This is a genomic window from Halomonas sp. OfavH-34-E, from assembly GCF_024124525.1.
In the GTDB taxonomy this organism is placed as follows: Bacteria; Pseudomonadota; Gammaproteobacteria; order Pseudomonadales; family Halomonadaceae; genus Halomonas; species Halomonas litopenaei.
In genome coordinates this window covers 1-42,212 of record NZ_JAMXRY010000044.1, presented here as the reverse complement: position 1 = coordinate 42,212, position 42,212 = coordinate 1, and the positions used below count along the sequence as shown (strand labels likewise).

Genomic DNA, 42,212 nt, shown 5'->3' with positions numbered 1-42,212 from the left:
TGGCCGGATGCCCCGGGGCTGGTCGCCGGTCGCGACCTCGAGGCCGGCGGGACCTGGCTCGGCATCCATCGTCGCGGCCGCTTCGCCGCCATCACCAATGTTCGCGACCCGGAACTGATACCACCGCAACCGAGCGAAAGCCGCGGCCTGCTGGTGCGCCGTGGCCTCGAAACCGATGACCTCGAGGCCTGGCTCGAATGCCAGAGTGCGGGCGAGGCATTGCGCTACGGTGGCTTCAATCTGCTGATCGGCGACGGCAAGCGGCTTTGGCACCTCGAGCGGCATCGCCACGGCTGCGCACTGCAGGCGGTCGAGGCCGGAGTGCACGGCCTGTCCAACGCCTCTCTGGATACCCCCTGGCCCAAGCTGGTCCAGGTGCGCAACGCCCTGGCCGAAGACATCGCCGAGGCCAGACACGCCTCCCTGGCAAACGCCCGCCAGGGCTTCCTCGACCGCCACCCGGCGCCGGACGCTAGCCTGCCGGACACCGGCGTGGGGCTGGAGCTCGAACGCTTCCTGTCACCGGCCTTTATCGTCGGCGACGACTACGGCACCCGTGCCACCAGCGAGTTGACGCTGCACCGCGACGTGAACGGCGAGCGTTTCGACATCTCTGAACGGCGCTTCGGCCCGGGCGGGCGGCCTCAGGGCGAGACTCGGCTGGCGCTGACCATCGAACGAGACGGCTGAAGCGTCGCTGGCCACGCTGCGAGATGCCAAGGCGCGCGGCCTTCCTTGACGGCCGCTGCCTCGCTCAATCCCTGGGCGGCAGCAGATGGGCCAGCTGCCAGGCCTGCATGCGGTTCGCCAGGTGGGCGCGCACCTCCGCTGGCGTATCCAGCGCAAGGGTCTGCTCCACCAGCTCGGCTGCCGCCTCCCGCGATACCCGGCGAATGGCCGCCCGCACACGGGGCAGGTTGGGGCCATTCATCGACAGCACCCGGAAGCCCATGCCCATCAGCAGCAGCGCGCCAGCCGGGTCGCCGGCGAGTTCGCCACACACCGAGGTCGGCACGTTCAGCTCGCTGCTCTCGGCGGCCAGGCGATGCAGCGCCGACAGCACCGCCGGGTGACAGGAATCGTAGAGGTCGGCGACCCGCGGGTTGTTGCGATCCACCGCCAGAAGGTACTGGGTCAGGTCGTTGCTGCCCACGGAGAAAAAGTCGACCCGCGCCGCCAGTGCCTTGAGCTGGTAGAGCGTCGCCGGCACCTCGAGCATCACCCCGAGGCGCGGCCGGCGCACGTCCACCCCCTCTTCACCCAGCTCGATGATCGCCCGCTCGATCAGCTTCAGGGTGTCATCGACTTCATCGACATTGGTCACCATGGGCAGCAGCAGCTCGAGGTTGTCGAGCCCCTGGGAGGCCCGGAGCATGGCGCGCAGCTGTACCATCAGCACTTCGGGGTGGTCCAGGGTGACGCGAATACCGCGCCAGCCGAGGAAGGGGTTGGCCTCTTCGATGGGGAAGTACGGCAGGTCCTTGTCGCCACCGATATCCAGGGTCCGCATCACCACCGGAAGCGGGGCAAAGCTCTCGAGCTGCTCCCTGTACAGCCGGGTCTGCTCCTGCTCGCCGGGGAAACGTTCGGTGATCATGAACGGCACTTCGGTGCGATACAGGCCAACCCCGCCGATACGCGTCTTGAGCGATGCGACCGTATCGACGGTCAGTCCGGTATTGACCATCAGCGTCATGGCGTGACCGTCCGGGGTCACGCTGGGCAGGTCCTGCTCGTGTTCGAGCAGCGCCGCCAGGGCCTTCTCCTCGTCGATCTGGCTCTGGTAATGGGCCACCAGCTCCGGGCCAGGACGCACGAACACGCGCCCTCGGTGACCATCCAGCACCAGCGGGGCGCCGTCGAGTCGCGGCAATGGCAGGTCGATCATCCCCGACACCAGCGGAATCCCCATGGCACGGGCGATGATGGCCACATGGGAGTTGCTCGACCCTCGTACCGAGATCAGTCCGCCAAGTCGGTCCCGGGGCACCTCGCCAAGCAGCGCGACGCTGATCTCGTCACCGATCAGGATGGCCCCCTGGGGGTAGTGTTCGGGCAACCGCGGCGACTCTTCCTGCAGATGGGCCAGCACTCGGCGTCCGAGATCGCGCACGTCGGCGGCACGCTCTCTCAGGTAATCGTCGTCCACACGCTCAAGATACTGCACATGGCGGCGCACCACGTCGGCCAGGGCGCCGGGCGCCCACTGGCCCTCGCGGATACGCTTTTCGACTTCCTGGGACAGCGCCGCCTCGCCGAGCATCTGCTGATAGACGTCGAACAGCGCCAGTTCCTGGGCCGAGATACGATTGGCCAGCCGCTCGCCGGCGGCACGAATCTCCTCGCGCACCCGAGCGATGGCGTCCTTGAGCCGCGCGATCTCGAACTCGACGTCGGTGGGCACCAGATCCGGCACGCTGTCGAGATCGGCCGGCGGTGACAGCACCACCGCCTCGCCGATGGCCATGCCGGGTGAGGCGGCGACCCCGATGAAGGTCGCCTGGACGCCGGGAAAGGCCGGGCAGGTCAACCCACCGGTAGCCAGCGCATGGGCCAGCACGCCGGCAAGCTGGGCGCCCATGGTGACCAGGAAGGCCTCGTCGGATTCATCGTAACGACGACGCTCTGCCTGTTGCACCACCAGTACACCGAGCATGCGGCGCTGATGGATGATGGGCACACCGAGAAAGCTCGAGTAGCGCTCTTCACCGGTGGCCTCGAAGTAACGGAAACTGGGGTGAGCCTGGGCGTCCTCCAGGTTGAGCGGTTCCTCGCGGCGGGCCACGGTGCCGACCAGCCCCTCCCCTACCGGCAGCGCCACCTGGCCCACCGCCTGGGTTCTCAGGCCGATGGTCTCCATCAGCACCAGCGCATCGCGTTCGCCGTCAAACAGGTAGAACGAACAGACATCGGTCTGCATCGCCTTGCGTGTCCGGCGCACCAGGGTCGCCAGCGCCGCGTCCAGGCTGCGCGCGCTGTTGACCTCCTGAATGATTCGTTGCAGGACCTTGAGCATGGAAAGGTCTCACCCCTGTTCTTGTACTGGTCCGGCCATGGGGCGACCGAACGATAAGTGGGAGGCAGCAACGCCACCGGCCTCTCGCCGACGTGGCTGATGTGCTGCCGCGGGCGCTGGATTCATCCCTTCTCCAGCGCCAGGCTCTGGGCGCGAGGCAATAGCTCACGTAGTGCTCGGCGGTAGACCTCCCTCTTGAACGGGACCACCTGCCCCAGCGGATACCAGTAACTGACCCAACGCCAGCCATCGAACTCGGGCTTGGGGGTGCCATCCACACAGATGCGGCTTTCCTGGCAGCGGATCCGCAGCAGGAACCACTTCTGTTTCTGTCCTATGCACACTGGGCGCGAATGTGTGCGAACCATGCGTCGCGGCAGGCGGTAGCGTAGCCACCCCCTGGTGCAGGCCAGTACCTCCACATCCTCGGCGGTCAGGCCGATTTCTTCGTGGAGCTCTCTGAACAAAGCCTGCTGGGGCGTCTCATCTGACTTGATGCCTCCCTGGGGAAATTGCCACGCGTTCTGCCCTACCCGACGCGCCCATAGCAGCTGCCCCTGGTCGTTGACGATGATGATGCCAACGTTGGGGCGAAAGCCGTCTGCGTCGATCACGGGCTTCACCTTTCCAATCGGTATTGACTGCATTCTTCCACAATGGCTCGAAGCGCATCAATACGACATCTCGAACCCCTGCCGAGGTTCTGACATAATCGCCCCCTTTGTGGCCTTCCCGGGCCAGGGGCCCATGGGCATGACGTACGCCTGTTGCTGGCCACTCCGACACAGATCGCCGGGCCGGGAGGTCGCCTCACCCAAGCGCCGGGAGACACACCTTGAGTCTGGCCATCTTCGATTTGGACAATACCCTGCTGTCGATCGACAGCGACCATGCCTGGGGCGAATTCCTGCTCGAGCAGGGCGCCGTGGACGCGGTGGCCTATCGCGAGGCCAATGACCGTTTCAAGGCCGACTACGACGCCGGTCGTCTCGACATGATGGCCTTCCTGGAGGTGGCCCTGAAGCCACTGGCGGACAATTCCATGGAACAGCTCGCCGCCTGGCACCAGCAGTTCATGGCCAGCAAGATCGAGCCCGCCATCCTGCCCCAGGCCGAGGAACTGATCGCCCGCCACCGCGCACGGGGCGACACCCTTCTGATCATCACCGCTACCAATCGCTTCATCACTGGCCCCATCGCCGAACGCCTGGGCATCGATGACCTGATCGCCGTGGAACCGGAGCTCGTCGATGGCCGCTACACCGGCCGGGTCAGCGGCGTGCCGAGCTTTCAGCAGGGCAAGGTGACCCGCCTGGAACAGTGGCTTTCTGAGCGCGACGACACCCTCGACGGCGCCTGGTTCTACAGCGACTCCCACAACGACCTGCCGCTGCTCGAGCAGGTCGATCATCCGGTCGCGGTGGACCCGGACCCGGCCCTGCGCGAAGTCGCCGAGGCCAAGGGCTGGAAGATCATCTCCCTGCGCGGTTGAGCCAAGCGCGGTTGAGACAAGCCCCTCGCACGACACCGACGCCATCCACAAAAGAACCCCGCCACATTGTGGCGGGGTTCTTCGTTGGCACGATGACCACTGGTCGACGTGCCGGCGATGCTGTGCAAGGCCCTGTCGGGCCTTGCGAGACCGATATCAGCCCAGCAGGTGCTCGACCGCAGCGCGCTCTTCGCGCAGCTCGTCTTCGGTCGCCTTCATCTTGGTGCGGCTGAACTCGTCGACCTCGAGACCCTGGACGATCTCGTACTTGCCGTCCTTGCACACCACCGGGTAGGAATACATGATGCCCGGCTCGACGCCGTAGCTGCCGTCGGCGGGAATGCCCATGCTGACGATGCCGTCGCTGCCCAGCGCCCAATCACGCATGTGATCGATGGCGGCGGATGCGGCGGATGCAGCGGAGGATGCACCACGGGCCTTGATGATGGCGGCGCCACGCTGCTGCACGGTCGGGATGAAGTCGTTTTCGTACCAGTCGCGCTCGACCAGGTCGAAGGCCGGCTTGCCGTCCACCTTGCAGTGGGACAGATCCGGGTACTGGGTCGCGCTGTGGTTGCCCCAGACGATCATGCTGTCGACGTCGGTGACGTGCTTGCCGGCCTTCTGCGCCAGCTGAGTCTTGGCCCGGTTGTGGTCCAGACGCATCATCGCGGTGAACTGGCCGGCGTCGAGGTCCGGCGCGTTGCAGGAGGCGATCAGGGCGTTGGTGTTGGCCGGGTTGCCCACCACCAGCACGCGAATGTCACGGCTGGCGTTGTCGTTGATGGCCTTGCCCTGGGCGGAGAAGATGGCGGCGTTGGCCTCGAGCAGGTCCTTGCGCTCCATGCCCGGACCGCGCGGACGAGCACCCACCAGCAGGGCGAAGTCGGCGTCCTTGAAGGCCACGTTGGCATCGTCGGTGGCGACGATGTCCTGAACCAGCGGGAAGGCGCAGTCGTTGAGCTCCATCACCACGCCATTCAGCGCTTCCATGGCCGGAGTGATCTCGAGCAGCTGCAGGATGACCGGCTGGTCCGGGCCCAGCATGTCGCCTGCGGCGATACGGAAGGCGAGAGAGTAGCTGATCTGACCGGCGGCACCGGTGATGGCAATACGTACGGGGTCTTTCATCATGGCTCCTTGGGATTGTCGCCGTGAAGGGGCCCGGGCGGCATCATGCAGACGTCGGCCGACACCTTGGCTGCCTCGGGCGGCGTTCAGGACGCGGAAAATCTTATGCTTGCAGTGCACAAAACTCAATTGGCCCGACGCAATTGACCTGGCCTCGCACCGCCGACCTGGGTTGTCGCCAGACACGTCCGCCTGGACGACCTGACGTGGCGGCCCTCAAGAGCCAGATCCAGAAGTGTCGGATCCTCTGAGTATCGGGAGCGGGCGAAATCGGCGGCCTGGTGCGAACGACGCCACCAAAGCCTTCGGTGTTATCGAAAGCGATCAAGGCGCCGCGTTGGACTTGCGCGCTCACTCACCCTCTCACTCACTGTCCGCCCTCACGGTCCGCCCTCACTACCCTCCTTCACCGCCGGCACCCCCTGTCAGGAGATGCCTTCGGCGGGGGCGTGCTCGTCGTGGAGCCGTGCAATCAGCTGATCTTCCAGGCCGAAGCGCTCCGACAGGCCCTTCTTCAGACGCTCGAGCCAGGCCGGCAAACGCGGCAGAAAGCGTTGGCAGCGCACCGGAGTAGAGTAGTCCTCGTCAAAGGACAGCACCAGTTCGGTGGACATCTCGAGGCGTTCCAGCAGACGATCGGCGATATTCAGTGCCGACGTGTCATCGAAGGCACGCGCCTCTTCCCTCAGTTGCGGATAGACCTCGAAATGGCCGGCGCTGATGTAGTCCATCAGCGTCTCGCTGAAGGTGTCGATGCGTTCCTTGGTGATGGTTTCCAGATCCGCATCGCATGACTGTTCGAGCTCATTCAAGACAACGAGCAAACCCTCGCGCTGCTCGAGCCAGCGGTCGATCAGTCGATGGACGCCTCCCCAGCGTTCGCGAGCGGTCTTGCAATCTTCCAACATGGCGGCCTCCCTAGCACTGCCTCACCCCGAATCCAGGCGGATGAACAGACTCCCTCGTGCCGCCGCCCCTGTCAACGAATGCATGCCAAGTACCTGATTGGCCGTCATCACCGACAGCAAAACGGCGCAGAGAACGCCTCTACCGCCAAGCTTCAGCCGTTCCAGCGATAGCCGCTGGTCGTGGCCCGCAGCGTCGTGAGCATGCCCACCGGCACCGCCAGCAGTACCACAAAGCCGATCATCGTCCAGCCTGGCAGCGACAGCCCGAGCAGGGTAGCGCCGACCTCGGCGCACTCGCCGGAGCCGGACAACACCGAGGCGATGACCTTCTGCAGCGGCAGCACATCGATCATGTAGTCAAGACCGGGGCCACAGCTCGGCACCTGATCCGCCGGCAGCGACTGCAGCCACAGATGACGCCCGGCGACAGCGATCCCGGAGAACACCGCCAGGGCCGCCAGACCGCTGTAGGCCACTGTGGCGAATGCACCACGAGGTCCATGCAGCGCGGCCACGGCAAACACCAGCCCCGCCGCGATCACCGCCACCCGCTGAAACACACAAAGCGGACAGGGCTCGAGCCCGACCAGGTGTTCAAGCCCCAGGGCCACGGCCATCATTGCCACGCAAAAGCCCAGTCCCGCCAGGCTCCACTGCCGCAGGCTCCACTCGCTCATTTCAGGCTCTCTCCGCTATGGGTCGGTTGATCCGTGGGTGCCAACGCCCGGGTCTCCCGGGCTCGGCTGAAATAGTCGCTCAGGAATTGAGCAAAATCGCTGGTGTCGGATGCCTCGATCTCCCGCTGCTGCTGATGAGAGGTCTCGACCAGGTCTTCCAGCATGGACGCACGACACCGATTGAGCGGCTCGTCAGCCAGCGCAGCGGCCTGCTCACGGGCGATGGCGACCATGGCCTCGACAAACTCCTCACCGTTGTCCTCGAGGCGCGCCAGCACGCGAGCAGAAGGCGTCAGCGACGGATCATCGATGCGCGGCGCGATCGCGTCCACCGCCTGCTGGTGGGGACTGCCATCCTCGAGCTGGTCGAGCAGCGCGGCGACCTCGCGCATCTCGGCGACGATGGCACGACTCCAGTCGACCAGACCGCGGCGGTTGCCTCGGTCATTGAGCTCGAGCCCGGGCTCGCGACCGCGCTCCACCACCAGGCGCCGATTGTCGTCCAGGTGGTCACACTCCTCGTCGGAGATCCAGGGACTGTCGGACAGCAGGCACCACACCAGGAAGGTGTCGAGAAAGCGGGTCTGGGCGGCATCGATCCCCAGGGTAGCGAAGGGATCGATATCCAGACAGCGGACCTCGATGTACTCGACACCACGGGCCTCGAGGGCCTGGCTCGGTGTCTCGTCGTGACGGGTGACCCGCTTGGGACGAATATCGCTGTAGTACTCGTTCTCGATCTGCAGGATGTTGGCGTTGAGCTGACGCCAGCTATCGCCATCACGCACACCCAACGCCTCGTAGTCCGGCCAGCCGGTGGCGATGGCATGGCGCAGGGTGTTGACGTAATTCGACAACGAATTGAAGCAGATCTTGAGCTGATCCTGCACCTTGTTCTGGTAGCCCAGATCGGACATCCGCAAGCTGGTCGCATAGCGAGATACCAGGGTGCGCTCGCCGAGACGTTCCAGACCCTCGGGAATCTCGCCGTCATCCAGAAAGCTGTCATCGATGGCCGGAGAGGCACCGAACAGATACAGCAGTAGCCAGCTATGACGCCGGAAGTTGCGGATCAGTCCGAAGTAGCGCGACGAGCGGTACTCGCCCATGGACACCTGCTCCTGCTCGTCCAGGGTCTGCAGCAGCGTCCACAGGTCGTCTGGCAGCGACACGTTGTAGTGGATGCCGGCGATCGACTGCATGATCCGCCCGTAGCGAGCGTCCAGGCCGCGACGATAGACATGCTTCATGGTGCCGACATTGGAGCTCCCGTAGTCGGCAATGGGCACGCTGTCGTTGCCATTGAGCCGGGAAGGCATGCTGGCCGGCCAGATCCACTCTCCGTCCAGATGGCGATAGGTGTAGCGATGGAGATCGGCCAGAAATTCCAGCGCCTCGTCGGGACGGCTGTAGACCGGCGTGATGTACTCCAGCAGCGCCTCGGAGTAGTCCGTGGTGATATGGGGATGGGTCAGTTTGGAGCCCAGCGCCCGGGGATGGAAGGTCGCCGCGATCACGCCGCGGTCGTCGACCCGAAGCCCCTCCTTTTCAATGCCGCGGCGCAGGCGGCCGAAGCGTCGTGCGGCCGCCGGGCCGCGCAGGCGTTCGAGGAGCGAAGAAAGCTGAGTGGACAAGGTGAACACCCCGTGTCGTGGAAGGGCCCGGGGGCCTGCTTCGAATGGCGGCGACGGCAACGGGCGCTCAGGCGCCCGTTGTTTCAGTCGACAGATACGGTCGACAGCGAAGGTCGACAGTCGAGATCGCTGGATAAGGTCGACAGATTATGGCGTTCCATTGGCAGGTTTCAAGAACGACCCTGCTTCGCCTTGAGCAGAGCGGCACCCAGAGCGCCCATGGGAGCGGCCTCGTCGCGCCCTCCCTTGCCTGCCTGACCGCGACCCTGCTGGCTCCGAGGGCCCTTGCCCTTGCCACCGCCTTCGCGACGTCTGGGGGCCTGGCGAGCGTCACCTCCGTCGGCGCTGTCGGGAGTATCGTCCATGCGCATGGACAGCCCGATACGCGAGCGCTGCAGATCCACGTTCATCACCTTGACCTTGACGATGTCGCCCGCCTTGACCACGGTGCGTGGATCCTCGACGAAGCGGTCCGACAGCGCTGAAATGTGCACAAGACCGTCCTGATGCACACCGATATCGACGAAGGCACCGAAATGGGTGACGTTGGTCACGGTACCTTCCAGCACCATGCCCGGCTCGAGGTCCTTGAGCGTCTCGACGCCCTCGCGGAACTGCGCTGCACGGAACTCGGGACGAGGGTCGCGGCCAGGCTTGTCGAGCTCGGCGATGATATCGCTGACGGTGGGCACCCCGAAGCGCTCGTCGGCAAACTCGCTGGGCTTGAGCGCCTTCAGCGTGGCGCTGTCGCCAATCAGCCCGGACAGCTCGCGCCCGCTGCGCTCGGCGATACGCTCGACCAGCGGATAGGCCTCCGGGTGCACGGCGCTGGCATCCAGCGGATTGGCGCCGTTCATGATGCGCAGGAAGCCGGCGCACTGCTCGAACGTCTTGGGCCCCAGCCGGGACACCTCGAGCAGATCACGGCGATCACGGAAGGCGCCCTTGGCGTTGCGCTGGGTGACGATGTTCTCGGCCAGCCCCGGATTGAGCCCCGCCACCCGCGACAGCAGCGCCGAGGAGGCGGTATTGAGGTCGACCCCCACCGCGTTGACGCAGTCCTCGATGACCACCTCGAGGCTGCGTGACAGCTGGACCTGGGAGACGTCGTGCTGGTACTGGCCGACGCCGATGGACTTGGGTTCGATCTTGACCAGCTCGGCCAGGGGGTCCTGCAGGCGGCGCGCGATCGACACCGCGCCACGAATGGTCACGTCGAGATCAGGCAGCTCGCGGGAGGCATACTCGGAGGCAGAGTACACCGAGGCCCCCGCCTCCGAGACCATGACCTTCGACAACCGGGGATCCTTCATCGCCTTGAGCAGATCCCCGGCCAGCCGATCGGTCTCCCGGCTAGCGGTGCCGTTGCCCACGGCGATCAGCTCGACGCCGTGTTTCTTGACCAGTTTCGCCAGTTCGGCAAGCGATGCATCCCACTGATTCCGCGGGGCGTGGGGAAAGATGGTGGCCTGCTCGAGGAACTGCCCGGTGGCATCGACCACCGCCACCTTGCAGCCGGTGCGCAGGCCGGGGTCGATGGCCAGCGTGGTCTTGGGGCCGGCCGGCGCCGCCAACAGCAGATCCTTGAGGTTGGCGGCGAAGACGTCGATGGCCTCGCCTTCTGCCCGCTCACGCAGACGCCCCATCAGCTCGGTCTCGAGATGGGTGTAGAGCTTGACCCGCCAGGTCCAGCGCACCACCTCGGCCAGCCAGCGGTCGGCCTTGCGCCCCTCATCGCGAATCTCGAAGTGACGCGCGATGGCGACCTGGGCTGGGTGCACCGGCGCCTCGTCTTCGCCAGGCAGGCGCAACGCCAGCGCCAGCACACCCTCGTTGCGGCCACGGAACATCGCCAGGGCGCGGTGAGAAGGCACCTTGGCAAGCCGTTCGTCGTGTTCGAAGTAGTCGGAGAACTTGGCGCCTTCCTGCTCCTTGCCGGCTATCACGCGGCTGGACAGCTCGCCCTCGCTCCACAGTCTCTCGCGCAGGCGTCCGACCAGCTCGGGGTCCTCGGCGAAGCGCTCCATCAGGATCTGCTTGGCGCCATCGAGCGCCGCCTTGGCGTCTTCGATCGCCGGCGTCTCGCCTTCGGCAGGCCGCAGGTAGCCCGCGGCTTCGGTCTCGGGGTCGAGGGTTGGATCGGCCAGCAGCGCGTCGGCCAGCGGCTCGAGACCCGCTTCCCGGGCGATCTGTGCCTTGGTCCGGCGCTTCTTGCGATAGGGCAGGTAGAGGTCTTCCAGGCGCTGCTTGGTATCGGCGGCCTGGATGCTGGCGGCCAGCGAATCGCTGAGCTTGCCCTGCTCGTCGATGGCCGCAAGCACTGTGGTGCGGCGCTCTTCCAGTTCACGCAGATAGCCCAGGCGCTCTTCCAGGTTGCGCAGCTGGGTATCGTCGAGTCCTCCGGTCACTTCCTTGCGATATCGCGCAATGAACGGCACCGTCGCGCCGCCATCCAGCAGCTCGACGGTCGCGGAGATCTGAGGGGCATTGACCGCCAGTTCTTCGGCCAGGCGGGCAATGATCTTGGCTGTAGCGTCCATGAAATCCTTGGCAATACGACGTCTGTGATCCGGCCAAGGTATCACAAAGCGCCCTTTTGCGCCGCCGCCACCCGCTGCCCGGCGTCATACCCCGGGCAGCTTTTCGTTCAGGCCGGGACGAACTTGAGCGCGACCCCGTTGTTGCACCAGCGCAGACCGGTGGGATCGGGCCCATCCTCGAACACGTGCCCCTGATGACCACCACAGCGAGCGCAGTGGTACTCGGTACGCGGCCACAGGATCTTGTAGTCCACACTGGTCAGCAGGTGGCCCTCCACGTGCTCGTAGAAGCTCGGCCAGCCGGTGCCGGAGTCGTACTTCATGGCGCTGGTGAACAACAACAGATCACAACCTGCACAGCGAAATTCACCTTCACGCTTCTCGCCGTCGAGCGGACTGGAGCCTGCTGGCTCGGTCCCTGCCTCGCGCAGCACATCGTACTGGGCCGGGCTCAGGCGCTCACGCCACTCGCTCTCGCTCAATTCCAGCGGCTCGATATCGGGACTTGGCGAAAGCTCCAGCTCCGGGCGGGCATTGGCCACCGCCGGCACCATGCTGGCGAGGCCGCCGAGCCCGAGCAGCGCGAGGAAGTTGCGTCGTTTCATTGTAGAGTCTCCTGCGTCAAGGATTGTGCTGGGTCGGTCTGCCCCTCCCCTTCCTTACACTCAATCGTCGCTGTCCGTCCGGACCTTCGCCAACTATCGACGGCAAGGCGCTGGAACAAGAGCAAAAAAAGAGGAGAAGGCCATCGCCTTCTCCTCTTCTCGACCCCTGCCTCGCGGCAAGGTTCATCGCACCTTCAATCTAGTTCCTAGACCAGACTCGGGCCTGCCTTGACGATGGAGTCGCTGACGCCGTCGAACTTCTTGAAGTTCTCGACAAACTTGCCCGCCAGTTCGCTGCGCTTGCGATCGTAGGCTGCCTGGTCTTCCCAGGTCTGACGCGGGTCCAGCAGGCTGGAATCGACGCCGGGCACGGACACCGGCACCGACAGGTTCAGGCCGTCGATGTGGCGGGTTTCCACGTCACGCAGCACGCCGGTCTGGATCGCGTGAATGATGGCGCGGGTGGTCGGGATGGAGAAGCGTGAGCCGCCCTCGCCGTAGGCACCGCCGGTCCAGCCGGTGTTGACCAGGTAGACCTGGGCGTCCTTCTCGGCCACGCGCTTGATCAGCAGATCCGCGTACTCGCGGGCCGGGCGCGGGAAGAACGGCGCACCGAAGCAGGTGGAGAAGGTCGCTTCCAGACCGCTGGAAGAGCCCATCTCGGTGGAGCCCACCTTGGCGGTGTAGCCGGACAGGAAGTGATAGGCGGCGGCTTCCTTGGACAGCACCGACACCGGCGGCAGCACGCCACTCATGTCACAGGTCAGAAAGACGATGGCGTTGGGCTCGCCGGCGCGGTTCTCGGCCACACGCTTGTCGACGTGCTCGAGTGGATAGGCGGCGCGGGAATTCTGGGTCAGGCTGTCGTCGGCGTAGTTCGGCTCACGACGATCGTTGAGCACCACGTTCTCGAGCACGGTACCGAACTTGATGGCGTTCCAGATGACCGGCTCGTTCTTTTCCGACAGGTCGATGCACTTGGCGTAGCAGCCACCCTCGAAGTTGAACACGGTACCGACGCCCCAGCCGTGCTCGTCGTCGCCGATCAGGTAGCGACCCGGGTCCGCTGACAGGGTGGTCTTGCCGGTGCCGGACAGGCCGAAGAACAGGGTGGTCTCGCCGTCTTCGCCGACGTTGGCGCTGCAGTGCATGGGCAGCACGTCGGCCTCGGGCAGCAGGAAGTTCTGCACCGAGAACATGGCCTTCTTCATCTCGCCGGCGTAACGCATGCCGGCGATCAGCACCCGGCGCTTGGCGAAGTTGATGATCACGCAGCCATCGGAGTTGGTGCCGTCACGGCTCGGCTCACACACGAAGTGCGGGGCATTCTGGATTTCCCACTCGTCCTTGCGTGACGCATTGTAGGCCTCGGGACGCACGAACATGGTGCGGCCAAAGAGGTTGTGCCAGGCGGTCTCGGTGGTCACACGAACCGGCAGGTAGTGGGTCGGATCGCTGCCCACGTGAAGCTCGCTGACATAGCTGTCCTTCTCGCCCAGGTAGCCTTCCACTCGCTCCCACAGTGCATCGAAACGCTCGGCGTCGAAGGGACGGTTGACGCTGCCCCAGTCGATCTGGGCACTGGTGGACGGTTCGTCGACGATGAACCGGTCCTTGGGGGAGCGCCCGGTACGTTCACCCGTCTTGACCACGAGGGCGCCGTGGGAGGCCAGTCGGCCCTCGCCCTGGGCCACCGCACGCTCGATGAGTTCGGCAGTGCTGAGGTTGACGTGAACGGTAGAAGACTGCGTGGTGGTGGTCATAGGATTCCTGGGCCTTCGGCTTCTCTCTCGTGGACTGGCGCCATCCGACAGGGCGAACGGCGCAAGGGATCCGGCGAGTCGACTACGCGGTTCGACCGTCTTCTTCGACTGACGACGCGTCCGGGATCGGCGGGGATTATGGCAAAAAACCCCGAGACAGGAAATGCCCATTTTTCAAGACGTTATTGTAGTTTAATTACAACATTTCGGCTTTTTTGGTGCATTTCCTGTCATTCCACTACAAACCTGCAACCGCCACCGCAGTTCCGATAACCTCGAGCCTGCCATTCATGCCAGCGAAACGGCTCGGGCCTGGACGCTGCAACCGCTCAATGCACCGTTGGGCTGCCGTCGCTGGGGTCCTCGATCAAGGCTTCGACATCGGCCGCGGTGAAGGCGTAGCGGGTGTTGCAGAAGTGACACTGGGTCTCGATCGTACCTTGCTCCGCGACGATCTGACGCAATTCCTCGTGCCCCAGCGACATCAGTCCCCCGGCGATGCGCGAACGAGAACAAGTACAACCAAAACGCAACGCCTTGGATTCGAAGGTACGCAATGGCTCCTCATGGAACAGCCGCACCAGCAAAGTTGCCGCATCCAGTTCCAGCAATTCCTGTTCGCTGAGGGTGGCAGCCAAGTGATAGGCGCGATCCCAGGCGTCGTCATCCTGATTGAGCGACTCGTCGGGCAGTCGCTGCAGCAGCAGGCCACCGGCGCTGACACCGTCCGCCGCCAGCCACAGCCGCGTGGGCAGCTGCTCGGACTGGGTGAAGTAGGCTTCCAGGCAGCCGGCCAGGCGATCGTGCTCGATGCCGACGATACCCTGATAGCGCCGCCCTTCCTTGGGGTCGAGGGTGATCACGATCTGGCCTTCTCCCACCAGCTCGCGAAAGCCGGCCTCATCGCCGGGCAGTGCCGCATCTTCGGCGAGGCGGGCGATGGCGCGAAGCTCACCGCCAGGATTGGACTCCGCCATCATCAGGGAGACGTCACCACTGCCGCGCACCTCGAGGGTCATGGTGCCGTCAAGCTTCACGGTGTCGGTCAACAGAGCCACCGCCGCCAGCAGTTCACCGAGCTGACGATTGACGGCGGCCGGATACTCGTGACGCTTGAGCACCTCGTCGTAGGCCTCGGACAGGCGGGTGACTTCGCCGCGGACGTTGGTGTCATCGATAATGAATCGCTGGATCTGATCAGCCATGAAAAACGATCTCTGCTGGGCGCGCCCCGGCGGGCGCGCGTCTGACGAAAAGAAGGGTGTTCGACGAGGGCGCTGGGATGAGCGCGACGCGCGCCGTCAGGAGCCGCCCTCGCGCTGGAAGCGCTTGATATCGCGGCGCGCCCGCTTGTCGGGGCGCTTGAGCGGATGCTTGAAGACCTCGTTGGCCTGGCGGCGCTGATCGGCCTCGCGCTCGCGACGTTCGCGACTCTGCTCGGTCTCCTGGTACAGCCGCCGCGCCTCCGGCGCCCCACGACGCTGCTCGCTGACCTCGAGCACCTCGACCTCCCACACATCCCAGCCCTGAGGCGCACGTATCAACATGCCGGGGCTCACCGACTTGCTGGTCTTGGCCCTGGCCCCGTCGACCTCGACCTTGCCACCCTCGATGGCCTTCTTGGCCAGGGCGCGGGTCTTGAAGAATCGTGCCGCCCACAGCCACTTGTCGAGTCTGACGCTATCCACGGGGGGCCTCCGGAGTCTGCGGCGCCGAGGGCATGATATCGGCGAAACGGTCCAGCGCGATAAAGTCCTTGAGCGACTTCTCCGGCCGCCGGCTGTCCGGCTGGCGGATCCCCAGCAGATGGCGAATACCGTACTCGCGGGCGCTTTCGAGCACCGCCGCGTTGTCGTCGATGAACAGGGTCCGCTCGCGGTCGAAGGGCTCGATCTCGTTGAGCGCATGCCAGAACGCCTGTTCTTCCTTGGGCTCGCCGATATCGGCAGACGACACGATGGCGTCCAGGTAGTCGTCGAGGCCCGTCAGCGGCAGTTTCAGCGCCAGACTCTCGCGATCGGCGTTGGTCGCCAGCACTACTCGCGGATGGGCGCTCTTGAGCCAGCCCAGAAAGTCCAGAGCATCGCCGCGCAGGCCGATCAGATGCTGGACCTCGCGCTTGAGCTCGACGATATCCACGTCGAGCTCGCGGCTCCAGTAGGCCAGGCTGTACCAGTTGAGAGTGCCCTGCTCCCGGATGATCCGCGCGCGCACCACTTCCTGGGTGGCCTCATCCAGCTTATGCAGTTCTACGTAGCGGCGAGGCAGATGCTCCAGCCAGAAATGACTGTCGAAGTGCAAGTCCAGCAAGGTGCCGTCCATGTCCAGCAGCACGGTATCGATGGTGTCCCAATCGAGCATTACCTCATCTCCCGCCATCACCAGCTCAATGCTTGTTCCACTGCGCCGGCGAACGTCCGCCGACACCTGAGTAACGTGTTAGTGTACCTCAAAGGCATTCGGGCTCGCAGCCCGGGCGCTTGCGCCTGGTCTCGGCCCGGTGCGGACGGCGGATGTCCCGCGACGCCGCCAACCCCATGTTCATTACGCTAGGCTCTGTCCGAAAAGTCGACGAGCGAAGGTTAGACAAGGCAAAAATCGGTGAGACAGCGCAGTTTACGGGGTGTAAATGAGCATGTTGATCCGATTTTTAACGCCGTATTACCGAGCGCAGGCACTTTTCAGACAAGCCCTAGTCATTACGCTATTCACCAGCCCATCCCACCGCCCAGGAGCTCCCATGGACGACAGTTCCCCGGAAAAACCCCGCATCCTCTCACGCAAGACCGTCGCCGAGAGCCGTCTGTTCCGGGTCGAGGAACTCGAACTGCGCTTTTCCAACGGCGCCGAGCGTCACTTCGAACGGCTGCTTGGCAACGGCAAGGGCATCGGCGCGGTCATGATCGTCGCCATGCCCGACCCCGACCATGTGCTGCTCATCCGAGAGTACGCCGCCGGTTTCGAGGACTATGTACTGACCCTGCCCAAGGGCGTCGTGGACCCCGGCGAGGATATCGTCACCGCCGCCAACCGCGAGCTGATGGAAGAGTGTGGTGTGGGCGCCCGGCGTATCGAACCGCTGGTCGAGCTTTCCCTGTCGCCCAACTATATGCGCCAGCGTATGCAGGTCATGCTGGCGAGCGACCTCTACCCCAAGCGCCTGGAGGGCGATGAGCCGGAGCCGCTGGTGGTGGAGACCCATGCGCTGGACAGCATAACCGCGCTGCTCGCCCGGGAGGACTTCCACGAGGCCCGCGCCATCGCCGCGCTGTACATCGCCCGGGACAAGCTCAAGGGCGAGCAGGCCGATACCTCGCTTTGGTAAGACCCACCCTACCAATACGACCAGGGGGCCCTGACGGCCCCCTGGTCAACGTGCCTTGGTCGAATTTGCCTTGGCCAAGCTTCCTTGGCCAAGGCCCTCTTGTCGTGCCTGGCTGATTCGCCTCAGCGACGGGCGTGCAGCCGGCGGAGGTTGCTGTTGCCTTCCTTCAGGCGCACCCAGCGCCCCTGGCGGTAGCTGTCGAGCCCCGCTTCCAGCAAGGTCATCACGTCCACCGCCTGCTCGCCGGACACCGGCGGCGGGTCGCCATGCAGCAGGGTCTGGGCGACGGCAGTGTAAAAGGCGGGATAATTGCCCGGTTCCGACAGCCACTCTTCGGTGACCAGGTCCGGCTCCTCGGCGCTGCCCCGGTTGAGGGTCAGTTGTCCCGGCGCATCGTCGACGCCCCAGTCTTCACTCGGCATCAGTCCCTGCTTGAGCCAGCCTTCCTGGGGGTCGAGCCCGTAGATCGAATAGCTACCCTCGGTGCCGTGCACCACGAAGCGCGGGCTGGGCTCGGCTACCAGCGAACTGGCCTGCAGGGTCACCCTGAGGCGGTCGTACTCGAGCAGCGCCAGAAAGTCGTCATCCACCTCGGCGCCGTCTCTGGCGGAGGCCAGTTCCAGCAGAATCGCCCGAGGCATGCCGAACAGCTCTATGGCCTGATCGAGCAGATGCGGGCCGAGGTCGTACCAGATGCCGCCACCGGGCTTGTGCTGCTCTCGCCAGCGGTTGTTCACCGCCGGTCGATAGCGATCGAAACGCGAGGTAAAGGACGTCACTCGCCCCAGCCGGCCCTGCTCCAGAAGCTTGCGCACCGTCAGGAAGTCGCAGTCCCAGCGACGATTGTGAAAGACGCTGAGCAGCAATTCCGAGCGGTCCGCCTGGGCGCGGAGCTGACGCGCCTCCGAGGCCGACACCGTGATCGGCTTGTCCACCACCACGTGCTTGCCTGCCACAAGGGCCGCCTTGGCCATGGCATAGTGCTGCTCGTTGGGTGTAGCAATCACGATCAGGTCAACGTGGCGCACCTCGAGCAGCTCGTTGAGCTTGGCGTGCACCGTCACGTCCGGAAGGTCACGCAAGACCTTGTCGGCGTCGGAGCTGACCACCGAGGTCAGCTCGAGCCCTGGCGCGGCCTGGATCAAGGGGGCATGGAAGGTCTTGGCAGCCATGCCGTAACCCACCAGGCCCACATTGAGAGTCTGTGTTTTCATAGCGGTCCCCGTGCCTGCATCTCGCCCATCTTGTCGAGGGCTTCTTTGATCTGTCGATCCCCTGTCACGTCAGAATGACCAAATCCCCGGAAATTATCGAGTTCCGGCGTACACGCAAGCTGTTTCATTTCGCTGATCGGTCGCTCATTTCTTCAAGCGAGTCGCCTGAGCGCTGGACGCCATCAACGATGAAGGCCGGCGTATGCCGGCCTTCATCGAGCTACTCTGTGCTAAAAAGCGCAGATATTAGTCGTCAAGCTTTTCCAGATCGCGCACCGCGCCCATGTCTGCCGAGGTGGCCAACAAGGCATAGGCCTTCAGCGCAGGAGTCACCTTGCGCAGACGCTGAATGCTCGGCTTCCAGGCATCCTTGCCGCGCTCCTGCTGGCGCTGGCGGCGCTCGGCAAGCTCGGCGTCGTCCAGCAGGACATTGATGCTCCGAGCGGGGATGTCGATGCGGATACGGTCGCCGTTTTCCACCAGAGCGATGGCGCCGCCGGCGGCGGCCTCCGGCGAGACGTGGCCGATCGACAGCCCTGAGGTGCCGCCGGAAAAGCGTCCGTCGGTGAGCAGGGCGCAGCCCTTGCCCAGCCCCTTGGACTTGAGATAGGACGTCGGGTAGAGCATCTCCTGCATGCCCGGGCCGCCCTTGGGGCCTTCGTAGCGGATCACCACCACGTCGCCTTCCTTCACCTTGTCGCCAAGGATATGTTCCACCGCCTGATCCTGAGACTCGACCACGTGGGCCGGCCCTTCGAACACCAGGATGCTGTCGTCGACGCCGGCGGTCTTCACCACACAGCCGTTCTCAGCGATGTTGCCCTTCAACACGGCGAGCCCGCCCTCCTTGGAGAAGGCGTGTTCGTAGTCGCGGATACAACCGGTGGCGCGGTCACCGTCCAGGCTCGGCCAGCGGGCGCTCTGGGAAAACGCCGTCTGGGTCGGGATACCACCGGGGCCGGCCTTGAAGAAGTTGACCACCTCCGCCGACGGATTGCGCATGATGTCCCACTCGTCGAGGGCCAGCTTGAGGCTGTCGCCGTAGACCGTGGGCACCGAGGTATCCAGCACTCCGGCGCGATCCAGCTCGCCGAGGATCGCCATGATGCCGCCGGCCCGGTGCACATCCTCGATGTGATACTTCTGGGTATTGGGCGCCACCTTGCACAGCTGAGGGACTTCGCGGCTCAGCCGGTCGATGTCCATCATGTTGAAGTCGACGCCTGCCTCCTGGGCCGCGGCCAGCAGGTGCAGGATGGTGTTGGTGGAGCCGCCCATGGCGATGTCCAGGGTCATGGCGTTCTTGAACGCCGCCTTGGAGCCGATGGCACGGGGCAGCAGGTGCGCTTCGTCACCTTCGTAGTAGCGCCTGGCCAGCTCGACGATGCGCTCGCCCGCCGTCTCGAACAGGCGGCGGCGATCGGCGTGGGTGGCCAGCACCGTGCCGTTGCCCGGCAGCGCCAGGCCCAGCGCCTCGGTCAGGCAGTTCATGGAGTTGGCGGTGAACATGCCGGAGCAGCTGCCACAGGTGGGGCAGGCGCTGCGCTCGACCTCGTTCAGGGTTTCCTCGTCCACCGAATCGTCGGCGGCCATGACCATGGCGTCCACCAGGTCCAGGCCGTGATCCAGCAGCTTGGTCTTGCCGGCTTCCATGGGGCCGCCGGAGACGAAGATCACCGGCACGTTGAGGCGCATGGCGGCCATCAACATTCCAGGCGTGATCTTGTCGCAATTGGAGATGCACACCAGGGCGTCGGCGCAGTGGGCGTTGACCATGTACTCGACGCTGTCGGCGATCAGATCGCGACTCGGCAGCGAATAGAGCATACCGTCGTGGCCCATGGCGATACCGTCGTCCACGGCGATGGTGTTGAATTCCTTGGCCACACCGCCGGCCTTTTCGATTTCACGGGCGACCAGCTGGCCCATGTCCTTCAGGTGAACGTGGCCCGGCACGAACTGGGTGAAGGAGTTCGCCACCGCGATGATCGGCTTCTGGAAGTCGCCATCCTTCATGCCGGTGGCGCGCCACAGGGCGCGAGCGCCGGCCATGTTGCGACCGGCGGTGGTGGTACGGGAGCGATACTCAGGCATGGAATCCTCGTCATTTTTCGTCCACCCGTGATGCAGAAGGCAACCGGGCGGTGTCGCGTGTCCAGACTGTCGATTCTGTCACGCACAGACGGCACTGACTAGCCTTGCACAGGCCATCACGCCACGGGCCCAAGAACCGCGTCATGCGGCCTCGGGCCCGATCCGGGACGGCTTGCCGGCTCACTGTCGGCGAAATGCGCCGTCATATTGCCGCTAGCCAAATACCACCTTGGCGACGTCCCTGCAGTAGCCGACGAGAGCGGTCGGCGAAATGCACCGTCATATTGCCGTTAGCCGAACACCACCTTGGCGACGTCCTTATAGCGATTGGCGAAATGCACGGTCATGCCGTCCTTGAGGTACTCCGGCAGTTCGTCATAATCGCGCCGATTGGCCTCGGGCAGGATCACCTCGAAGATATCGCTGCGGCGCGCGGCGATGACCTTCTCGCGGATCCCGCCCACCGGCAGCACCTGTCCGGTCAGCGTCAGCTCCCCGGTCATCGCCAGGTTGCGCTCGATGGACTGATGACGCGCCAGTGACAGCAGCGCCGTGGTCATGGTCACCCCCGCCGAGGGGCCATCCTTGGGGGTGGCGCCTTCCGGCACGTGCAGGTGAACAAAGGAGGCATCGAAGAAGCCGGCATCGGCGCCGTACTCGGTCAGGTGCCCCTGAACATAGCTGTAGGCGATGTTGGCCGACTCCTTCATCACGTCGCCCAATTGGCCTGTTAGCTTGAAGCCGCGATCCAGCCCGTGCACCTTGCCGGCCTCGATGGACAGGGTGGCACCGCCCATGGAGGTCCAGGCCAGGCCGGTGACCACGCCCTGCCCTTTCATCACCTTTTCCTTGCGGAACAGCGGGGCACCGAGGAATTCCTCGAGGTTCTTGAGCGAGACCTTGACCGTCGCCTGGTCGTTTTCCAGAAGCTTGACGGCGGCCTTGCGCACGATCCGGTGCAGCTGTTTCTCCAGTTGCCTGACACCGGCCTCCCTGGCGTAGCCCTCGACCACCTGGCGCAGGGCTGCGGCGGTCAGATTGATACGCTTTTTGGGGATATTGTCGCGCTTGAGCAGCTTGGGCCAGAGGTGGTTCCTGGCGATGGCCTGCTTCTCTTCGGCGATATAGCCCGACAGGCGAATCTGCTCCATACGGTCGAGCAACGCCGGCGGGATGGAATCCAGGGTATTGGCGGTGCACACGAACAGCACCTTGGACAGATCCAGACGAACGTCCAGGTAGTGGTCGAGGAAGTCGACGTTCTGCTCCGGGTCCAGCACCTCGAGCAAGGCCGAGGCCGGATCGCCCTGGAAGGACTGGCCCATCTTGTCGATCTCGTCGAGCATGATCACCGGGTTCTCGACCTCGACCTCCTTGAGCGCCTGGACCAGCTTGCCGGGCATGGCGCCGACGTAGGTGCGCCGGTGGCCCTTGATCTCGGCCTCGTCGCGCATGCCACCCACCGAGAAGCGATAGAACTCACGGCCGAGCGCCTCGGCGATGGAGCGACCGATGGAGGTCTTGCCGACACCTGGTGGTCCCACCAGCAGCACGATGGAGCCCCCCACGTCACCCTTGAAGGTGCCCTCGGCGAGGAACTCGACGATCCGCTCCTTGACGTCGGTGAGTCCGTCATGGTCGCGGTCGAGTACCTGTCTGGCGTGGGCCAGGTCCAGCTGGTCCTGGCTGCGCTGGCCCCAGGGCATGGCCGTCAGCCAGTCCAGATAGTTGCGGGTGGTGCCATATTCGGGCGAACCGGTCTCGAGCACCGACAGCTTGGCCAGCTCGTCGTCGATGCGTTCCTGCACCCGCTCGGGCACCTCGCGGCCCTCGAGGCGCGCGCGGAAGGTGTCGACGTCGTTTTCACGGTCGTCCTTGGAGATGCCCAGCTCACGCTGGATCACCTTGAGCTGCTCGCGCAGGAAGAATTCGCGCTGACGCTCCTGCATCTGGGCGTTGACCTGCTCGCTGATCTCGCTCTGCAGCTGCGCCACCTCGATCTCCTTGCGCAGCAGCGGCAGCACCTTCTGCATCCGCGGCACCACCGGCAGCGTGGCGAGCACGTCCTGCAGCTCCTGCCCCTGGGCGGAGGTGATGGCGGCGGCGAAGTCGGTCAACGGGCCCGGCTCGTGGGGACTGAAGCGATTGAGGTAGTGCTTGAGTTCCTCGCCGTACAGCGGATTGATCGGCAACAGTTCCTTGATGCCGTTGATCAGCGCCATGGCGTAGGCGCGGGTCTCGTCTTCCTCCGCGTCCACCGGCTCGCGAGGGTAGGACACCTCGACCAGAAACGGCGGGGTGCGCGACAGCCAGCGCTCGATCTTGAAGCGTCGCACGCCCTGGGCGATGAACTGGATCTGGTTGTCCTCGCCCTGCAGCTTGTGGGCCTTGACCGCGGTGCCGATGGTCGGAAAGTCCTCGTAGGACAGCTCCTCGACACCGGCCTCTCCGACGAAGGCGAGACCGACGGTGTCATGGGGCGTATTGGCGACCCGCTCGATGGTCTCGGACCAGCGTTCGCGGTTGATCACCAGCGGCTGCACCTGGGCGGGAAAGAAGGGACGATTGTGAATCGGCAACAGGTAAAGCCGTTCCGGCAGCGAGGCGCTGGCAGGAATCACCGCATGGCCCTGGACCTGCTCGCCATCGGCCAGGCCGTCCGCGGTTCCGTCTTCGGCGTCGCCACTCATGGGAATCCAGTCCAGATCGTCGGACCGGGGATCGCGATCATCGCTCATGGTGTCCTCATCCTGAAGTAGGGGGCGTCTTGCCCGTCTGGGTATCAGCAATGCGGGCGACCACGACCAAGTTCAAGGCGTGACAGGAGGATAGCAGCAGAGTGCCGCCATCGGGGACGCTGCCGGGCCCGGCCGGGAGGGACTTCAGGGGACAGGAATCTGGTGGCTCTTCTGACGTCTGACGGTGTGAGCGGAGTCCGCTCAACCACCCAGCAGCGGTGGTACCGGACGTCCGTTGACCCGCAGTCGCCCCTTGACCACGTCGATGCCCAGCATCGAGGTATCCAGCGGCAACCCCAGCCACAGCGCGACCACGGCCGGCGGCTCACGCCATTCGAAGTCTCCGTCCAGGCGCTGGCGAAAGCGCTCACGCATCTCGGGGCGATCCAGCGACAGCAGGCTCAGCGACGCAAGCTCTCGGGGGTCCAGCACCAGCACGCCCTCGCCCTTGAGACTCAGTCCCAGCATGGGGCTGTCGAGATCCACGTCCTTCAGATCCAGACGCGGAGAGTCCTTGAGCAACTGGGCCAGGGCGCGATCCATCGCCGAGTAGGCCTCGGCGTCCTCGAGCGAGACGGTGCCTAGCGCGGTCTTGTGACGCGCCAGGGCCACCACCGAACGCAGCGCCTCGGCGTTGATGCGAGACAGCTCCAGACTGACCTCGCCGTCCACCAGCATGTCGTCGCCGGAGCGCACCTCACCGATGGTCAAGGTGCTCTGCAGCCTCAGCTCGCTGTCATCCAGCAGGGTGCGGGCCTCGAGCACCAGTTCGGTGCCATCCAGGTTGACCTGAGGGTGACGCAGACTGACGGCGTCCAGGGTCAGCTTGTCCTGCTGGGTGAAGTGCAGGGCCCCGGGGGTATAGGCGTAACGGCTTTCGTGATGGAGCGGGCCGATTTCCAGCACCGCGTCTCCATCGCGCAACTCGATCGCCTCCAGCAGCACCTGGGTGCGCCAGTCGCCATAGACTCCGTCAAAGGCGATACGTCCACCGGAGAATTGCAGCGAGCGAGGCGCTTCACCGGACGGAGACTGACTGATGAGAAATGGTGCCAGCCGCAACTCCCCCTGCAGGGTGCCCCCCAGGGTGCGGTAGTGAGCTTCCCAGCGGGGCGGGCTTGCCGGCATGGCATCACCGAACAGGCGCCGGTCGGCGTCGCCGACGTGTACGTCGAGCCGGCCAAAGACGCTGGTATCGAGTACGCCGTGGCGTGCCTCATAGGGAATCGCAAGATGCCAGGCGTGACCGATCAGGGGAGCTACATGCAACACGCCGGAGGAACGCAGCCAGCCCTGCTCCACGTCGTCGCGCGAGATTCGCAGGTCACCGCGCGCCTCGAGATCGGCAAGCGCCCTCTCCAGTTCGCGCTCGAACAGCAGACTGGCGAGATATTGGGCCACCGCCCAGGCCAGCGCCAGCACCACCACCACCGGTACGATCCATCGTTCCTTGCGCATTCCTTGCCCTCTCTGCCGAGAGGAGCCTCCCTGCCCCCGTCGGCGTGACGATACGCTGTTCAGTGTAGCCAGAACCACAGGTGCATGGTGCACCAGGAGTAAACGCCGGCCATGACATCATCGACCATGATGCCGAAGCCGCCGGCCACGCGACGATCGGCCCAGCGGATGGGCCAGGGCTTGATCACGTCGAATACGCGAAAGACAACGAAGCCCCACAGCGCCGCTTCCCACGAAAAGGGCACCGCCGCCATGGTCAGCCAGTAGCCGACAAACTCGTCCCAGACGATACCGGAGTGGTCGTGCACGCCGAGGTCCCGGGACGTCTTGTCGCACAGCCAGACACCCCAGACGAAGGTGATGGCGATCATCACCAGGTACCAGCCCAGGGTCAGCTCGGACAACAGCCAGTAGAAGGGAATGGCCGCCAGGGTCCCGAAGGTCCCCGGGGCAAAGGGCGCCGCCCCGCTGCCCAGCCCGAAGGCAAGAAAATGGGTCGGTCGACGCCACACGCTAGCCGGTGCTTTGTTCACGATGTCCCTCCGTGGAAATGTTGCCACCCCGGCAGCGAAGAGGCATTCACCCCTTGTATCCCCGGCGACGCGGTGACCTGGCCGATGGCAACGAAGGCGAGCCCCAGTTCTGCCAGTGCCAGGCGGGCCCGATCGAACGCCGCCGACGGCAGCGCCACGACCAGCTCGTAGTCGTCGCCGCCGGTCAGGGCGGCCTCTCGGGCCGCCTCGGTGCCGAGGGCCTCTACGAGCCCTTCGGCCAGAGGCAGCGCTTCGGCGTCAAGACGCGCCCCGACACCGCTGGCTTTCAGCAGGTGACCAAGGTCGGCAAGCAAGCCGTCGGAGACGTCGATGGCCGCGCTGGCCAGTCCCCGCAGCGCCAGACCTGCCTGCCAGCGCGCCTGGGGCAACAGGTAGCGGGCAAGCAGCGGTGACTCAAGATCTCGCTGACCCTCGTACCAGGCCGCCAGCCCCCCGGCGCCGCCACCCAGCGCACCGGTGACCGCCAGCACGTCGCCGGCGCGGGCGCCGTCGCGACGCAGCGCCTCGCCCGTGGGTACCTCACCCATCACGGTGACGCTGACGGCGCGTTGGCCCCGGGTGACGTCGCCCCCGACCAGGGTCATGTCCGCCTCGTCGCACACAGCATGGAAGCCCTGGGCAAACTTTGCCACCCACTGCTCTTCCACCTCGGGCAACGTCAGCGCCATCAGACACCAGCGCGGCTGCGCGCCCATGGCGGCCAGATCACTCAGGCTCACCGCCAGGGCGCGATGCCCCAGCGCCTGCGGCGGTGCGTCTTCGGGAAAATGCTGGCCTTCCACCGAGGTGTCGACGCTGACCACCAGTTCGTGCCCTGGCGCAGGGCGCATCAGGCAGGCATCGTCACCCACCCCGAGCGAGACGCCGGAGGCCTTGCCGGGCTCGCCCGTCGTGGGCGCCAGCCAGCGCTCGATGAGTTCGAATTCTCCGTACATCAGGCGCGACCTTCAGCGGCGACGGGCACTGACCTCGGCGCTTCTGAGCTTGATGGCCAGCTTGTCGAGAATGCTGTTGATGTACTTGTGGCCATCGGTGGCGCCAAAGGACTTGGCCAGCTCGACCCCTTCGTTGATCACCGCCCGATAAGGGACCTCCAGACGCTTGGACAGCTCATAGGCCCCAAGGCGCAGGATCGCCAGCTCGATCGGATCGATGTCCTCGAGGCGGCGGTCCAGCAGCGGCGAGATCGAGGCGTCGAGCTCCTTGCGGTAGCGTGCAACGTTATGCAGCAGCTCATGGAACAGCGCCAGATCGGCAATTTCCATGACCTTGAGCCAGTTCTCGTGCACCTCCAGGTCGTCATCGGGCACCTGGCTGCGAAATTCGGCCTCGACCGCGGTGATGGACTTGTCCGTCATCTGCCACTGATAAAGTCCCTGCACCGCCAGCTCGCGAGCCGCACGGCGAGACTGCTGGGCCTTGCTGGGCGCACGCTGTTCGCGGCTCATGCGGGGGTCTCCTCGGCATCGTCACCAAAATGACGCAGCAGCGACACCATCTCCATGGCAGCCATGGCGGCTTCGACGCCCTTGTTACCGGCCTTGGTGCCGGCCCGCTCGATGGCCTGCTCGATGGAGTTGACCGTCAGCACACCGTTGGCCACCGGGGTATCGAACTCCAGCTGCAGCCGCGACAGCGCGGAATTGCACTCGCCGGCCACGTGCTCGAAGTGCGGGGTACCGCCGCGAATGACCGCGCCGAGCGCGACCACGGCGTCGGGACGCGCCACCGCGAGCACACGCTTGACCGCCAGCGGCAGTTCCCAGGCGCCCGGGACGTGGACGATGTCGATCATCTCCATGTCCACCCCGTGGCGCACCAGGCTGTCCACCGCGCCCTCGACCAGGCTATCTACCACATGGTGATTGAAGCGGCCCACGACGATCACGTAGCGGCCCTGGACGTCGACGAAGCTGCCTTCGACTTGGGAAATAGGTTGCATCTTGAATCTTCCTGAATGTACCGGCCTGGGGCCGGTAGTCGGGGTGACCCTGTCAAAGGGCCTGTCCCCTGGTAAAAACCGAAACACCGGACGCCAGCATTACTGCCTCGCCCGGCGTGAATCAACCGCTGATATCAGCTGGCGAGACGATGTCCACCACCTCGAGATCAAAACCCGACAGCGCGGAGAACTTCCACGGTGAGCTCAGCAGACGCATCCTGCCGACACCGAGCTCGCGCAGGATCTGGGAGCCGGTTCCGATGGTCAGGTAGTTGCCGGCGCCGTCGGACTCGCTGCCGCGAGCGGTGCGGCGGCGCTCCAGGAACACCTGCAGCATATCGTTGAGGTCCTGATGCGGACGCATGTCATCGAGCAGCACGAAGACACCCTGCTCGGCCCGCGCCACCTCTTCCAGCGCCTGGTGGGCGCGCCAGGAGGCGTCCTCGCCCTTGACCAGGCACATCAGGTCACGCATCTCGTTGGCCAGATGCACCCGCACCGTGGTCACGCTGTCCGGACTCGGCGAGCCCTTCACCAGCGCCAGGTGGTGCACCTTGTGGGTGCGGTCGAGAAAGACGTGGGCGGTCAGCTCACCGTAGGCGGTGGTCACCGGCAGTCGCTCGACCTCTTCTACCGTCTGCTCGTTGTGGATCCGGTAGTGGATCAGGTCGGCGATGGTGCCCATCTTGATCCCGTGGGTCTCGGCGAAGCGCTCGAGCTCAGGACGTCGGGCCATGCTGCCATCGTCGTTCATGATCTCGCAGATCACACCGCTGGGATCACAACCGGCCAGGGCGGCCAGATCGCAGGCCGCCTCGGTGTGGCCGGCGCGCCTGAGCACGCCGCCGGGCTCGGCCATCAGCGGAAAGATGTGGCCGGGCTGGACGATGTCTTCTGCCTTGGCATTGCGCGCGCTGGCGGCCTGCACCGTGCGTGCGCGGTCAGCAGCGGAGATGCCGGTGCTGACGCCTTCGGCGGCCTCGATGGACAGGGTGAACTTGGTACCGAAACCGGAGCCATTGTCCTGCACCATCAGCGGCAGCTTGAGCTGTTCGCAGCGCTCCCGGGTCATCGGCATGCAGATCAGACCACGGGCGTGAACCGCCATGAAGTTGATGTGCCAGGCCTCGACCTTCTCGGCGGCCATGATGATGTCACCTTCGTTTTCCCGATCCTCGTCGTCCATCAGGATCACCATACGGCCCTGGCGGATATCCTCGACGAGTTCGGCAATAGGGGCCAGGCCCCCGCTGGAAGACTGCGACATGTATGCTCCCTGGATCTAAAATGGCCACTCGCGACGGCGGCCAGAAACCGCGTCAGGGTACCGTGGCGCGGCGTCGGGCGCCAGTCAAAGACAAAGACCAGACAGGGCGTCGGGCGCCGCTTATATCAAGATCGGCCACTGCGACTCCGCGTCGGGCGCCGCTTATATGAAGCCCCGCTACTACGATCCCGGGCCCCGGTGACTTTCGTCGGGTCAGTGCTCGGCGCAGGCGGCCAGCGCCGGGCGCGCCAGAATACGCCAGTCCTTGCCGAGGGCACGGATATCGAGAATTTCCAGAGGCCGCTGCTCGGCCATGCGTTCGATGCCCGACAACGCCATCAGCCCGCGCGCGTCGGAGCCGAGCAGGGTCGGCGCCATGTAAAGACGCAACTCGTCCACCAGACAGGCATCCATCAAGGCACCTGCCAGGGTCGCGCCGGTCTCCACCAACAGCTCGTTGCAGCCGCCCTCGTCACCGAGCCACTTGAGCAGCGCGCCAAGATCGACGCGGCCGTCGTCGCCTGCAGGCATCTCCAGCACCCGCGCGCCGGAGCGCATCAGCGCGTCTCTGCGAGGGGATTCGCTGCCCTCGACGCAGACCACCAGCGTCTCCCCTGGCTCGCTCAGGCAGGCCGCGGCCAGCGGCATGCGCAGGCGCGAGTCCACCACGACCCTAAGCGGCTGGCGTCGGGCGATGACTTCGGCGTCATCGAGCCCGAGCTGATCGGCACGCACCGTCAGCCGCGAGTTGTCGAAGATGATCGAATCCACCCCGGTGAGGATGGCGCAGCTCTGAGCCCGCAGCCGCTGGACGTCACGCCGAGCCTCGGCACCGGTGATCCACTGGGACTCGCCGGAGGCCATGGCGGTACGGCCGTCGAGGCTCATGGCGAGCTTGAGGCTGACCCGTGGACGCCCCCGGGTCATGCGCGACACGAAGCCGGCGTTCAATACCTGGGCGTCCGCCTCGAGGCAACCGAGCCTTACCTCGACCCCGGCGTCACGCAGGCGTGCGATACCGCGTCCCGCCACCTGAGGATTGGGATCCTGCATGGCTACCACCACCCTGGCGACACCGGCCTTGATCAAGGCATCGCAGCAAGGCCCTGTGCGCCCCTGGTGAGAGCAGGGTTCCAGCGTCACGTAAGCGGTGGCGCCTCGGGCGTGCTCACCGGCAGCCTCGAGTGCATGGACCTCGGCGTGGGGCTCCCCGGCGCGCTGATGGTAGCCGTCGGCCAGATGCTTGCCGTGCTTGACCAGTACGCAACCGACCCTCGGATTGGGCATGGTGGTGTAGCGACCGCGTTCGGCCAGCTTCAATGCCCTGGCCATCCAGGCTTCATCCTGGCCTGCCGTGATGTCCGTCGGATTCATGTGCTCTCCCCGGTGTCGGGCGAGAAACTCGGCTCCTGGGCCAGGCGGTCGATCTCGGCGCGAAATTCGTCGATATCCTGAAACCGTCGATAGACTGAAGCAAAGCGGATATAGGCCACCTGATCGAGGCGCTTCAGGGCATTCATCACCTCTTCACCGACCACCCGCGCCTGGACCTCGCGCTCGCCCCGTGCGCGCAGGTTCTGGCGGATACGTTCCACCGCCGCCTCGATCGACTCGGCGCTGACGGGGCGTTTTTCCAGCGCCCGCAGCATGCCGGCCCGCAGCTTGATCTCGTCGAACACCTCCCGCGAGCCATCGGCCTTGATGATCCGTGGCATGATAAGTTCAGCGGTCTCGTAGGTGGTGAAGCGCTCACCGCAGCCAGCACACTGCCGCCGTCGGCGCACCTGATCACCTTCGGCGACCAGCCGGGAGTCAGTCACTCGGGTCTCTTGGGCGCCACAGAAGGGGCAATGCATAGCGGACAGTCCGGCAGGAAAAATATGTCGCCATAGTGTAACGGCTGAGGCCTGCCCCGCCCAGCGCAATGGCCCAGGTCATCCGCGATTTCAGCTGAGTTGGCACGCCCTGTGCTTGATACTTTCTTTCTAGCCGTCAATGAAATGGCGAGCGCTCACGGGGCAAGGCGCCCCCACGCCTGCGGAGGACACCATGGCAAGCCACCTCTCCCCCCTGGAACCCGACGACTTTCGCCAGCGTGCCGCAGAGCTGCTCGCGCCTCTCTATGGTGCACGCAGCGAAGAGGTCCTGCGCCGTCTGCTGCGCCTGATCGAAGCGCAGGGGGCCGGGTTGAGGCACCGTCATGGTGCACGCCAGACGCTGTGGAGCGAGCAGGACCAGTGGCTGATCGTCTATGGCGACTCGCTGCTGGATGCCGACAAGCCCCCCCTGGCGGTACTCGATGAGTTCCTGAGCAAGCGCCTGAAGACCGTCTTCAGCGGTGTCCATGTGCTGCCCTTCTTCCCCTGGAGCAGCGACGACGGCTTCTCGGTGATCCACTATCGCGAGGTCGACCCGAAACTGGGCGACTGGCGCGATATCCGGCGCCTGGCCAGCCACCATGATCTGATGGTGGACCTGGTGCTCAACCATGTCTCGCGGGAATCGCTGTGGTTCGCCGACTATCTCGGCGGCAACCTGCCCGGGCGCGACTACTTCATCGAGATGGACCCCGATACCGATCTCAGCGAGGTGGTGCGTCCGCGCAGCTCACCGCTGCTGGTCCCCGTCAGCACCCGCCGTGGCGTTCGCCACCTGTGGGCGACCTTCTCCGAGGACCAGATCGACCTCAACTTCGCCAACCCCGACGTCTTGATCGAATTCGTCGGCATCCTGCTGTTCTACCTGCAGCAGGGCGCCCGCATCGTCCGTCTGGACGCCGTCGCCTTCCTGTGGAAACGCCCCGGCACCCGCTGTATCCACCTTCCCGAGACCCACGCGGTGGTGCGGCTGTTGCGGGCGGTGGTCGACCACGTCGCCCCCGGCACCCTGATCATCACCGAGACCAATGTGCCCCACGCCGAGAACATCAGCTACTTCGGCCTTGAGCGACAGGACACGCCGCCCGACGAGGCCCATCTGGTCTACCAGTTTCCGCTGCCACCTCTGTTGCTGCACACCTTGACCAGTGGCGAGGCCGGCACCCTGGCGCGCTGGCTCGACAGCCTGCCCGAGCTCCCCGCCGGCTGCAGCTATCTGAACTTCACCGCCAGCCACGATGGCATTGGCGTGCGCCCGCTGGAAGGCTGGCTGGAAGGCCACGAGATCGACGCCCTGGTCTCCTTGATGCAGCGCTTCGGTGGCTTCGTCAGCATGCGCCGGCAGGCCGACGGCAGCGACAGCCCCTACGAGCTCAATATCACCTGGTTCGACGCCATGAGCGGCACCCGGCGCGGCCCCGACCCGTGGCAGGTCGAGCGCTTCCTGTTGAGCCAGCACCTGATGCTGGTGCTGAAGGGTATCCCCGGCGTCTACCTGCACTGCCTGACCGCCACCCAGAACGACCACGACGGGGTCGAACGCAGCGGGCGCCTGCGTTCGATCAATCGCAAGCGCTGGGACCGCCAGGAGCTGGAACCTCTGCTGGACAGCCGTCACACGCCGACCCGCGAGGTGTTCTTCGCCCTCACCCGACGCCTCGAGATCCGTCGCAGGGAACCCTGCTTCCACCCCGATGCGGCCCAGACGGTCATCCCCACACCACCGGAACTGCTGGCGATACAGCGCGGCCCCCTGGACGATGGCCGTCGACTGTTGGCCATTCACAACGTCACCGATCGGCCTCAGCCACTGGTACTGGACGGCCTCGACCAGTCCGGCTGGCAGGACCTGCTGGAAGGAGGCGCCTGGCGGCCCGTCGACACCCTGGCCCCCTATCGTTCACTGTGGCTGGTGCGCACCGACAGATAAGCCACCGCGCGCTCGGTGTATCACACAACAGCGCGGCCCTGGCGCTTTCACTGCCCGGCGACGTCAGCGGTCGAACCGATGGCGTTTGCTGCTGTCCTAGTGCGAGTGATTCTCGCTTGTCGCGGGATTCGTCCTACAAGATGCCGGAGAGTAACGACATGCCCCGCCGCCCCCGACTGCCCCGCCTCCCCGACCTGCCCCGCCATCAGCGTTCCTTCATGACCCTGGCGGCGGTGGCCTTCGGCCTGATGCCACTGTCCAGCGTCGAGGCAGAGGACCACCCCGCCCCCATCGAAGCGCTGGAAGAGGAAGGTCTTGAGGTGCACGGTGAATTCGACGCGCCGGGTGGACTCAGCGGCTTCGCCGCCAGCCATCGCGGACAGCCGATGACCATCTTCGTCACCGAGGATGGCGAGCACGCCATCGTCGGCAATCTGATCGATGCCGACGCCAACAATCTGTCGGAGGCGCCGCTGGAGCGCCTGGTACGCGGCCCCCAGGACGAGACCACCTGGCAGAGCCTTGAGGACAGCGCCTGGATCGCCGACGGCGATCCCGACGCCGAGCGCATCGTCTATGTGTTCACCGATCCCAACTGCCCCTACTGCACCCGCCTGTGGCAGCAGAGCCGGCCCTTCGTCGAAAGCGGCCAGGTCCAGCTACGCCACGTGATGGTCGGTATCCTCGACCCCGAAAGTCCGCGCCAGGCGGTCACGATGCTGGCCGCCGATGACCCTCAGGCCGCCCTCCGCGCCCATGAGAGCGGCGATCCGATTGAGCCCATGCGCCAACTGCCCAGAGACCTGGAGCAGCGCCTGCAGAGCAACCACGAACTGTTTCGCAGCTTCGGCATGGTGGCGACCCCGGGCATCGTCTATCGCAACGATGGCAAGCTCGAGATGAGCCAAGGCCTGCCGAGCGAAGAACTGTTCCATACCATCATGGGGCCGGAGCCCGACTGACAGGGTTGATCAAGGCGCTGGCCTTCTGTGCCAGCCCGTTGCCGGCTTTATACGAAAAGTCGACGAGCGATGGTTAGACAAGGCAAAAATCGGTGAGAAAGCGCAGTTTACGTGGTGTAAATGAGCATTTTGACCTGATTTTTAACGCCGTATTACCGAGCGCAGACACTTTTCGTCAAAGCCTTAGACATCCCCCGCGTTATCGGCCTCTACCGCGCTATATAGCTGTTCGGGCAGGTCCGGCAAGGCCGCCCGCACACGGTTCCAGCTCGGGATAAAGGGCTTCTCCCTGGGGTTGTCGAGAAAGGCGTTACCGGCCTCGATCAGATTGGCGGCAAACAACTCCACCGCCTGCTCCTCGGCGTGACGGTCCAGGCTCAACCCGTTCATGGTGGCGTCGTGGTCGTAGGCCTCGATCAGATCGAGGGCCAGGCGATAGTAGGTGGCCTTGAGGGTACGAAAGCCTTCCGACGAGAACCCCACACCCTGGGTGGCCAGCTTGCGATAGAGCGCCTTGGCAATATCCAGGCTCATGCGGTTGAGCCCGGTGGCCGCGTCATCGGCGGACACCGGTTGATGCTTGTGGTCGTAGACGTCGGCGATATCCACCTGACACAGCCGATTGGTGGAGTGGTCGCGGTGGACCTCGGACAGCACCCCGATCTCCAGCCCCCAGTCGGCGGGGATACGGATGTTGTCCAGCACCTCGGTACGCATCGAGAACTCCCCCGACAGCGGGTAGCGATAGCTGTCCAGGTAGTCCAGGTAAGGCAAGGGCCCGTGCATGATCTTTAGCGCCCGCAGCAGCGGGGTCACCATCAGCCGGGAGACCCGGCCGTTGAGCTTGCCCTCGGCGATACGCGGGTAGTAGCCCTTGCAGAAGGCGTAGTTGAAGCGTGGGTGGGCCACCGGATACATCAGCCGTGCCAGCAGGCCGCGGTCGTAGGTCAGGATATCGCAGTCATGCAGCCCCACCGCGGCGGTGCGCCCGGATGCCTGCACATAGCCCGCACAGAACCACACATTGCGGCCCTTGCCCGGCTGCTGTGGCGCCAGGCCTTCCTCGGCCAGCTGCGCGTCCAGCGCGCTCAGGCGCGGGCCGTCATTCCACAGGATGCGATGGTGCTGGGGCAGGCGCGAAAAGAACTCGCGTGCCCGCAGAAACTGGTCCCGGTCGGCACGATCGAGGCCGATCACGATCTCCGACAGATAGCTCGCCTGGGCCAGCGACTCGACGATGGCGTCCAGCGCCGGTCCTTCCAGCTCCGAGTACAATGACGGCAGGATCAGCCCGAGCGGGCGCTGGCGGCCGAAGCGCTCCAGATCCGCCTCCAGGTCTTCGACCTTGCGCCGGGTCAGGTTGTGAAAGTCGGTGATGATGCCGTTCTGGTGGAAATCGCTCATGCCTCACCCTCCTCGCCCAGCTTGTGATGATCCTTGTCGTCGGCGCCGCCGGCATCGGTGCTGCCGGCCTCAGCGCTGCTGGCAGGCTCCGCCGCGTCCTGCTCTCCCCAGAAGTGCGCAACCCCCTCGGCCCAGCCCCAGGGGCCCAGCGCCTCGCTGCGATACAAGCGCGGCTGGCACGGGGACACGTCGAGGCCATGGCGGGCACGAATCACCACCGCCGCATCGGTGGCCTCGAGCATGGCGACATCGTTGGGGCCATCGCCCAGCGACAGGGTCTCGGGGCGTCGGCCCTTGAGCGCCTCGAAGCGGGCGCACAGCCATTGCACCGCCTGGCCCTTGTCGGTGTCGCCGAGCACGTGCCAGAAGCGCCCGCCCCTCGTCATGCGCAGGCCGTCACTGGCCAGGCCCTCGCGAAAGCGCTGCAGCAGCGCTTCGTCGTCTTCCCACAACAGCGGCTCGCTGCCCTCGCGCAGGCGTGCCAGGCGAGCCTCCTGTTCATCCAGACCGGTGAAGGCCACCACGTCCTCCAGCGCCATCTCGCTCATGGTCAGAAAGCGCGCGGACAGCCGCTCACGCCAGATCGCCACCCGCCGGCGAATCAGCCCGATATCCACCCCGAGGGTGCGGATCACCAGGCCATCCGGGCCCGGCTGTCCCTCACGTCGGGCGTGACACCAGCTGGGGGGCAGCGCAATCACCGCGCCGTTCTCGGCGATAAAGGGGCGATCGGCGAGGCCGAGCTGCTGGCGCAGCCCGAGCAGTTCACTGCGGGTCTTGCTGGTCACCGGGATCGCCGCAACGCCGGCCTCACGCAGGGCATCGAGCCAGGGCTCGGCGGGCTTCCAGCCGTAGTCATGGTGGTCGAGCAGCGAGCCATCCAGGTCGGTGAACAGCAGCCTGGGCCCGTCGAAGGCACCGATTCGGGGAGTCGTGCTGGCGTGCATGGTGGGACCTTCGCATCAAAAGTGTTCACCGAGATACAAAGCAAGGGCTGCGCCATCGCTGAGAAGAGCAACGGGAAAACAAGCAGATGAAGGGAATGTAGACGTCAGCGCAACGAGGCCCCGTCAGGTCCGGGGCGGACGCGGCCGTGCCCGGTGCAGGATAAGGCACCACAATGGTGCATCGACAGCCGACGCCCCGCTGCAAGCACACAGCCCCAGAACGACGACACCCCCGAGAGCGGAGCTCTCGGGGGTGTCTTTGGTGGCCTGAGCGGCGGGTCACCCCGCCGGGCACTCAGCCGTAGACCGGCAGACGGGTGCAGACTTCTTCCACCTTGGCCTTGACCTCGGCCTCGATGGCCTCGGTGGACTCGCCCTTGGCCATGACGTCGAGGATGTCGCAGATCCAGCCAGCCAGATCACCGCACTCGCTCTCGCCGAAACCACGGGTGGTGACCGCCGGGGTGCCGATACGCAGGCCAGAGGTCACGAAGGGGCTCTGCGGATCACCGGGCACGGCGTTCTTGTTGACGGTGATGTGGGCACGACCCAGGGCCGCGTCCGCGTCCTTGCCGGTCAGGCCCTGCTTGATCAGCGACAGCAGGAAGAGGTGATCCTCGGTGCCGCCGGAGACCACGTCGTAGCCACGCTCGATAAATACCTTGGCCATGGTCTGGGCGTTCTTGACCACCTGCTGCTGGTAGGTCTTGAACTCGGGCGCCATGGCCTCCTTGAAGCAGATCGCCTTGGCCGCGATGACGTGCTCGAGCGGGCCGCCCTGGCCACCGGGGAAGACCGCAGACTGCAGCTTCTTCTCGATGTCGGCGTCGTTCTCGGCGGACAGGATCAGGCCACCACGGGGACCGCGCAGGGTCTTATGGGTGGTGGTGGTGACCACATGGGCGTGGGGCAGCGGATTCGGGTAGACACCGGCGGCAACCAGGCCGGCCACGTGGGCCATGTCCACCAGCAGGAAGGCACCCACCTCGTCGGCGATCTCGCGGAAGCGTGCCCAGTCGATGATCTGGGAGTAGGCGGAGAAACCGGCGATGATCATCTTCGGCTGGTGCTCGCGGGCCAGGCGGGCCACCTCGTCGTAGTCGATGCGGCCGGACTCGTCGATGCCGTACTGCACGGCATTGTAGTGCTTGCCGGAGAAGTTCGGGCGGGCGCCGTGGGTCAGGTGACCGCCGGCGTCGAGGCTCATGCCCAGCACGGTGTCACCGGGCTTGACCAGGGCCTGGAAGACCGCGCCGTTGGCCTGGGAGCCTGAGTGCGGCTGGACGTTGGCGTAGCTCGCGCCAAACAGCTCCTTGGCATAGTCGATGGCCAACTGCTCGACCACGTCGACGTACTCGCAGCCACCGTAGTAACGCTTGCCGGGATAGCCTTCCGCGTACTTGTTGGTCAGCTGGCTACCCTGGGCTTCCATCACCCGGGGGCTGGCGTAGTTTTCGGAGGCAATCAGCTCGATGTGAGCCTCCTGACGGGCGACTTCCTTCTGCATCGCATCGAACAGGGCATCATCGAAACCGGCAATCTGCATATCACGGCTGAACATCGGCGGCATAACCTCGCAGCGGGGGATTCAAGGGGCAATCGCGAAAAGCGGGCCGCCATCATAGCGCAGCCCATGACCGCTTTCACATGAAAGACCGTCATGGGCTGCTGCATGATTTCTCATCTTGGCTTCAGTCAGACTGAAGCGTGGCCCACCGGGCGCTCTTTTCCAGGCTCAGCCCGAAACGCCGGCGGGCGCCACGACCCTTCGGCCAAGCCCTAGTCCATCGTGACTTCCATGGACAACGCCTGGGGCAGCCCCAGCGGGTCCTGGGCCAGCTTCTGGAGCTGTCGGCTGGGTGGCAGGCTGAGGTCGATTGACATCTCGCTGGCCTCACCGGCCATCATCTGCACCAGCCCCGTGAGCACCGCGCCGATCTGCGGTCCCATCATGATGCCGAAGCCTTCGGACTGGGTCCTGAGCTGTTCGAGCAGGGCGTCTTCGGACACCCCCTGGGTCGCTGCCACCACCGGTGCGATACGCCCGAACACGCCCAGATCGCTGAGACTGAGCGAGACGTCGCCGCCCTGGGTGTCCAGCTCGGTCCAGTCCTCGAGGCCGGCAAAGTAGGCCGCAGGGTCCTGGCCCTTGGGCAGGTTTACCGGCAGGTCACTGTCGAAGCCGAGGCGGAAGGCATCGGCTGCGGTCATCTCGAAACGGCTGGCCACCTGGCCATTGGCACCGCTGGCCTCCCAGGTACCGTCCATGTCGGCGTCCAGGGTGAGCTGTCCGGAGCCATCGGTCAGCACGTTGCTGACCAGACGTAGCTGGGTGCGCTCGTCCACCGGCGCCAGCTCGATCATCCTGGCCAGATCCACCGTCAGGTTGTCCATGCGCCCGCTGTACTCGCCGTCGTTCATGTCGCCGTCGGCCACCAGATGCTCAAGGCTTGCCACCAGGCGATCGGTGGCGATCTCCAGGTCCTCGAGCTCGAGGGCGTCCACCGTGGGCGCGTCGCTCGCAAGCCCCTTGAGGCCGGTCAGACTGAGTGACGGCAGCGAGAAGGTTCCGGCCCCGAGCTCCTCGAAGTTGTCGCTGGAGCCGCTCATCCCGGTCAGCGTCAGGCTGCCGATGGCATCGGCGCTGACGTCGCTGGCGCCCAGGCTCTGGATCTCGATGCGTCCGGGATAGTCGCCCCAGGGAAGGTCAGCCCCCACCTTGCCCTGGCGCTGATCCATCACCAGTCCTTCCAGGCTAATCCCGGCCAGCGGGTTGTCTTCATCCCAGGGCAGATCACGCAGATCGAGCACAGGCTGGCCGGGCTCCTCGAACACCAGCCGCTCAAGCAGCATGCTGGCGCCCCGGTCGACCAGCTCGATGTCCTCGAGCACCACTTCTTCCGGCGCGTCGTAGTCGCCCTCGACCAGGTAGCGCGCGATGGTCAGGCGTTCGCCGCTGTCGCCGGTCAGGGTCAGGTTCTCGGCACTGGTGGTGCTGCCGAGCAGCTCATCGGATACCTCGCCGATCTCGAGGGTACCTTCACGCTCCAGGGCCGCACGCAGGTCAGCCTCGAGACGTTCGGCGTCGGCCTGGGCGACGCTCGCCCCCAGAGAAAGCAGCGCCACGAAAGGGACGGCGTGGCGGGAAGACAGACGGCACTTCATGAACTTTCACCTCCGGTGTGAAAATAGAACCTGGCAAACGCCAACGATCTTTGCCGATACGGCAGTTGTGTCAGCCTTCACTGTAGCGCCTGAACGAACCCGTCGACAGGCCTTCAGCAGTGTTGACAGGACATCGGTCACTCAATCCAGCGGCAGGCGCGCCGACAACCGCCGACTCACCTCCTCGATCACCGCCAGGCGCGCCCGACGCTTGTCGTTGGCGTCGATCAGCACCCACTCGCCGCCAGGGGCATGAGTTTCCGCGAACATCTCGTCGATGGCCTGCTGGTAGTCGTCCCAGCGCTCGCGGTTGCGCCAATCCTCGTCGGTGAGCTTGTGCCGCTTGTGAGGAGTCTCGGCCCGGGCTTCGAAACGCTCGAGCTGCTCGTCCTTGTCGATGGCCAGGAACAGCTTGACCAGCACGGTGCCGTGCTCGAGCAGGCGCGCCTCGAACTGGCGAATCTCTTCAAAGCCGCGTCGCCAGTCCCGCTCATCGGCGAGGCCTTCGACCCGTTCCACCAGCACCCGGCCATACCAGGAGCGGTCGAAGATCGCCACCCGGCCATCGCGGGGCAGACGATGCCAGAAGCGCCACTGCCACGGGTGCAGGCGCTCCTCCTCGGTGGGCGCAGCGATCTGATGCACACGGTACTGACGTGCATCCATCGCCGAGGTCAGGCGATGGATGCCGCCGCCCTTGCCGGCAGCGTCATGGCCCTCGAACACCACCACCAACGGCACTCCCTGGCGCGCGGCACTGCGCGCCAGCTGGGCCAGCCTGGCCTGGGCGTCGGCCAGGCGCTCGCTGTAGTCGCGCTTCTTGAGTCGGGGGGGCGGGTCGTCATGCTCGAGGGCGTCGAGCCGAGGGGGAGCGATGGCATTCAGTGGGGGAGTCTCGGGGCGCTCGAGGGCCGGGACAGGGCTTGCCATGACCTTCTCGAGGACTTCGGCCACCTGGGGCAGCAGGTCGTTGCCGGGGCTCGCGTCGAGCTCGATCCAGGGACTGTGGCGACAGTGGGTGCGCGCACGCAGGTCGCGGGCAAGCTCATCGAGCAGGCCATGCTGGGCGTGGCGGCGCCACTTTTCGTCGGTGACCTGCCAGCGACTGGCCGGGTCGGCGGCCCAGGCCTCGAGTCGTTGTCGCTGGGTGTCTGCATCGATCTGCAGCCACAGCTTGACCAGGCGAACTCCGTCGGCGGCAAGCTCCGCCTCGAACTGACGCATCTGTTCGATGCGGTCATTGTAGGCGCCCTCACCCAAGGCGCGGGAGGCCCGCGCCAGCACCGCATCGCCGACCCAGCCATGGACGAACACCCCGAGCCGGCCACGCCCTGGAAGACGCCGCCAGAATCGCCACCAGTAAGGTCGTCGGCGCTCCTCGTCGCCGGGCACCAGGGCGTGCACCTCGGTCAACCGGTTCTCCAGCCAGTGGTTGAGCAGGTTGATCAGCTCGCCCTTGCCGGTGGCGGCGTGGCCGGCCACCAGCACTACCACTGCCCGATCCGCTCGCTGGGCCAATTCCAGCTGGGCCGACAGCAGGCGAAACCGCTGACACTCCTCGGCGGACATGGTCTTGCCGGAGGCGCTCTTGCGAGAGGCGTTGCTGGTTGAGCCCCGCTTCTTTCCCTTTGCCACCTTGGTCCTGGTCATCGTCGCTCCTTCATGACGCACTTCCCTGTTCATAAGGCGCTTCGCTTCGCATAAGGCGCATCGCTTTGCATGAGGCGCATCGCTTTGCATGAGGCGCTTCGCGTTTCGTGAGGCGATTCACCCTTTCATGCCATGATTCGCCTTTCAGGCCTCGCCCAGCAGCCCCAGGCTCGCCGCCGGCGCCTGGCGCCGAATGCCCCGGGACAACAGATGCCCTACCAAGCCCAGTACCACAGCGCCGAGCGTCGGGACCAGCAGCCAGACCCAGGGATGCACCCGCGGCGGCAGATCCAGCCACAGCAGATATAACGCGGCCGTGGCGACCTCCGCCAGCAGCGCCGCCATCAGGCCGCTGGCCAGTCCCAGAACGGCAAATTCAGCCCACTGCACCCGCGCGAGCAGACGGGAACCTGCGCCAAAGACGCGCAACAAGCCGCTTTCGTGGGCACGTACCGGCTGACTGGCGATCAACGCGGCGTAGAGCACACTGACCCCGGCCAGCAGCACGAAGGCCAGCACCACTTCCACCGCCCGGGTCACGTGCCCCAGCACCTCACGGACCTGCCCCAGCAGGGCATCCACGTCGAGCAGCGTCACCCCCGGGAAGGCCTGGACCAGGCTCCCCAGTTCGCGCTTCTGCTGCTGCTCCAGATAGAAGGCGGTGATGTAGCTATGGCCGTAGCGTTCCAGCACACCAGGCGGGAAGATCACGTAAAAGTTGGGCTTGAAGCTGTCCCAATCGAGGTCGCGGAGACTGGTGATCTCACCGACCAGGGTGTCGGCGCCGATGGTGAAACTTAAACGATCCCCCAGCGCCAGCCCCAGACGTTCTGCCAGTTCTCGTTCCATGGAGATCGGCGCCGTCTCGGCGACGTCATCGCCTGCGGGCGCCGAGGACGGCTGGGCGTCCACCTCGTCGAGCCAGCCGCCGGCCTCGGCGCGCGAGGCAAACCATTCGCCGGCCACCAGACGATTACCGCTCGGCAGGTCCTCCCGCCAGGTCAGGTTGAGCTCCCGGCGCAGGGCGTTTTCTCCCCTCGCCTCGGGGGGCACGGCCTGCCTCGGCGGCTGGCCGTTGATCGCGGTGATACGCCCGCGGACCATGGGGTAGAGATCACTGCTGGCCTCGGCGATGGCCTCGAGCCGCTGCTCGAAGTCGTCGCGCTCGCCGGGCTGGATATTGATCGCGAAGTGATTGGGTGTGTCCTCGGGTAACTGCGCCTGCCAGGTGGTCAACAGATCGCCCCGCACCAGGGCGATCATGGTCATGGCGAAGAAGGTCACCGCGAACGCCAGCATCTGCCCCAGGCTGGCGTTGCGACGGCGCGCCAACTGCCGAGCGCCCAGACGCAACGACCCGCGCAGACCAGCGGGATCACCACCGTCGAGCCGCGCGGCCAGACGCAACAGTCCATCGAGGATCAAGCCCGCCAGGCCCCACAGTACGCCCAACGCCACCATGCCGCCGGCCAAGAGTCCCGCCGCCAGCCCCAGGCTGCCGGAGTACAGCCAAAGCAGAGCACCGAAGGCCAGCGCCGCCGCCAGCAGCAGCGACCAACCGGAGGCAGGCAAGGGGTCCAGCTCCCGGCGCAGTACCTTGAGTGCGCTAACCCGCTTCAAGCGCAGCAGGGTCGGCCCGGCAAAGCCGGCCAGCACGGCCAGTGCCGTCAGCACGCCCAGCCACAACGGCAAGGCTCCGGGGGGCGGCAGCTCCAGCGGCAGAAAACGCTGCATCAAGGCCAGCAGCAACGCCTGCCCCGCCAGCCCCAGAAGCGCGCCGATCAGCGAGGCCACCAGCGCCAGACCGGCCAGCTGGAACGTAAAGATACGCGCCAGGTCCCGCTGGGACGCGCCGAAGCAGCGCAGTAGCGCGGCGGTATCCAGATGGCGATCGACGTAGCGCCGCGTCGCCATGGCCA

34 protein-coding genes are annotated in these 42,212 nt (G+C 65.4%); 5 read left to right on the top strand and 29 right to left on the bottom strand.

Going from position 1 to position 42,212, the window contains the following annotated elements; translation table 11 throughout:
* Positions 1–690 (top strand): NRDE family protein (locus tag NH448_RS17430; RefSeq protein WP_253029121.1); only part of this gene is annotated, 690 nt, incomplete at its 5' end.
* Between the two features lie 64 nt (positions 691–754).
* Here NH448_RS17430 and ptsP read toward each other — a convergent pair.
* Both ptsP and NH448_RS17420 read right to left on the bottom strand, forming a co-directional pair.
* Positions 755–3,016 carry a phosphoenolpyruvate--protein phosphotransferase gene (ptsP, locus tag NH448_RS17425; RefSeq protein ID WP_124802658.1) on the bottom strand — a complete coding sequence of 754 codons (2,262 nt, stop codon included), beginning with the start codon at positions 3,014–3,016 and terminating at the stop codon, positions 755–757.
* Positions 3,017–3,138: 122 nt separating this feature from the next.
* The gene (locus NH448_RS17420) at positions 3,139–3,630 is read right to left on the bottom strand and encodes an RNA pyrophosphohydrolase (protein ID WP_045994143.1); all 492 of its coding nucleotides are present in this window, start codon (positions 3,628–3,630) and stop codon (positions 3,139–3,141) included.
* A gap of 221 nt (positions 3,631–3,851) precedes the next feature.
* Here NH448_RS17420 and NH448_RS17415 point away from each other — a divergent pair, with 221 nt between their 5' ends.
* Positions 3,852–4,508 carry an HAD family hydrolase gene (locus tag NH448_RS17415; RefSeq protein WP_045994142.1) on the top strand — a complete coding sequence of 219 codons (657 nt, stop codon included), beginning with the start codon at positions 3,852–3,854 and terminating at the stop codon, positions 4,506–4,508.
* 156 nt (positions 4,509–4,664) lie between these two features.
* Here the strand turns inward: NH448_RS17415 and NH448_RS17410 are convergent, their stop codons facing one another.
* The 10 genes from NH448_RS17410 to yrfG form a co-directional block, all read right to left on the bottom strand.
* Positions 4,665–5,639 (bottom strand): malate dehydrogenase, encoded by a 975-nt coding sequence (locus tag NH448_RS17410; protein WP_045994141.1) that lies wholly within the window; start codon positions 5,637–5,639, stop codon positions 4,665–4,667.
* Between the two features lie 425 nt (positions 5,640–6,064).
* Positions 6,065–6,547: a sigma D regulator gene (gene rsd / locus NH448_RS17405; protein ID WP_045994140.1), complete on the bottom strand. Its 483-nt coding sequence runs from the start codon at positions 6,545–6,547 to the stop codon at positions 6,065–6,067.
* Positions 6,548–6,699: 152 nt separating this feature from the next.
* Positions 6,700–7,224, bottom strand: a complete 525-nt coding sequence (locus NH448_RS17400) for a disulfide bond formation protein B (protein WP_124802660.1) — start codon at positions 7,222–7,224, stop codon at positions 6,700–6,702.
* Positions 7,221–8,858, bottom strand: a complete 1,638-nt coding sequence (gene gshA, locus NH448_RS17395) for a glutamate--cysteine ligase (RefSeq protein ID WP_108131631.1) — start codon at positions 8,856–8,858, stop codon at positions 7,221–7,223. Before gshA ends, NH448_RS17400 begins: the two co-directional genes overlap by 4 nt.
* A 170-nt stretch (positions 8,859–9,028) precedes the next feature.
* Entirely contained in the window at positions 9,029–11,398 is a 2,370-nt protein-coding gene (locus NH448_RS17390; RefSeq protein WP_124802662.1) for a Tex family protein, read from the bottom strand.
* A 107-nt stretch (positions 11,399–11,505) separates the two neighbouring features.
* Positions 11,506–12,003 (bottom strand): peptide-methionine (R)-S-oxide reductase MsrB, encoded by a 498-nt coding sequence (gene msrB / locus NH448_RS17385; RefSeq protein ID WP_045994136.1) that lies wholly within the window; start codon positions 12,001–12,003, stop codon positions 11,506–11,508.
* Between the two features lie 206 nt (positions 12,004–12,209).
* Positions 12,210–13,766: a phosphoenolpyruvate carboxykinase gene (locus NH448_RS17380; protein WP_124802664.1), complete on the bottom strand. Its 1,557-nt coding sequence runs from the start codon at positions 13,764–13,766 to the stop codon at positions 12,210–12,212.
* 329 nt (positions 13,767–14,095) lie between these two features.
* Entirely contained in the window at positions 14,096–14,971 is an 876-nt protein-coding gene (gene hslO / locus NH448_RS17375; protein ID WP_108131400.1) for an Hsp33 family molecular chaperone HslO, read from the bottom strand.
* 96 nt (positions 14,972–15,067) lie between these two features.
* The gene (locus NH448_RS17370; protein ID WP_108131399.1) at positions 15,068–15,454 is read right to left on the bottom strand and encodes a S4 domain-containing protein; all 387 of its coding nucleotides are present in this window, start codon (positions 15,452–15,454) and stop codon (positions 15,068–15,070) included.
* Positions 15,447–16,127 (bottom strand): GMP/IMP nucleotidase, encoded by a 681-nt coding sequence (gene yrfG, locus NH448_RS17365; RefSeq protein WP_124802666.1) that lies wholly within the window; start codon positions 16,125–16,127, stop codon positions 15,447–15,449. The genes NH448_RS17370 and yrfG overlap by 8 nt, the downstream gene beginning before the upstream one ends.
* A 379-nt stretch (positions 16,128–16,506) precedes the next feature.
* On the opposite strand from yrfG, the gene nudE reads away from it, so the two are divergent.
* Positions 16,507–17,091 (top strand): ADP compounds hydrolase NudE, encoded by a 585-nt coding sequence (gene nudE / locus NH448_RS17360; protein ID WP_045993076.1) that lies wholly within the window; start codon positions 16,507–16,509, stop codon positions 17,089–17,091.
* 122 nt (positions 17,092–17,213) lie between these two features.
* On the opposite strand, the gene NH448_RS17355 is transcribed toward nudE, so the two are convergent.
* The 11 genes from NH448_RS17355 to nrdR all read right to left on the bottom strand — a co-directional run bounded on the left by NH448_RS17355 (position 17,214) and on the right by nrdR (position 30,214).
* Positions 17,214–18,305, bottom strand: a complete 1,092-nt coding sequence (locus tag NH448_RS17355; RefSeq protein WP_124802668.1) for an oxidoreductase — start codon at positions 18,303–18,305, stop codon at positions 17,214–17,216.
* Between the two features lie 246 nt (positions 18,306–18,551).
* Positions 18,552–20,399, bottom strand: coding sequence for a dihydroxy-acid dehydratase (gene ilvD / locus NH448_RS17350; protein WP_045993078.1), 1,848 nt, complete (start codon positions 20,397–20,399; stop codon positions 18,552–18,554).
* A 290-nt stretch (positions 20,400–20,689) separates the two neighbouring features.
* Complete coding sequence (lon, locus tag NH448_RS17345) at positions 20,690–23,137, bottom strand: endopeptidase La (RefSeq protein ID WP_108131396.1); 2,448 nt, start codon at positions 23,135–23,137, stop codon at positions 20,690–20,692.
* A 201-nt stretch (positions 23,138–23,338) separates the two neighbouring features.
* A complete protein-coding gene (locus NH448_RS17340) occupies positions 23,339–24,595 on the bottom strand; it encodes a DUF945 family protein (protein ID WP_253029120.1) in 1,257 nt (418 codons plus the stop codon).
* Positions 24,596–24,654: 59 nt separating this feature from the next.
* On the bottom strand, positions 24,655–25,128 hold the full coding sequence (locus tag NH448_RS17335; RefSeq protein WP_045993081.1) for a phosphatidylglycerophosphatase A: 474 nt from the start codon (positions 25,126–25,128) through the stop codon (positions 24,655–24,657).
* Positions 25,125–26,084, bottom strand: a complete 960-nt coding sequence (gene thiL, locus NH448_RS17330) for a thiamine-phosphate kinase (protein WP_045993082.1) — start codon at positions 26,082–26,084, stop codon at positions 25,125–25,127. Before thiL ends, NH448_RS17335 begins: the two co-directional genes overlap by 4 nt.
* A gap of 12 nt (positions 26,085–26,096) precedes the next feature.
* Positions 26,097–26,597, bottom strand: coding sequence for a transcription antitermination factor NusB (nusB, locus tag NH448_RS17325; RefSeq protein ID WP_045993083.1), 501 nt, complete (start codon positions 26,595–26,597; stop codon positions 26,097–26,099).
* Positions 26,594–27,091, bottom strand: a complete 498-nt coding sequence (gene ribE / locus NH448_RS17320; RefSeq protein ID WP_045993084.1) for a 6,7-dimethyl-8-ribityllumazine synthase — start codon at positions 27,089–27,091, stop codon at positions 26,594–26,596. Before ribE ends, nusB begins: the two co-directional genes overlap by 4 nt.
* A 121-nt stretch (positions 27,092–27,212) precedes the next feature.
* Complete coding sequence (gene ribBA / locus NH448_RS17315) at positions 27,213–28,358, bottom strand: bifunctional 3,4-dihydroxy-2-butanone-4-phosphate synthase/GTP cyclohydrolase II (RefSeq protein ID WP_253029119.1); 1,146 nt, start codon at positions 28,356–28,358, stop codon at positions 27,213–27,215.
* Between the two features lie 213 nt (positions 28,359–28,571).
* Positions 28,572–29,732, bottom strand: a complete 1,161-nt coding sequence (gene ribD / locus NH448_RS17310) for a bifunctional diaminohydroxyphosphoribosylaminopyrimidine deaminase/5-amino-6-(5-phosphoribosylamino)uracil reductase RibD (protein WP_108131393.1) — start codon at positions 29,730–29,732, stop codon at positions 28,572–28,574.
* A complete protein-coding gene (gene nrdR, locus NH448_RS17305) occupies positions 29,729–30,214 on the bottom strand; it encodes a transcriptional regulator NrdR (protein WP_045993087.1) in 486 nt (161 codons plus the stop codon). The genes ribD and nrdR overlap by 4 nt, the downstream gene beginning before the upstream one ends.
* Positions 30,215–30,407: 193 nt before the next feature.
* Between nrdR and NH448_RS17300 the strand changes: the two genes are divergently transcribed.
* Positions 30,408–32,165 (top strand): sugar phosphorylase, encoded by a 1,758-nt coding sequence (locus tag NH448_RS17300; protein WP_108131392.1) that lies wholly within the window; start codon positions 30,408–30,410, stop codon positions 32,163–32,165.
* A gap of 158 nt (positions 32,166–32,323) precedes the next feature.
* Positions 32,324–33,127, top strand: coding sequence for a thiol:disulfide interchange protein DsbG (dsbG, locus tag NH448_RS17295; RefSeq protein ID WP_253029118.1), 804 nt, complete (start codon positions 32,324–32,326; stop codon positions 33,125–33,127).
* Positions 33,128–33,310: 183 nt separating this feature from the next.
* On the opposite strand, the gene NH448_RS17290 is transcribed toward dsbG, so the two are convergent.
* The 6 genes from NH448_RS17290 to NH448_RS17265 all read right to left on the bottom strand — a co-directional run.
* Positions 33,311–34,531 (bottom strand): glycosyl transferase, encoded by a 1,221-nt coding sequence (locus NH448_RS17290; protein WP_045991048.1) that lies wholly within the window; start codon positions 34,529–34,531, stop codon positions 33,311–33,313.
* A complete protein-coding gene (locus NH448_RS17285) occupies positions 34,528–35,478 on the bottom strand; it encodes an HAD-IIB family hydrolase (protein WP_253029117.1) in 951 nt (316 codons plus the stop codon). The genes NH448_RS17290 and NH448_RS17285 overlap by 4 nt, the downstream gene beginning before the upstream one ends.
* A gap of 295 nt (positions 35,479–35,773) precedes the next feature.
* Entirely contained in the window at positions 35,774–37,039 is a 1,266-nt protein-coding gene (gene glyA, locus NH448_RS17280; protein WP_045991047.1) for a serine hydroxymethyltransferase, read from the bottom strand.
* Between the two features lie 218 nt (positions 37,040–37,257).
* Positions 37,258–38,643: a hypothetical protein gene (locus NH448_RS17275; RefSeq protein ID WP_108131389.1), complete on the bottom strand. Its 1,386-nt coding sequence runs from the start codon at positions 38,641–38,643 to the stop codon at positions 37,258–37,260.
* 141 nt (positions 38,644–38,784) lie between these two features.
* Entirely contained in the window at positions 38,785–40,293 is a 1,509-nt protein-coding gene (locus NH448_RS17270) for a polyphosphate:AMP phosphotransferase (protein WP_181248569.1), read from the bottom strand.
* 144 nt (positions 40,294–40,437) lie between these two features.
* The coding region (locus NH448_RS17265) for an FtsX-like permease family protein (RefSeq protein ID WP_253029116.1) at positions 40,438–42,212 on the bottom strand (1,775 nt) is incomplete at its 5' end.

Excerpts from the sequence above, each read along its gene's own strand:
- thiL (WP_045993082.1), bottom strand. The coding sequence starts at position 26,084 with ATGTACGGAGAATTCGAACTCATCGAGCGCTGGCTGGCGCCCACGACG.
- ptsP (WP_124802658.1), bottom strand. The coding sequence starts at position 3,016 with ATGCTCAAGGTCCTGCAACGAATCATTCAGGAGGTCAACAGCGCGCGC.
- NH448_RS17400 (WP_124802660.1), bottom strand. The coding sequence starts at position 7,224 with ATGAGCGAGTGGAGCCTGCGGCAGTGGAGCCTGGCGGGACTGGGCTTT.
- NH448_RS17270 (WP_181248569.1), bottom strand. The coding sequence starts at position 40,293 with ATGACCAGGACCAAGGTGGCAAAGGGAAAGAAGCGGGGCTCAACCAGC.
- hslO (WP_108131400.1), bottom strand. The coding sequence starts at position 14,971 with ATGGCTGATCAGATCCAGCGATTCATTATCGATGACACCAACGTCCGC.
- nudE (WP_045993076.1), top strand. The coding sequence starts at position 16,507 with ATGGACGACAGTTCCCCGGAAAAACCCCGCATCCTCTCACGCAAGACC.
- nrdR (WP_045993087.1), bottom strand. The coding sequence starts at position 30,214 with ATGCATTGCCCCTTCTGTGGCGCCCAAGAGACCCGAGTGACTGACTCC.
- NH448_RS17285 (WP_253029117.1), bottom strand. The coding sequence starts at position 35,478 with ATGCACGCCAGCACGACTCCCCGAATCGGTGCCTTCGACGGGCCCAGG.
- NH448_RS17380 (WP_124802664.1), bottom strand. The coding sequence starts at position 13,766 with ATGACCACCACCACGCAGTCTTCTACCGTTCACGTCAACCTCAGCACT.
- nusB (WP_045993083.1), bottom strand. The coding sequence starts at position 26,597 with ATGAGCCGCGAACAGCGTGCGCCCAGCAAGGCCCAGCAGTCTCGCCGT.
- NH448_RS17275 (WP_108131389.1), bottom strand. The coding sequence starts at position 38,643 with ATGAAGTGCCGTCTGTCTTCCCGCCACGCCGTCCCTTTCGTGGCGCTG.
- yrfG (WP_124802666.1), bottom strand. The coding sequence starts at position 16,127 with ATGCTCGATTGGGACACCATCGATACCGTGCTGCTGGACATGGACGGC.
- NH448_RS17390 (WP_124802662.1), bottom strand. The coding sequence starts at position 11,398 with ATGGACGCTACAGCCAAGATCATTGCCCGCCTGGCCGAAGAACTGGCG.
- ribE (WP_045993084.1), bottom strand. The coding sequence starts at position 27,091 with ATGCAACCTATTTCCCAAGTCGAAGGCAGCTTCGTCGACGTCCAGGGC.
- ribD (WP_108131393.1), bottom strand. The coding sequence starts at position 29,732 with ATGAATCCGACGGACATCACGGCAGGCCAGGATGAAGCCTGGATGGCC.
- NH448_RS17300 (WP_108131392.1), top strand. The coding sequence starts at position 30,408 with ATGGCAAGCCACCTCTCCCCCCTGGAACCCGACGACTTTCGCCAGCGT.
- rsd (WP_045994140.1), bottom strand. The coding sequence starts at position 6,547 with ATGTTGGAAGATTGCAAGACCGCTCGCGAACGCTGGGGAGGCGTCCAT.
- NH448_RS17410 (WP_045994141.1), bottom strand. The coding sequence starts at position 5,639 with ATGAAAGACCCCGTACGTATTGCCATCACCGGTGCCGCCGGTCAGATC.
- NH448_RS17355 (WP_124802668.1), bottom strand. The coding sequence starts at position 18,305 with ATGAAAACACAGACTCTCAATGTGGGCCTGGTGGGTTACGGCATGGCT.
- lon (WP_108131396.1), bottom strand. The coding sequence starts at position 23,137 with ATGAGCGATGATCGCGATCCCCGGTCCGACGATCTGGACTGGATTCCC.
- dsbG (WP_253029118.1), top strand. The coding sequence starts at position 32,324 with ATGCCCCGCCGCCCCCGACTGCCCCGCCTCCCCGACCTGCCCCGCCAT.
- glyA (WP_045991047.1), bottom strand. The coding sequence starts at position 37,039 with ATGTTCAGCCGTGATATGCAGATTGCCGGTTTCGATGATGCCCTGTTC.
- msrB (WP_045994136.1), bottom strand. The coding sequence starts at position 12,003 with ATGAAACGACGCAACTTCCTCGCGCTGCTCGGGCTCGGCGGCCTCGCC.
- NH448_RS17290 (WP_045991048.1), bottom strand. The coding sequence starts at position 34,531 with ATGAGCGATTTCCACCAGAACGGCATCATCACCGACTTTCACAACCTG.
- NH448_RS17340 (WP_253029120.1), bottom strand. The coding sequence starts at position 24,595 with ATGCGCAAGGAACGATGGATCGTACCGGTGGTGGTGGTGCTGGCGCTG.
- ribBA (WP_253029119.1), bottom strand. The coding sequence starts at position 28,358 with ATGTCGCAGTCTTCCAGCGGGGGCCTGGCCCCTATTGCCGAACTCGTC.
- ilvD (WP_045993078.1), bottom strand. The coding sequence starts at position 20,399 with ATGCCTGAGTATCGCTCCCGTACCACCACCGCCGGTCGCAACATGGCC.